36 protein-coding genes, 2 tRNA genes and 1 pseudogene are annotated in these 41,151 nt (G+C 48.3%); 13 read left to right on the top strand and 26 right to left on the bottom strand.

The window, feature by feature from the left end; all coding sequences use genetic code 11:
- Positions 1-109: 109 nt before the first annotated feature.
- Positions 110-182: transfer RNA gene (locus tag P1P86_07170), tRNA-Arg, on the bottom strand.
- Between the two features lie 62 nt (positions 183-244).
- Between P1P86_07170 and leuS the strand changes: the two genes are divergently transcribed.
- Together leuS and P1P86_07160 are read left to right on the top strand one after the other, a co-directional pair.
- A complete protein-coding gene (gene leuS / locus P1P86_07165) occupies positions 245-2,902 on the top strand; it encodes a leucine--tRNA ligase (GenBank protein ID MDF1574958.1) in 2,658 nt (885 codons plus the stop codon).
- Positions 2,899-4,176, top strand: a complete 1,278-nt coding sequence (locus P1P86_07160) for a M23 family metallopeptidase (GenBank protein MDF1574957.1) — start codon at positions 2,899-2,901, stop codon at positions 4,174-4,176. The genes leuS and P1P86_07160 overlap by 4 nt, the downstream gene beginning before the upstream one ends.
- Here P1P86_07160 and P1P86_07155 read toward each other — a convergent pair.
- Complete coding sequence (locus P1P86_07155) at positions 4,162-4,731, bottom strand: phosphoribosylglycinamide formyltransferase (GenBank protein MDF1574956.1); 570 nt, start codon at positions 4,729-4,731, stop codon at positions 4,162-4,164. The genes P1P86_07160 and P1P86_07155 overlap by 15 nt on opposite strands.
- Before the next feature lie 80 nt (positions 4,732-4,811).
- Between P1P86_07155 and P1P86_07150 the strand changes: the two genes are divergently transcribed.
- From P1P86_07150 to P1P86_07135, 4 genes are read left to right on the top strand one after another with little or no spacing between them, the layout of a single operon-like run.
- Complete coding sequence (locus tag P1P86_07150; protein ID MDF1574955.1) at positions 4,812-5,048, top strand: acyl carrier protein; 237 nt, start codon at positions 4,812-4,814, stop codon at positions 5,046-5,048.
- 30 nt (positions 5,049-5,078) lie between these two features.
- Entirely contained in the window at positions 5,079-6,326 is a 1,248-nt protein-coding gene (gene fabF / locus P1P86_07145) for a beta-ketoacyl-ACP synthase II (GenBank protein MDF1574954.1), read from the top strand.
- 4 nt (positions 6,327-6,330) lie between these two features.
- Positions 6,331-7,026: a ribonuclease III gene (rnc, locus tag P1P86_07140; protein MDF1574953.1), complete on the top strand. Its 696-nt coding sequence runs from the start codon at positions 6,331-6,333 to the stop codon at positions 7,024-7,026.
- Positions 7,026-7,451, top strand: a complete 426-nt coding sequence (locus P1P86_07135) for an IPExxxVDY family protein (GenBank protein ID MDF1574952.1) — start codon at positions 7,026-7,028, stop codon at positions 7,449-7,451. Before rnc ends, P1P86_07135 begins: the two co-directional genes overlap by 1 nt.
- On the opposite strand, the gene P1P86_07130 is transcribed toward P1P86_07135, so the two are convergent.
- Entirely contained in the window at positions 7,452-8,687 is a 1,236-nt protein-coding gene (locus P1P86_07130; protein MDF1574951.1) for a J domain-containing protein, read from the bottom strand.
- A 231-nt stretch (positions 8,688-8,918) separates the two neighbouring features.
- On the opposite strand from P1P86_07130, the gene P1P86_07125 reads away from it, so the two are divergent.
- Both P1P86_07125 and P1P86_07120 read left to right on the top strand, forming a co-directional pair.
- Positions 8,919-10,547 carry a HAMP domain-containing sensor histidine kinase gene (locus P1P86_07125; protein ID MDF1574950.1) on the top strand — a complete coding sequence of 543 codons (1,629 nt, stop codon included), beginning with the start codon at positions 8,919-8,921 and terminating at the stop codon, positions 10,545-10,547.
- Positions 10,544-11,242 (top strand): response regulator transcription factor, encoded by a 699-nt coding sequence (locus P1P86_07120; GenBank protein MDF1574949.1) that lies wholly within the window; start codon positions 10,544-10,546, stop codon positions 11,240-11,242. Before P1P86_07125 ends, P1P86_07120 begins: the two co-directional genes overlap by 4 nt.
- 12 nt (positions 11,243-11,254) lie before the next feature.
- Here P1P86_07120 and lepA read toward each other — a convergent pair whose 3' ends face one another.
- From lepA to P1P86_07085, 7 genes are all read right to left on the bottom strand, one after another.
- Complete coding sequence (gene lepA / locus P1P86_07115) at positions 11,255-13,042, bottom strand: translation elongation factor 4 (protein MDF1574948.1); 1,788 nt, start codon at positions 13,040-13,042, stop codon at positions 11,255-11,257.
- 267 nt (positions 13,043-13,309) lie between these two features.
- On the bottom strand, positions 13,310-14,941 hold the full coding sequence (groL, locus tag P1P86_07110) for a chaperonin GroEL (protein MDF1574947.1): 1,632 nt from the start codon (positions 14,939-14,941) through the stop codon (positions 13,310-13,312).
- 22 nt (positions 14,942-14,963) lie between these two features.
- Positions 14,964-15,245 (bottom strand): co-chaperone GroES, encoded by a 282-nt coding sequence (locus tag P1P86_07105; protein MDF1574946.1) that lies wholly within the window; start codon positions 15,243-15,245, stop codon positions 14,964-14,966.
- Between the two features lie 140 nt (positions 15,246-15,385).
- A complete protein-coding gene (secG, locus tag P1P86_07100) occupies positions 15,386-15,733 on the bottom strand; it encodes a preprotein translocase subunit SecG (GenBank protein MDF1574945.1) in 348 nt (115 codons plus the stop codon).
- Between the two features lie 12 nt (positions 15,734-15,745).
- Positions 15,746-16,594, bottom strand: coding sequence for a hypothetical protein (locus tag P1P86_07095; protein ID MDF1574944.1), 849 nt, complete (start codon positions 16,592-16,594; stop codon positions 15,746-15,748).
- An 11-nt stretch (positions 16,595-16,605) separates the two neighbouring features.
- Complete coding sequence (locus P1P86_07090; protein ID MDF1574943.1) at positions 16,606-17,127, bottom strand: LptE family protein; 522 nt, start codon at positions 17,125-17,127, stop codon at positions 16,606-16,608.
- A gap of 3 nt (positions 17,128-17,130) precedes the next feature.
- Positions 17,131-18,375, bottom strand: a complete 1,245-nt coding sequence (locus P1P86_07085; protein MDF1574942.1) for a sigma-54 dependent transcriptional regulator — start codon at positions 18,373-18,375, stop codon at positions 17,131-17,133.
- Positions 18,376-18,476: 101 nt separating this feature from the next.
- Between P1P86_07085 and kdsB the strand changes: the two genes are divergently transcribed.
- Entirely contained in the window at positions 18,477-19,226 is a 750-nt protein-coding gene (gene kdsB, locus P1P86_07080) for a 3-deoxy-manno-octulosonate cytidylyltransferase (GenBank protein ID MDF1574941.1), read from the top strand.
- A gap of 11 nt (positions 19,227-19,237) precedes the next feature.
- On the opposite strand, the gene P1P86_07075 is transcribed toward kdsB, so the two are convergent.
- The 6 genes from P1P86_07075 to P1P86_07050 all read right to left on the bottom strand — a co-directional run bounded on the left by P1P86_07075 (position 19,238) and on the right by P1P86_07050 (position 26,890).
- Positions 19,238-21,688: an ABC transporter permease gene (locus P1P86_07075; protein MDF1574940.1), complete on the bottom strand. Its 2,451-nt coding sequence runs from the start codon at positions 21,686-21,688 to the stop codon at positions 19,238-19,240.
- A gap of 147 nt (positions 21,689-21,835) precedes the next feature.
- Positions 21,836-22,348, bottom strand: a complete 513-nt coding sequence (locus P1P86_07070) for a SiaB family protein kinase (GenBank protein ID MDF1574939.1) — start codon at positions 22,346-22,348, stop codon at positions 21,836-21,838.
- A 35-nt stretch (positions 22,349-22,383) separates the two neighbouring features.
- Positions 22,384-22,863: a ribonuclease HI gene (rnhA, locus tag P1P86_07065; GenBank protein MDF1574938.1), complete on the bottom strand. Its 480-nt coding sequence runs from the start codon at positions 22,861-22,863 to the stop codon at positions 22,384-22,386.
- A 7-nt stretch (positions 22,864-22,870) separates the two neighbouring features.
- A complete protein-coding gene (locus tag P1P86_07060) occupies positions 22,871-25,024 on the bottom strand; it encodes a S46 family peptidase (GenBank protein MDF1574937.1) in 2,154 nt (717 codons plus the stop codon).
- A 116-nt stretch (positions 25,025-25,140) separates the two neighbouring features.
- On the bottom strand, positions 25,141-25,743 hold the full coding sequence (locus tag P1P86_07055; protein MDF1574936.1) for a ribonuclease HII: 603 nt from the start codon (positions 25,741-25,743) through the stop codon (positions 25,141-25,143).
- A complete protein-coding gene (locus P1P86_07050) occupies positions 25,736-26,890 on the bottom strand; it encodes a glycosyltransferase family 1 protein (GenBank protein MDF1574935.1) in 1,155 nt (384 codons plus the stop codon). Before P1P86_07050 ends, P1P86_07055 begins: the two co-directional genes overlap by 8 nt.
- 73 nt (positions 26,891-26,963) lie before the next feature.
- On the opposite strand from P1P86_07050, the gene P1P86_07045 reads away from it, so the two are divergent.
- Both P1P86_07045 and P1P86_07040 read left to right on the top strand, forming a co-directional pair.
- Entirely contained in the window at positions 26,964-28,397 is a 1,434-nt protein-coding gene (locus P1P86_07045; GenBank protein ID MDF1574934.1) for a polysaccharide biosynthesis C-terminal domain-containing protein, read from the top strand.
- A 277-nt stretch (positions 28,398-28,674) separates the two neighbouring features.
- Positions 28,675-28,899: a hypothetical protein gene (locus P1P86_07040; GenBank protein MDF1574933.1), complete on the top strand. Its 225-nt coding sequence runs from the start codon at positions 28,675-28,677 to the stop codon at positions 28,897-28,899.
- 53 nt (positions 28,900-28,952) lie between these two features.
- Here P1P86_07040 and P1P86_07035 read toward each other — a convergent pair whose 3' ends face one another.
- From P1P86_07035 to P1P86_06995, 9 genes are all read right to left on the bottom strand, one after another.
- The gene (locus P1P86_07035) at positions 28,953-29,993 is read right to left on the bottom strand and encodes a DUF4837 family protein (GenBank protein MDF1574932.1); all 1,041 of its coding nucleotides are present in this window, start codon (positions 29,991-29,993) and stop codon (positions 28,953-28,955) included.
- Positions 29,980-30,198 carry a twin-arginine translocase TatA/TatE family subunit gene (gene tatA, locus P1P86_07030; protein MDF1574931.1) on the bottom strand — a complete coding sequence of 73 codons (219 nt, stop codon included), beginning with the start codon at positions 30,196-30,198 and terminating at the stop codon, positions 29,980-29,982. Before tatA ends, P1P86_07035 begins: the two co-directional genes overlap by 14 nt.
- 52 nt (positions 30,199-30,250) lie before the next feature.
- Positions 30,251-31,570: an RIP metalloprotease RseP gene (gene rseP, locus P1P86_07025; GenBank protein ID MDF1574930.1), complete on the bottom strand. Its 1,320-nt coding sequence runs from the start codon at positions 31,568-31,570 to the stop codon at positions 30,251-30,253.
- Between the two features lie 5 nt (positions 31,571-31,575).
- On the bottom strand, positions 31,576-32,724 hold the full coding sequence (locus P1P86_07020; protein ID MDF1574929.1) for a 1-deoxy-D-xylulose-5-phosphate reductoisomerase: 1,149 nt from the start codon (positions 32,722-32,724) through the stop codon (positions 31,576-31,578).
- Between the two features lie 2 nt (positions 32,725-32,726).
- On the bottom strand, positions 32,727-33,590 hold the full coding sequence (locus P1P86_07015) for a M23 family metallopeptidase (protein MDF1574928.1): 864 nt from the start codon (positions 33,588-33,590) through the stop codon (positions 32,727-32,729).
- 18 nt (positions 33,591-33,608) lie between these two features.
- Entirely contained in the window at positions 33,609-33,872 is a 264-nt protein-coding gene (locus tag P1P86_07010) for a hypothetical protein (protein ID MDF1574927.1), read from the bottom strand.
- Between the two features lie 117 nt (positions 33,873-33,989).
- Positions 33,990-36,035, bottom strand: a complete 2,046-nt coding sequence (locus tag P1P86_07005; GenBank protein ID MDF1574926.1) for a c-type cytochrome — start codon at positions 36,033-36,035, stop codon at positions 33,990-33,992.
- An 8-nt stretch (positions 36,036-36,043) separates the two neighbouring features.
- Positions 36,044-37,393, bottom strand: a complete 1,350-nt coding sequence (locus P1P86_07000) for a cytochrome b N-terminal domain-containing protein (GenBank protein MDF1574925.1) — start codon at positions 37,391-37,393, stop codon at positions 36,044-36,046.
- Between the two features lie 8 nt (positions 37,394-37,401).
- A complete protein-coding gene (locus P1P86_06995) occupies positions 37,402-37,842 on the bottom strand; it encodes a ubiquinol-cytochrome c reductase iron-sulfur subunit (protein ID MDF1574924.1) in 441 nt (146 codons plus the stop codon).
- A gap of 217 nt (positions 37,843-38,059) precedes the next feature.
- On the opposite strand from P1P86_06995, the gene P1P86_06990 reads away from it, so the two are divergent.
- Positions 38,060-40,297: a tetratricopeptide repeat protein gene (locus P1P86_06990; GenBank protein ID MDF1574923.1), complete on the top strand. Its 2,238-nt coding sequence runs from the start codon at positions 38,060-38,062 to the stop codon at positions 40,295-40,297.
- A gap of 160 nt (positions 40,298-40,457) precedes the next feature.
- Positions 40,458-40,530, top strand: a tRNA-Met gene (locus tag P1P86_06985).
- Positions 40,531-40,880: 350 nt separating this feature from the next.
- Here the strand turns inward: P1P86_06985 and P1P86_06980 are convergent.
- Positions 40,881-41,015: pseudogene (locus P1P86_06980) on the bottom strand (IS1595 family transposase).
- Positions 41,016-41,151 lie beyond the last annotated feature (136 nt).

Raw genomic sequence — 41,151 nt, 5'->3', positions numbered from 1 at the left:
TTATACCCGTGAGATAGCCTACAAATGTTTACGCAGTAAAGATTTTAAGCGACGAGCGGGTATAACAAAAAAGAGACTGTACCGTTTGATACAGTCTCAAAGAAATCTGTGACCTCAGGAGGACTCGAACCCCCACCATGGGAACCGGAATCCCACGTTCTATCCGGTTAAACTATGAGGCCCTTGTGGAGCGCAAAGTTAATAGTTTTTTATAATTTCGCACACTGAATCAGAAGCTGACAGCATGGACTACAAGTTTGCAGAAATCGAGAAGCGGTGGCAGGACTACTGGGAAGAGCACAAGATCTTCAAAACCCCGGATGACTTCTCTAATCCGAAAAAATTTTATGTGCTGGATATGTTTCCCTATCCTTCGGGATCGGGATTGCATGTGGGCCATCCGGAAGGATATACCGCCACCGATATTGTGGCCCGCTATAAAAGGATGAATGGCTTCAATGTCCTTCACCCCATGGGATGGGATGCATTTGGATTACCTGCAGAACAATATGCCATTGAAACCGGAACCCATCCTTCGCTGACCACCCAGAACAACTGCGATAACTTCCGCAGACAGATTAAGTCGCTGGGGCTGGGTTATGACTGGGACCGCGAAATCAATACGACCGACCCCTCCTACTTCAAGTGGACACAGTGGATATTTATCCGTCTGTATAATACCTGGTTCGACGAAGTACAGCAGAAAGGACGCCCCATGGAAGAGCTTGAGATACCACAGGAGATTTCAGCAGCCGGGGAGGATAGTAAAAAGGAATTTGTTGCCAGTAAACGCCTTGCCTACTATGATGATGCACGGGTATGGTGGTGCCCCAGCTGTAAAATTGTATGTGCCAATGAAGAAGTGCTCAATGACGGCAATCATGAAAAATGTGGGAATCCGGTGGAGAGGAAAAACCTGAAGCAGTGGATGCTGAGGATTCCTCTGTATGCGGAGAGACTGCTGGAGGGCCTGGAGGAGGTAGACTGGCCCGAAGGCGTGAAGGATATGCAGCGCAACTGGATCGGACGTTCCACCGGGGCTGAGGTGGACTTCCGGATAGATGGCACCAGGGAGGTCCTGAGGGTTTTTACCACCCGTCCCGATACCCTGTTTGGCGCCACCTACATGGTGCTTGCGCCGGAGCATCCGCTTTTAAAGCTGCTTACAAGCAGTAATCAGACAGAAAAGGTGGAAAGCTATGTGGCGCAGGCCGGATTGAAGTCAGAACTGGATCGTTCGGACCTGTCCCGCGAAAAAAGCGGGGTTTTCACAGGCAGTTATGCCATAAATCCCGTCAATCATTCAAAGATTCCGATCTGGGTGGCCGATTATGTACTGATGGCTTATGGAACCGGTGCCATCATGGCGGTTCCCTGCCACGACACCCGCGACTTCGAATTTGCCACAACGTTTTCACTCCCCATCCCCAGCATCCTGGATCCCGATACAAATGATGAAACCCTGCGAAAACAAGTATTGCAAGGGAAAGCCTGCTGGACAGGCGATGGACATTATGTCAACTCTTCCTCCGAACAAACCGGGCTGGATATCAACGGACTCTCCAAAGAGGAGGGTATTGCCAGAACCATCGAATGGTTACAGCAGCATAAGCTGGGAACGGAAGCGGTCAATTATAAGATCAGGGACTGGCTCTTTAGCAGGCAGCGTTATTGGGGAGAACCCTTCCCCGTGATCCACTGGGAGGATGGAGAAATCACCTTGCTGAAGGAGTCAGAACTTCCGCTGGAGCTCCCCGAACTGGAAAAATATGAACCGGGAAGTCATGGGGAATCGCCGCTGGCCAATGCTACCGAGTGGCTTCATGTAACTGACTCCAGAAGCCGGAAGGGCAGGCGCGAAACCAATACCATGCCCCAGTGGGCCGGATCGTGTTGGTATTATCTCAGATATATGGATCCTAAGAATGATTCTGAGCCCTTTTCCGCGGCCAAAGAGAACTACTGGTTACCGGTGGACCTCTATGTGGGAGGGGCCGAACATGCGGTATTGCACCTGCTTTACAGCCGTTTCTGGCATAAAGTTCTGTACGATCTGGGTATTGTTTCTACCAATGAGCCCTACCACAAGCTTTTTAACCAGGGAATGATCCTCGCGTTCGCTTATGAAACGACCTCCGGAGCCAAGGTGGCAAGCGATCTGGTGGAAGAAAAGGATGGACAGTATTTCCACAGGGAAACCGGAGATCAGCTAAAACAGATTGTGGCCAAGATGTCCAAATCCCTGAAAAATGTAGTAAATCCGGATGATGTGGTATCCACTTACGGAGCCGATGCGCTTCGCCTTTACGAAATGTTCCTGGGTCCGCTCGATGCGGTAAAACCCTGGGTCGAAAATGGGGTTAAGGGGGTTTATAATTTCCTGAACCGGGTCTATAAGTTTTTCGCCGACCCGAAGCATTACCATCAGAAAGAGGAGGATCCGGAAATACTGAAATCCTTGCACGCTACCATCAGGAAGGTGGGAGGCGATGTGGAGGCACTTCACTTCAACACCGCCATCTCCCAGATGATGATCTTTACCAATCTGGCCATAAAAAAGGGGATGGTTTGCCGCCAGACAGCAGAAACTTTTATCCGGGTGCTGAGTCCCTTTGCCCCCCATCTGTCCGAGGAAATATGGAACCTTCTTGGAAACAACGGATCCATCGCTGAATCCTCCTGGCCCCCTTATGATGAATCATTGCTTCAGGAAGATTCGCACGAATACCCGGTAATGATCAACGGCAAGCTCAGGTTCAAAATACTGCTTTCGCTGAACCTGTCTGCTGAGGAGATTCAGGCAAAGGTCCTGGCACATGAAACTGCATTGAAGTGGACCGCAGGGAAGGGTCCCAAACGGTTTATCCATGTTCCTGAAAAGATCATTAATATCGTTGTATGAAAAAGCGCCGGAGAATCCAGACAGGTGGTTTTTTGATTCTTGCCGGAATCCTTGGAGCATCTCTGGTGCTGACAGCCTGTCATCAGGCTGCCAGCCAGCCGGAGCCCCCTGCTGAGAACCAAAGCTCAGAGCAGGATCCCCCGGACCTGTCGTTAGATCTCTACGGGATTCCCCTGAAGCACTATCAGGTGGAGGAAGGCAGGGTGCTGCGCAATCAGACGCTTTCTGATCTCCTCTCGCCCCTGGGGCTGACCATGCAGGAGATCCACCGCATTTCCCTTCTTCCGGACTCCCTGATCAACGAGCGAAGAATAAAATCCGGTAACCGCTATCTTTTCTGTACCCGCCTCGATAGCCTTCAGGAGCCATCCCGGTATGCTGAAACCGTGTTTATTTATGAAAAGAACCTCCTCCATTATGTAGTTATATCCATCGATCCCGACACTATTTGGGCAAGAAACGGACAAAAAGCAGTCAACACCAGGCTGCAGTCAGCCTCCGGAACCATAGAGACATCTCTCTGGGAGGCCATGCAGGAAAACAATCTCAATCCAATGCTGGCCATCGAATTAAGTGAGATATTTGCCTGGACCATCGACTTTTTCGGTATACAAAAGGGGGACAGGTACAAGGTGGTTTACGAAGAGTCTTACGTGGACTCCCTCTCCATAGGTATTCATAAGATTACGGGAGCCTGGTTCTATCATAATCAGACCGATTTCTGGGCGATTCCTTTTGTGCAGGATAGTGTCCGGAGTTTCTTCGATGAGGAGGGCAACAGTCTTCGGAAAGCCTTTCTGAAGGCGCCACTCAGGTTTTCCCGGATCAGTTCGGGGTTTTCCCATTCCAGGTATCATCCGGTTCTTAAGATCAGGCGTCCTCATCACGGGGTGGATTATGCAGCTCCCTCGGGCACTCCGGTGCTTACGGTTGGGGACGGAACGGTAACAAAAGTCGGTTATCAGCAAGGGGGGGGTGGAAATTATGTGAGGATCAAACACAATAGTGTATATTCCACCACCTACATGCACCTTCGGGGCTTCGGTAAGGGAATCAGGCAGGGTGTTTATGTCAAGCAGGGGGATATCATTGGTTATGTGGGTAGCAGCGGACTGGCCACCGGTCCTCATCTCGATTTCCGGTTCTACAGGAATGGCAGTGCAGTAAATCCTCTGACTGTGGAGGCCCCTCCGGTGGAACCCATCCATGAAGAGAACAGGGAGGCCTATGGACTGGCCCGGACCTTTACCATGAGCCTTTTAAAGCTCCTTTAGCAAGCCTTCAACGACAGCCGGGAAATGTGCATACTCCAGCTCATGAATCTTTGCCGCAAGCCCGGCCGGTGTATCACCCGAATCAACCTTACAACGGGCCTGAAAAATAATATCTCCTTCGTCATAATCACGGTTCACATAATGGATGCTTATACCCGATTCCTGATCCCCTGCTGCGATCACCGCCTGATGTACATGATCGCCGTACATCCCCTTCCCGCCATATTTCGGAAGCAGTGCGGGGTGTATGTTAACTACCTTATTCTCAAATGATTTCAGTATATTGCCCGGAACCAGCCAGAGAAAACCGGCTAATACAATAAAATCAATGCTCCGTTCGACAAGTCGATCAAGCACATAATCTGAGCCGTAAAACTGATCCCTGCTAAACACATACACTTCAGTATCAAGTGATTGGGCGCGCCTGACAACCCCTGCATCCGGACGGTTCGTGAGGACAATCTGCACCTTGCCAAAGGGGCTCGTTCGAAAAAAACGTATCAAATTCTCAGCGTTTGTCCCTGATCCGGAGGCAAATATGGCTATGTTCTTCATTTTTTTTTGAAAATAGTCGAATTTTGCATTTCTTTGCAGCGTTAAAAATAACTATTATTATTAATTAAAAATTTATAGTCATGTCTGACATTGCATCAAGAGTAAAAGCAATCATCGTGGACAAATTAGGTGTTGATGAGAATGAAGTAACTTCTGAGGCCAGTTTCACTAACGACCTGGGTGCTGATTCTCTTGACACCGTTGAGCTGATCATGGAATTTGAAAAGGAATTCAATATGGGTATTCCCGACGATCAGGCTGAAAACATCTCCACAGTTGGTGACGCCATCAAATATATTGAAGATAACGCTGAGTAAGGCTAGATTTTAGTTCCAAAACTTTTTGGTATGAGAAGGGTTGTTGTTACAGGACTGGGGGCGATTACCCCCCTGGGTAATAATATTCAGGACTTCTGGAACGCACTTGTTGATGGTGTAAGCGGAAGCGACTGGATTACTCATTTCAATACCGAGAAGTTTAAGACCAAATTCGCCTGTGAGGTTAAGAATTATAATCCACAGGACTATTTTGACCGAAAAGAGATCCGTAAGCTGGACCCCTACGCCCAGTTTGCTCTGATTGCTGCCCATGAAGCCTATCTGGATGCCGGTCTTGATACCGCCACTCATGATAAGGACCGGGCCGGGGTTATCTGGGCATCCGGAATCGGTGGAATAGATACCTTTGCCAAAGAGATCGAGGGCTTCCTGGAAGGCGGGAGAACTCCCAGGTTTAGCCCCTTCTTTATTCCAAAGATGATCTCGGATATAGCCGCCGGACATCTGTCCATGAAATATGGCTACAGGGGGCCTAACTATGCCACTGTCTCGGCATGTGCATCATCCACCAACGCCATCATTGATGCCTTTAACCTGATCCGTCTGGATATGGCGGACCTATTTATCACAGGAGGATCAGAAGCCTCAATAAGTGAAGCTGGTGTTGGCGGATTCAATTCCATGCAAGCCATGTCCACCGACAATGAAAATTACAAAACTGCATCCAGACCTTTCGATGCTAACAGGGATGGTTTTGTAATTGGTGAAGGCGGAGCCGGAATCATCATTGAAGAGCTGGAACACGCCCGGAAAAGAGGGGTGAGGATATATGCCGAACTTATCGGTGGCGGATTGTCGGCCGACGCCTACCACCTGACGGCCCCGCATCCCGAAGGAGAGGGTGCCCGGCTGGTAATGACCAATGCCCTGCGTGATGCCAAAATAGCCCCCGAAGAGGTGGACTATATCAATGTGCATGGAACGGCCACCCCCCTGGGAGACTTATCCGAGATCAAGGCCATCAAGAAAGTTTTCGGGGAACATGCCTATAAACTCAATATCAGTGCAACCAAATCCATGACCGGTCACCTGCTTGGCGCTGCAGGAGCCATCGAATCCATTGCAGTGATCAAGTCGATCGTCCATGGGATTATCCCTCCGACCATCAATCTGAAGGATCTGGACCCGGAAATTGATCCCAAATTAAACCTGACAGCCAATAAGGCACAGAAACGTGATGTAAATGTGGGCCTGAGCAATACCTTTGGTTTTGGAGGACACAACACTTCCGCCATTTTCAGGAAATTTAAGGATTAAGACATTGAAGAACCGAAGATTCTATTTGGATCTGGTTCGTTTGCTTGGCTTCCTGCCTCGCCATATATCTCTGTACAAACTGGCCCTCATACCCAGGTCGGCCCTTCAAAAGAATCCCTCCGGAAATCATCTCAATAATGAACGTCTGGAATACCTGGGCGATGCAGTGCTGGATGCCATCGTGGCCGATCACCTGTTTCAGCGCTTTCCACAGGGTGACGAGGGATTTATGACTAAACTCCGTGCCCGTATCGTCAAGCGTAAAAACCTGGATTACCTGGCCATTAAGATCGGAATACCCGCAATGATCAACCCCGGAGTTAACACAGGAAGCAAATCAAAACATACCTACGGGAATGCTCTTGAAGCGATCATTGGGGCCATTTACCTGGACAGGGGTTACCGGGCTGCCAGGAAATTCTTCGAAAGGAAGATTATGAAGCGGCATATCGACCTGGTACAGCTGGTGAAGAAAGATCCTGACTATAAAAGCAGGATTATCGAATGGAGCCAGAAAAACAGGATGGAAATAATCTTTGACAGCAAAGAGGAACATATAGACGGGAGGAAATCACCCTCTTTTGTTTCTACTGTCCATATCAATGCAGAGGAGAAGGGAACCGGTAGAGGCGACTCTAAGAAGGAGGCCGAACAGCAGGCCTCAAAAATAGCCCTGAAAAGCATTCACACCTTATTGTGATGGTAAAAAAACATAAACTGGGACTGTCCATCGAGGAGGATTTTTGCCTGCTGGGGGTGGTTACAGATGAAACTGACTATAAGCTGTGCTGGATGATAAACCGGTCCCTGGAGATGAATTTCGAGAAGCAGGAAGATCTCCAGCTTTTTCATCCCAGACTGAAACAGGAACAGGTTTTTTCCCTGTTCGCCTTCCACGAAGACAATGCCATGATCACCTACCGCATCATTAAAAACCGGACCGAAAATGGATACTACCTGGACGAATTAAAGAACATCGACTATCTGATTCATATCCAGGGAGAAATCAATACCTTGAGGATCAGCGGGTTTATGCAAGCCCTCGGAGCCCTGGAGCCGGTAAGAATGTGTGTGCCTACTGACCTGGGCAGGATCAAAAACAAAGATAGGCTGTTTCTATGGTAGTCAGAACAGCCATCTGATTAATGGATATATCACCGAATAGACCGGCAGTTCCTGGTAATTCTGATACCCTTCCCGGTAGAGACCGTCCAGTATGGTTCCCTGTGGTATCACAGGTCTGAAAAGCTTCCGGTAGACAGGCAGGAAGCCCATCAACAGATCAAATACCATATCCAGCAAAAACAGAAGGCCGGCCACCACCAGATACACATAACCCGATACCTGGATATCAAATCCTGGCCCTGTGCTGCTTATCAAAGCAAGAGCGAGGATCCAGATGCCTGTCTTTATCATCAGCCCAGGTGTGAGCAGGTAAGAGACCTTGGAGCGGACTTTTGCCAGCTTCAGTATCACTGTGGCAAATATCCCCGCGGCAAGCAATCCGGCAATAAAACGCCACAAAATGCTCGTCACAGGAAAAAAGAGCAGGAAAATCAGGATGATCAGCGCTTTGACCAGAGAGACCATCCGGTGATAATACAGGGCCCTGGCACTGCGGGGAACCACCACCCGTCTGACCTTATTTTTGTATGCGGCCACGTGGTTCAGGGCCCCGAATGAACGAACCTCAATATCGATGGTATTAATTAACTCAATTTTGTAAGGCTTGCCGTCGGCCATGGTACTGCGGCAATAGCAGCACTTGTCTTTACCCGGTTCTCCTGGTAAAAGTCTGAAAAATCCGTAGAGGTCATTCAGGGAGGTGTTCAGTTTTCCCAGCCGGAACCAGGACTTTCTGTTCTGGTAGATGTGGACCAGGAGAAACACCCCCATCACTAGAAAAACAAAGGTGCCTGCCAGGCTTGCCGGATCCCCGAAAACGGCTATAAGCAGGGGTGCAACGATGGCGGCAATTGCAAAAAGAAGAAGGATGCCATTTCCTGCATATCTCATTAGCAGAATGGGATCGTGCCACTCCGGTCGCTTGAAATAGTCGTCCTGCTGCTGCTTTTTCTCTCTCTGGGCCCGGGCCCGCTGCTGCATTCTTTCACGCTCCTTTCTTCGAAGTTCGTCTGCAACCCGTTCTTCATAGGAGGAGGCCCTTTCCGCTTCCCTGTCAGGATGCTCAAATAAGGAGTTATAAGCTTCGGTAATTTCCTGGAATTTCCTGGCGGCTCCGGCCGACTGGTTCCGGTCCGGGTGGTATTTGAATGCCAGTTTCCGGTAGGCACTCTTGATCTCTTTCTTCGTAGCTCCGGGAGCCAGTCCCAGTATACTATAGTGCTTAAGCTGAGCCAAAGGGGATACTTTTCTGCAAGTTATTCATTCCGGGCTAAGCAACAAAAAACTGCCCGCCGGGAGGGCGGGCAGCTGTACACCAATAAACCCTAAAACTAAACCAATTTGCCTGCTAAAGCATCTTATTGTCTGGAACAAATTTATTTCAGAATATCGTTAGATTGCTTTAAAGGAAGTTAAAGATTGTTAAAACACTCTGGATGAACCGGTGAGGACTACTATCTTTGAGTCATGAGCCGAACCATACTCTGGATTGTTTCCCTCTTTCTCGCCGTCGCCATGGTGGCTATGATTCTTGTGCAGGTATACTGGATCAGACGTTATCTGGACGCCGAGGAACATCAGCTTGGTCTGGCCGTAATAGGTGTATTATCTGATATATCGGACGAGCTGGTTCAGAACGAAACCGTGATTTCGATTCTCGATGAAATCCGTCCCCCCGTGCTTCAGTATCAAAGCCAGGCAGTCTGGAATTTCCATATTGATACCCGCAGCTCCTATGACCGGACCAGAGGAAGTGAAAATACTGACCTGGAAACAGAAGAAATCGGGGAGATCAGCTACGAAGAGACCGCAACTTTTACCTATACGGCGCCTGACCAGACACTCATAAACCAGAAAGTAGCCATGATCAACGATTCGCTTCTGGTGGTTTTGGGTGAGGATCCTTCGCTGCAGGATACCATCCTTGTTTCTGCCATGAATCCAGAAATGGTCCGGAGAGAACTGAGAAGACAGATTGAGAAACAAGAGTTTTTCGTGGATCAAATTATCAAGAAGATGCTGATGGACGAGGGTGAAGTACTGGAAAATATCTCCGGGGCCATGATCGAGGCATCACTCTCAGAAAAACTAAGCGCCCGTGGTGTTGGGATCCCTTTCGAATACGCCGTTTACGAACAGGGACACCCTCCCTATTTTAGTTCGGAAAATTTCAATGAATATGAGCAGGTCCGGTATTTCCGAAGACCCCTGTTTCCCAGCAGTGTGTTTAACCGTTCCACCTATATCAGTGTTTATTTTCCCCAGGAAAAGGAGCTGCTTCGCAAATCCATGGGAATCATGGGTGGTTCTTCCCTGATAATCACCCTGTTTATTATCGTCATGTTTAGTCTGACGCTCTATATCATGTTTAAGCAAAAGCGTCTTTCGGAGATGAAAAACGACTTTGTCAACAACATGACCCATGAATTAAAAACACCCATCTCAACAATCAGCCTGGCCTCTCAGATGCTCAACGACCGGTCGATCCCCGAGGAGCAGAAAAACCTGGGCCAGATATCGCGGATCATTCAGACAGAAAGCAAGCAGCTGGGTTACCAGGTAGAGAGGGTACTCCAGATGGCCATATTCGACCATGGTGAACTGAAGCTGAAGAATGAACCCGTTGACATGCATGATATTATCGAGACCGTCGCTCAAAACTTTCTGCTCCAGATGGATAAGCGGGGAGGAAAACTGGCGTTCATTCCCGAAGCCGATCAGGCGGTCGTTACCGGCGATTTGGTACATCTCACCAATGTGGTATCCAACCTGCTGGAAAATGCCATAAAATATACAAACCGAAAACCCGAAATTACCATCTCCACCGCCAATATAAATAGTTCCGTGATAGTCTCCGTGGCCGATAACGGTATAGGAATCAGTAAAGAGGACCAAAAACGAATCTTCGATAAATTTTACCGGGTTCCCACCGGGAACGTCCATAATGTGAAGGGATTCGGACTGGGACTCAGTTATGTAAAACTGATTGTGGAGCAACATGGTGGAACCATTAAAATAAAAAGCGAACCCGATAAGGGCTCCAGGTTTGATATTCAATTACCTTTGGAGGAGCAAATACAACAGAAGGAGCAATGAAGGAGATAAAGCACCGCATATTACTGGCAGAAGATGACGAAAACCTGGGCTCCCTGCTCCAGGAATATCTTCAGGCAAAGAATTATGAAACTGACTGGGTAAGCAATGGGGAGAAGGCATTCAGACACTTTGAACAATTCCATTACGACCTGTGCCTCCTGGATGTGATGATGCCTGTCAAAGATGGTTTTACCCTGGCCTCTGAAATAAGGATGCTTAACAGCAGCATCCCCATTATATTTCTGACTGCCAAATCCATGAAGGAAGATGTTCTGGAAGGCTTTTCCCTGGGTGCCGACGACTACATGACCAAACCATTCAGTATGGAGGAGCTGCTCTTCAGAATTGAAGCCATCCTCCGCCGGACCAAGGGAAGCCGGGGCGCAGAAAAAGAGAGCTGGGAAATTGGGTCCTTTACTTTCGATGTGAACAAACAAATGCTCAGCGGTAACGGTATCGAACAGAAACTGACCACCAAGGAGTCTGAACTTTTAAAACTGCTCTGCAATAACATCAATCAGGTTCTGGAACGGAATTTTGCCTTGAAGGCCATCTGGATTGACGATAACTACTTCAATGCCAGAAGCATGGATGTATATATCACCAAGCTTCGGAAGTATCTCAAAGCGGATTCCGGGGTACAGATCATTAATGTTCACGGGAAAGGGTATAAACTGGTGCTGGACGAAAGGTAATCCGGAAGGAGACTAATCAAGTTTGAGTACCGCCAGAAATGCCGATTGCGGTACTTCAATATTTCCCACCTGGCGCATTCTTTTCTTTCCCTTCTTCTGCTTTTCAAGCAGCTTCCTTTTCCTGGTAATGTCACCCCCGTAACATTTAGCCGTCACATCTTTTCTCACCGCCTTTACGGTCTCCCTGGCAATTACTTTGGCACCAATGGCCGCCTGAATAGCCACCTCGTATTGCTGCCGTGGAATCAACTCCTTTAACTTCACACAGATCCTCCGCCCAAAGTCATAGGCATTGTCCCGGTGTATCAGGGTGGAGAGTGCATCAACCATCTCCCCGTTCAACAAAATATCCAGCTTTACCAGATCGGCCTTCCGGTATCCATGGGGATGGTAATCGAAGGAGGCATATCCCTTGGATATGCTTTTTAACCGGTCATAGAAATCAAATACGATCTCGGCCAGAGGCATGTCAAAAGACAGTTCCACCCGGTTGCTGGTCAGATAGACCTGGTTCTTAAGTGTTCCCCGCTTATCGAGGCATAGATTCATAATAGATCCCACATATTCGGCTTTTGAAATAACCTGAGCCGTAATATAAGGCTCTTCAATATGATCTATGGCAGTTTGCGCTGGCAGGCCTGAAGGATTATGTACCTCCACAAGCTCCCCTTTGGTAGTAACTACGTTAAAAGAGACATTGGGAACTGTAGTGATCACATCCATATTAAACTCCCTGTCGAGCCGCTCCTGTATGATTTCCATATGCAGCAACCCCAGGAAACCACAGCGGAATCCAAAACCCAGGGCAGCAGAAGACTCCGGAACAAAGGTGAGCGAAGCATCGTTCAGCTGCAGTTTCTCAATGGAGTTCCGAAGGTCTTCATAGTCATCCGCGTCTACCGGATAGATCCCGGCAAAGACCATGGGTTTTACATCCTCAAAGCCGGAGATAGCCTCGGTGCAGGGACGCTCCACATGGGTGATGGTATCCCCCACCCTCACCTCCCTGGAAGTCTTAATACCCGAAATAATGTAACCCACATCACCGGCTGCAAGTTGCTTTCTGGGTTCGGTACCCAGTTTCAGAACACCGATCTCATCGGCATCATACTCCTTCCCGGTGGCCACAAATTTAACCATCTCCCCCTGGCGAATCGTTCCATTCATAATCCGGAAATAAGCAAAAATCCCACGGTAAGAGTTAAAGACTGAATCAAAAATCAGTGCCTGTAAGGGAGCTTCCGGATCTCCGCCAGGAGCGGGAATACGTTGAATAATAGCCTCCAGGATCTCTTCAACACCCAATCCGGTCTTTCCACTGGCCTCAATAATTTCATCCCTGCCGCAGCCAATAAGGTCCTCGATCTGATCCTTTACCTCATCGGGCATGGCACTCTCCATATCCATCTTATTAAGAACGGGTATGATCTCCAGGTCATGGTCTATGGCCTGGTAGAGGTTTGAGATGGTCTGGGCCTGGATCCCCTGGGTAGCATCCACAATCAGCAGGGCCCCTTCGCAGGCGGCAATGGAACGGCTCACCTCGTAGGAGAAATCCACATGACCGGGAGTATCGATCAGGTTCAGCAAATAGCGTATACCCCCGGATTCATACTCCATCTGGATGGCATGACTTTTTATGGTAATACCGCGCTCACGCTCGAGCTCCATATTATCGAGTACCTGATCCTGGAAATCCCTTTCATCCAGAGTGCCGGTGGCCATCAGCAACCTGTCGGCCAGAGTACTCTTTCCATGGTCGATGTGGGCAATGATACAGAAATTGCGAATATTAGCCATATGGGATCAAGCAGTTTTTTTGCGCCCACAAAGATAAGTAATCTCCGGCACAAATTTGTCAGCCGGGGATTCTCTTCAGAATATTGTATTCGTCGCTGAACCTGGCACCATGTGCCAGCTGTAGGCTCCTCAATCAATATTCTTTCGAGAAGGAGGCCTGACAGAATTTATCCCTTCAAAAGGAAGCGTCGCTGAACCTGGCACCAAAAAGAAAAGAGGCTGGCTCGTAAGAACCAACCTCTTGAGTGTATATGGATGTAATTCAGACTACATCATTCCCATTCCACCACCTGGTCCGCCTGCGGGCATTGGGGGTTCGGGTTGGGGAATATCAACGATTGCACACTCGGTGGTCAGTAACATACCGGCTATAGAGGCGGCATTTTCCAGTGCAATACGAGCCACTTTGGTAGGATCGATAACCCCGGCTTCAAAGAGGTTCTCAAACTTCTCTGTGTGGGCATTGTATCCATAATTAGCTTTCCCGTCTCTGATCTCCTTAACAACCACAGAACCTTCCTGGCCGGCATTTTCAACAATCTGGCGAAGTGGCTCCTCAAGAGCTCTTCTGACGATGGCAATCCCTGTATTCTCGTCATCATTGGATCCCTTGAATTTTTCAAGCTTTTCAATGGAACGAAGATAGGCAACACCGCCTCCTGGAATAATTCCTTCCTCAACGGCAGCGCGGGTAGCGCTTAATGCATCGTCGAACAGGTCCTTTTTCGATTTCATCTCCACCTCCGAGACGGCTCCAACATAGATGACTGCCACGCCTCCTGCCAGCTTGGCCAGGCGTTCCTGAAGCTTTTCACGGTCATAATCTGAAGTGGTATTTTCGATCTGCTTTTTGATCTGCCCAACCCTGGCTTCAATCATCGGTTTTTCACCTGCGCCATTTACAATGGTTGTATTCTCTTTGTCAATGGAAATCTTTTCTGCCTGTCCGAGCATATCCAGTTCGGTGTTTTCCAGCTTCAGTCCTTTCTCTTCCGAAATAACAGTACCTCCTGTAAGGATGGCTATATCTTCCAGCATCTCTTTCCTTCTGTCACCAAATCCGGGAGCCTTCACTGCAGCGATCTTCAGAGATCCGCGCAGCTTGTTCACAACCAGAGTTGCCAGAGCTTCAGCATCAACATCTTCTGCAATAATCATCAGGGGACGGCCATTCTGAGCGGTGGCTTCGAGAACGGGAAGCAGGTCCTTCATGGTAGAGATTTTCTTATCGTGAATCAGTACGTAAGGATTCTCGAGAACTGCCTCCATCTTCTCTGTGTCTGTCACAAAATAGGGGGAGATATAACCGCGGTCAAACTGCATACCTTCCACGACATCCACATAGGTGTCTGAAGATTTGGACTCTTCAATAGTAATCACACCCTCTTTCTTCACCTTTGACATAGCTTCAGCGATCAGGGCACCAATAGAGGATTCATTGTTGGCTGAGATCGATGCAACCTGTTGTATTTTCTTGTTGTCATCACCAACTTCCTGGGATTGCTCCTGAAGACTCTTTACAACCTCAGCAACTGCCTTGTCAATTCCCCTTTTCAGATCCATGGGGTTGGCACCTGCTGTTACGTTTTTCAATCCAACAGAAACGATGGACTGGGCCAGAACTGTGGCAGTAGTAGTACCATCACCTGCATCGTCATTGGTCTTGGAGGCAACTTCTTTTACCATCTGGGCACCTACGTTTTCAATAGGATCTTCCAGTTCTATCTCCTTTGCTACTGTTACACCATCCTTGGTGACCTGGGGAGCACCAAATTTTTTCTCAATAATTACATTGCGACCCTTGGGGCCAAGTGTTACTTTGACAGCATTAGCCAGCTGATCGATTCCGCTTTTCAGCTGATCCCTGGCCGCCATGTCAAATTTGATCTCTTTTGCCATTTCTATTTATTTTATTGGTTATTTACTTTGTAATGAATAAAACATCGCTCTGTGAAATCAGAAGATAGTCTTCTTCATCAATGGTTAGTTCCTGACCGGCAAATTTACCATAAAGAACTTTGTCCCCCACTTTGACTTCCATGGGTTCGTCCTTTTTGTCTGCTCCTACCATTACCACTTTACCATGCTGTGGTTTTTCTTTCGCTGTTTCAGGAATGATGATACCACTGGCGGTTTTCTCCTCGGCCTCTGAAGGTCTGACAAGAATTTTACCTGCAAGGATCTTACCTTTAAGTTCTGCCATTTTTGTTTAGTATTTATAAGTTCGACATTATCAAAATCGCTTTCTCTTTATCACATTTTGTGCCAAAGGAGATAAACAAAAAAAAAGTGTCAGTAATATGACATACTGACACCTTTCATCCTGAAAAAAATTCCTACTGGCTATTCTGTGTCACCTTCGGCAGGTTCTGTGCCAAATGATTCGGGAAGGTCAATGGTTTGAGCCGGCTGGTCCATGATGGTTTCGTCAAACTGACCCTGCAGCCGGGAATTGTCAGTCTCTCCCGCTTTGGGAACCGTAATTCCGGCCAGAAGACTAAAAATGATCAGTGCAGATCCCAGGATCCAGGTAGCCTTCTCCAGGAAATCGGCTGTTTTTCGAACACCCATGTACTGGTTTGAGGAGGAAAAATTTGATGCCAGTCCGCCACCTTTTGAATTCTGTACAAGTACGATCAAAATGGTAAAGATGCAGGTAACCACAATCAATACCGTAAATACAACAAACATATTAATGCCTCTTTATGAATGGTTTATATTCCTAATTTTCTCAATTTGAGCTGCAAAGTAAGCACTTTTTTCCGGATATTTCAAACTTAATCTCTCGTAAGCATAGATGGCCTTGGCAAAGAGTCCCTGTTTCACATAAATCTGAGCCAGTGTGTCGGTAATAAACCCATCATGCTCCCTGATGGAAGCCAGGGATACATCTCCTTTCAGGCTGGTCTCCCTATCGGCCCTGATGGGCCCCGGTTCAACATTTAGAAAGCTGCTGATCAGATGATTGTTATTCTTTTTCCTGTCCTGATCGACCCGGTCAATGCTTGGCAGTTCCTCTTCTGCAGATTCGCCGGGTTCCTCCATATCGGTTTCATCCTTTTCTTTCGGAGTAAGCAGCATATCGGAATCCAGCTCCTCGTTTGAAGACTGTTCTGCGGAATCCTCAAGCGGCTCCTCATCCACAATATCCAGCAGCTCATCCTGCGGCTCCTCATCCAGTTCCAGAAGATCCCCGGAGGGTTCCCGGTCCAGATATGGCGCATGTTGCCCGATGATCAGATCTGCATGCTGATTGCTATCCTCCGAAAACTGGATAATCTCATCTCCTTCATCCTCCTGTATTGCCTCTGGTTCCGGTGTCTCCAATACCCCGGTCACCAAGCTGAAAAGTTTTTTCCTGTCCACGGAGTACACGGCTGCAACTTTTAGCTGCCGCTGTTTCTCATGGCCCAGGGCCTCCATAATACGAACCTTTAAAATATGAGCAGCACTGAACTCGGGAAAATCCCTGCAAAGCTTGTTTACCTCATCCAGGTCGGCGGGTGCATAATGCCTCGAATCTAAAAGGCGTATAATATCTGAAGCGTCCATATATTCTTGAGTTACCAGGAAACAAATGCCCTGTTGAAAATATCCTCCACCAGATTCTCAACGATCAGCTCTATCAGTTCGTTTTCCACACTGCTCAGGTCCTGGGAAGCATCATAGTCCTCGTAACGGGAGAAACTTGTATCATAATCAAGCTCCGGTTCCACCACATTGGTATATTTCACCCGAACCGTAATGGTAAGTCTGTTACGGGCTGCCAGTTCAGCACCGGTAATGGCCATAGGCCGCGTCTCATATCCGGTGATCTCGCCTGAAAACTCCACATCACCGCCCTGGTTGGAAAACTCCAGGCTTGTATTGCTCTGTATCTTGTCCTGAAGGGTTTCCGTAAAAACATTGCTCAGTTGTGCCTGTACAACAGGGGCCCGGTTCTGAAAATAATCCACAGAGTAGGTCTTTACCTCCGGCGAGATGTTCACCCCGCTGAAAGAGTAGGATATCTTACAACCCGCGAGTGCCACCAGAAGGGTAACACAAACAGCCATTAACCTGAAATACTGTAAGGTCTTGCTCATCTCCTATTCAATATGGTATTCTTTGATTTTCCTGTAAAGGGTCCTTTCAGAGATCCCCAGATCCAAAGCCGCATATTTGCGTTTTCCATTATGCCTGTCCAATGCCTTAATTATCAACTCTATCTCTTTTTCTTCAAGGGAAAGCGACTCCTCAACAATCTCCTCCGTATCCAGGATATTTTCCTCATCCCGCTCTTTTCTGCCCGGGTTCTTTTGAGTGATCATGTCCTCGGCATCGACCGGCATATCGTCTACCGTGGCATAAAGCTTTTTTATGATCCCCTCATTTTCCTCTTCGATGTCTGTGCTCACCGAGCCCTTCTCCATAATCTGGGCCACCAGCTTTTTCAGATCGTTCATATCGCTCTTCATATCGAAGAGCACTTTGTAAAGGATCTCCCTTTCCGATTGAAAGGCTTCCTCGGAAACCGACTCTTTGTTTATTAACGCCGGCAAGCGGGTTTTATGATAATCGGGAAGGTAGTGCATCAATACTGCAGCCGTAATTTCTCTCTCCTGTTCTATGATGGAGAGTTGTTCGGTTATATTCTTCAGCTGGCGTATATTGCCCGGCCATTCGTAATTTAACAATATCTGCTGAGCTTCTTCGTCCAGGCGAATGGAGGGCATGCGGTAACGCTCCGAAAAGTCTGAGGCAAATTTCCTGAAAAGCAGCAGGATATCATTCCCACGCTCCTTCAGGGACGGAATCTGGATGGGCACCGTATTCAGGCGATAGAACAGATCTTCCCTGAATTTCGCTTTTCTTATGGCCTGGACCACATCCAGGTTGGTGGCGGCCACCACTCTCACGTCGGTTTTCAGTACTTTGGATGAACCTACCCTGATAAACTCACCGGTCTCCAGGACCCTGAGAAGGCGGACCTGCGTTGAAAGCGGCAGCTCGGCTACTTCATCCAGAAAAATCGTTCCTCCGTTTGAAACCTCAAAGTACCCTTTCCTTGTATCGTGAGCCCCGGTGAATGACCCTTTTTCATGACCAAAGAGTTCTGAATCTATGGTGCCATCAGGAATAGCTCCGCAGTTCACAGCAATGTATGGGCCGTGTTTCCTTACTCCGAGGGAGTGAATGATCTGAGGGAAAACCTCTTTCCCGGTTCCACTCTCTCCCGATATCAGTACACTCAGATCGGTCGGAGCCACCTGCCGGGCAATATCAATGGCCCTGTCCAAACCCGGATATGTACCTATGATCGCAAAACGTTGTTTTATCTGTTGAATGTCCATGCTGTATTCTGACAAAATAACCTGAAAGTATGACAAAATTACAATTTTCGCCGGATTCAAAAAGGTTTATCCCCATAGTTTCCTATTTTTGAAATAAAAAGGTGACTGAATTCCTGGCTATTATTCCTGCAAGATATGCTTCTTCCCGTTTCCCTGGTAAACCACTGGCCATGCTGGGGAAAAAACCGATGATTCAATGGGTATATGAGCGTGCATTCTCCCTCTTTGATCATCTGCTGGTGGCCACAGATGATGAGCGGATCCGGCAGGCAGTCGTGAAATTTGGGGGAAGGGTTCTGATGACCTCTCCGGAACACAGCAGCGGGACCGAGAGGTGTGCCGAAGCGGCCGTATTATATGAGCAACAAAGTGGGCTCCGTTTCTCTCATGTGGTAAATATCCAGGGTGATGAACCTTTGATTCAGCAGGAACAACTGCAAACCCTGATCTCCTGTTTTCAGACACCGGGGACCGATATTGCCACACTGATCAGAGAGGTGACTGACCGGGAAGAACTGGAAAATTACAACGTGGTCAAGGTGGTGGTAGACAGGACGTTCAGGGCACTCTACTTCTCCAGGGCCCCCATCCCTTTTGTCAGGAACAGGAAGGAGAGTGATGCAAGAAAGCTCCGGTATTATGCGCATATCGGGCTCTATGCCTTCCGGCGCGAGGTCCTGGAACAGGTGGCCAAACTGACGCCCTCTGACCTGGAACTGGCCGAATCATTAGAACAGCTTCGATGGATGGAACATGGAATGGCTATCCGGACCGCAGTCACCCATCTTTCCTCCATCGGGGTGGATACACCCGAGGACCTGGAACTGATCCGGAAACAGGGATCCTACTGATCTCCTTCCTGCTACTCGTAATGCAATGTACTGGCCGGATTGCTCCTGGCCGCATAATAGGCCAGGAGGGTCACTGAGAAAATCGCAATAAACATGGCTGAAAAGGCCGAAACCAGATAGATCCAGGGCTTGAATCCGATATTAAAAGGGAAGCCCTGCAGCCAGTTCTGCATAAACAAATAGGCAGCTACCCAGGCCATCAGAACAGATATTCCCATCAGTAACACCAGCTCGCGGGAGACCAGCAGGATGATATCTCTGATGGAGGCCCCCATGGCCTTTCTGATCCCTATCTCTCTGATCCGCCTTTGTGTGTTTTGCAGGGTCAGTCCAATGAGACCCAGGCAGGCAACAAAGGTGGACAGGATGGCAAAGAGCAAAGATAAGCGTCCGGTACGCCGCTCCTCCTTGTAATAATTGTTAAGCTCGTCGCTCAGGAAAAAGAACTGGAAGGGGGCATCATCTGTCATCTGCATCCAGGCGGATCTGATTTTGTTCAGAGTGACAGGAATCCCCTTACCCGCCACACCCAGCTGCACGCTAATCACACCCGACCAATCCATATGTTCTTCCTTATACCTGAGCATATATGGACCAATGGGATCCCGCAGGGAACTATGGTGAAAATCCTCAATGACACCAATCACTCTTAAATGATTGGTATCCCCTTCCATGGTCGGCTCCAGAATAACTGTATTTAAAGGGTCGGTGATCCCAAATTCAGACACGGCAGCCTCATTGATCAGGATGGCCGAGCCATTGCCTGAGGATGCCGGATCAAAAAATCTGCTCTTTTCGTCGGCCAGATGAAAACCGTAGGTGCACATAAACTCTTCGTCCACATAGTTAGTGGCAAACAGGTAGTTTTTGGTGGCATCTCTTCCCTTAATCTGGTAGGTTTCTGAACTGTTATTGTAGCCCAGATAGGTGGTGCTGTTGCTGGCTGAGACCACCCCGGGTATCTTCTCTATCTCCCGGCAGAAGGTTTGAATACTTCTTTTCAGAGGATGGATCCTTTTTAACACGACCACTTGCTCCTTATTATAGCCAAGCTCCTTGTTGAGTAAAAAGTGCAATTGGTTAGAAACAATGAGTGTACCGACTATGATGGCGACAGAAATGGTGAACTGGCCAACGACCATCCCGGATCTGAAGAAGCCAGCCCTTTTGTTGCCCGGGAAACCTCCCCTGATACCATCAACGGGTTTGAACCCGGACAGGTACATGGCCGGATAAAACCCGCTGAGCAGTCCCACCAGAAGGGCCAGCAAGAGCACTACGGGTAAAAGGTAACTGTACTGAGCCTTTCCCATGCGTAAATCCAAATCCATGGCCTGATTGAACCAGGGAAGCGACAGTTCCACGAGTATCAAAGCAAGGGCCAGAGCCATTAAACTCAATAATACCGATTCTGTGAGAAACTGCCGGATAAGCAGCGACCGGTCGGAGCCTGCCACCTTCCTTACCCCGATCTCCCTGGCCCTGGTGGCGGATCTGGACGTTGAAAGGTTCATAAAATTAATGGCGGCTATCACAAGGATAAAAATGGCCACCATGACAAAAATATGGACATATAAGCGGTCGTGGACCGGACGAAAGCAGCTATCCATTCCCAGCTCGATATCGGGCTGGAGATGAATATCCGGCAGAGCCTGAAGAAATATTCCGTAACTATTCCCCCCCGCGGCCCACTCGTCGGGTTCGACACCCAGTATGGTCCGGAGTTCCAGGCGGATATGCTCAGCCATTACATCGGCCATCTTTTGTTCAACTAATTCAGGATCGGCCCCCGGTTTTAAAAGGATATAACTGAAAATGGAATTTTGAAACCAGGTCAGGTTGCTTTCCCAGTCGAGTGTCTCCATGGAAGCAATAAAATCAGCAAAAAAATGGGAATTCTCCGGAAGAGCCTCTATGACACCGGTCACATAGTAAAGATTACTGTCCACGTTTACATGGAGGGGAAGCCCCAGGGGATTTTCTTCTCCAAAATAGAGCCTGGCCTTCTCCTCGGTAATCAGAATGGAATTGGGCTTTGAAAGAGCCGTGCGGGGATCCCCCCTGACCATCTTGATGGTGAAAACATCAAAAATAGAGGGATCTGCGAAAAGTAAGTGATCCTCTACCTGCCGCTCCCCTTCATACCAAATCAGGTTCTGATTATAGACATCGAACCTCACATACTCCTCGATTTCCGGAATCTCTGCGGCAAAGGTGGGAGCCATCACCATGGAGGTCCATGCTCCGCGAAAGGATTGTTCCCCGATGACCCCGTCAATGTAAAGTCTGTGGATTCTGTGCTTGTACTCATGAAAGCGATCAAAGCTAAGTTCCTTGATTATAAACAGGAGGATCAGGATCGAACTGGCCAATCCAATGGCCAGCCCTGACACGTTAATCAGGTAAAATATCTTGTTCTTACTGATATTCCTTAAAGCTACGGCAAAGAAATTCCTCCACATAACACAACTCTGTCCAGGGTTAAAACAGTTTTTATGCCACAAACCCCAGTACACTTAAAATAAAATAGTTATCCGAATTACAACAGGCAGCCATACAGGAAAAGTGTACGGAAATGAACCTGTACTGCACGGAATAGAACAGTGGGGCTATTTATGCATGGAGACCCGGAATGTATAGAGGGAATATCCTTTCTCCAGGTTCTCGAACACATATTCCAGCTTACTTCCGGATGTTTTGGCCATCTCTATAAAACCCAGGCCCGCTCCGCCTTTGGGAGTAAACTCCCCATTGGCCATGATCGATCTGTAGAGTTCTTTCAAAGCAACACTGTCATGGCTGTTCACCTGGTCTATCCGTTCCTTCAGGGGGTTCACATCCTTGTTCTTCACAGGATTGCTTGTCTCCATCTCGATTTCCGAGTCGTCCACACTTATTTGCAGAGAGGGACAAAATCCCGATGCTTTTTCACCGTTGCATCTGACCTGATCGTTGTATTTAGAGATGTTTTCAAGAGCTTCTATCAGCACCGAAATCATCTTCTTGTAGGTCTTGAAGGAGAGATCATGATCCTGTGCCGCCATTTTAAACTCTGACAGTAACCAGTCTATGGTACTGAAAGAAAGAGGCCCCTGGTATGACAGGATAGACTTACGAAGCATGATGAACCCGGTTTGGTACTGAAATTTAATAAAAACTACATTATTGTTTCATCCATGTTTTCCACATACCCGGAATCGACCTTGAGCGATGCGCCATGGCTGGCCTCAACGGCCAGCCTGTCGCATCGTTCATTTTCCGGAATACTGGCATGTCCTTTTACCCACACAAACTCCACTTTATACTCCCGGTACAACTCCAGGAAACGCTGCCAGAGATCTATATTCTTCTTTTTTTTGAAACGCTGTTTTTCCCAGGAGAAAACCCATCCTTTGTTCACGGAATCAGCCACATAGCGTGAATCTGTATAGATTTTCACCCTCAGATCCTTGCGTTTCAGGGCTTCCAGGCCTCTGATCACTGCAAGTAACTCCATCCGGTTATTGGTGGTTAAGCCATAGCCTTCTGAAAGCTCTCTGCGATGATCCCCATATATCATCACCACACCCAGTCCACCCGGACCGGGATTACCCCGGGCAGCTCCATCTGTATAAATGACAATTTCTCCCGGGGTCATGGTTGCATTACTCTATGATGGTCATCTCATCCACCAGATGTCCTGCTCCGGCATATTTATCTATCACAAACAAGACATAACGGATATCCACATTGATGCATTTCTGCAGTTCTGTTTCAAAAGCCACATCTCCGCTCATGGCTTCCCAGTTACCATCAAAGGCGATCCCGATCAGTTCCCCCTTTCCATTCATCACAGGGCTTCCTGAGTTGCCGCCGGTGATATCGTTATTGGAGGTAAAACAAACATTCAGGGTCCCGTCGACCCCGTAGCGGCCAAAGTCCTTCGACTTGTACAACTCTTTAAGACGGTCTGAGACCACAAATTCGAAGTTATCGGGATCCTCTTTCTCCATCACCCCTTTGAGTGTTGTATAATGTGTATAGAGAACCGCATCCCGGGGATAGTAATCCCCCACTACCCCGTAATTCATGCGCATGGTGGAGTTGGCATCCGAATAGAAATCCTTTTCGGGATGCATCTCAATCAGCCCTTTCAAAAACAGCCTGGTGCCTCTGCGATAGCCCTCTTCAAACTGGGCCATCCTGCCGCCAATCTCGTAGAGTTTCTGGGAAGCAAGGACAGCCTGGTAACCGGGATCTTTCTCCAGCACCTTTAAGGATGGCTTGTCCATGAATGCATTGTACCTGGCCTGATCGGTCAGGAAGGACTTTTTGAAGAAGTTATCCACATACCTGGCTGCATCGCCCTTGTACCTGGTTTTAGCCTCCACAATGGAGGAGGGCAGGAACTCATCGTCCAGCTCATTCATAAGCAGGCTTACCATGGCGGTCATCACCTTTTTATCGGTAGCTGCGTTGTAATCCTTGTAGAACCCTTCAGCACGCTCCTTCAGAGCTGTGGCGATCGACTGGATCTTCTCCTGGTCAGGTTCCGGATCGGAAAGAGCCATCTCCAGTTCCCTCAGATTACGCCCGAACATCACTGTTTCTATTCCAAGGAAATAAGCTTCAATAATATAGCTGGAGGCTATCTGCAGTTCTCTTCGGCCCTCTACGGCAGCCTGAATATCAGCCAGGGCATTTCCATAAAGCGCTTTGCGCTGCTCATCCTGATTTACCCAACTAGTGAACTCGGACTCAATCTGCTGCTTTTTCTCGGTGACTTTCAGTTGCTTCAATCCCTTGCTCATACCAATGGAATTCTTCCAGTAGTTGGAAGAACGGGAGTGTTTGGATGCATACTGGATCCTGACCTTTTCGTCGGCCAGCATATCTTCCATCATCAGATCCAGTTTGATCCCCCTGACCTGTATACGTATGGGGTGGTCAACTTCCAGCGATTCCTGGACCTCCCAGGAGGTCATATAACGCGAAGTACTTCCGGGGAAACCCATGACCATGGTGAAGTCGCCTTTCTCATAGCCTTTCAAGGAGATGGGCAGATAATGTCTGGACTTCAGGGGGATGTTTTCGGGGCTGTAATCAGCCGGCTTCCCATCAGGACCGGTATATACCCGGAATATGGAAAAGTCTCCTGTATGGCGGGGCCACATCCAGTTGTCAGTATCATGACCAAATTTCCCTATGGACTCGGGGGGGGCACCTACCAGACGAACATCCCGGTAGGTTTCAGTTACAAACAGGAAATATCTGTTTCCGTTGAACATGCTTCGGACAACAGCTTCGTACTCGTTACCTTCGGTAGCCTCACGGGTGATGGTTTCGGTCAGAGAGAGCTCCTTCGATGCGCGTTCCTGCATTCCCATTTCCTCATTCAGTTCGGGGACGATCCGGTCAGTGACCTCTTCCATCCTTACCAGAAAGGTGATGGTCTTCCCCTCATTGGGCAGTTCCTCCTCCCTGGTCATCGCCCAGAAACCATCTTTCAGATAGTCATGTTCCAGAGAGCTGTGATTCTGGATCTCTCCATATCCGCAGTGGTGGTTGGTCAGCAGAAGGCCATCGGACGAAACCAGCTCTGCGTTACAGGATCCACGATCCAGGGCACCAACTGCATCCTTCAGACTGGCCTGATTAATGCTGTATATTTGTTCGGCTGTCAGCTGCAAACCCAGCTCGGTCATCTCATCCATGTTCACCTGCTTGATGAGGCTCAGCAGCCACATGCCTTCGTCTGCAAGCACTCTTACCTGAAAGGTAAATACCAATGCAATTACTAAAAGAAAAACCTTTTTCATCTTAATACCATTTATGTGATTTGATAATGCAATTCCGGGAAAATGATTTGCAAATATTGCAAAATTCTTCCTGAAACCACCATGCAACAGGCTGTTTTATAGCCAGCACAGTATGTTTAAGAAAAGCCGATCTGAATCTGATCATCCAGCAATTTGAAAGAGCGCCGGTGGTGAGGCGTGGGACCAGCCTCCAGTAATGCCCTTCGGTGCGCCCTGGTTGGATATCCCATGTTTCTTCCCCATCCGTAAAGGGGATAATGCAGGTGCAGCGTTTCCATGTATTCATCCCGGTGCGTTTTAGCCAGGATGGAAGCGGCAGCAATGGAGGCATAGATTCCGTCTCCTTTCACAATGCAGGAGTGCAAAATATCTTTGTAAGGCTTAAAACGATTGCCATCGATCAGCAGGGATTCCGGAACTGGCCGCAGCTTCTCCAGGGCCCGGTGCATGGCCAGAAAGGAGGCATTCAGGATATTGATCTGATCGATTTCCTCTTCAACCGCCACACCGACTCCCCAACTGATCGCCTCCTGCTCTATAAGTATGCGCAATTGCTCCCTCTTTTTCCTGGAAAGTTTCTTGCTGTCGTCCAGGTCTGCGTGGCAAAACTGCGGGGGAAGGATCACAGCCGCAGCATATACGGGACCTGCTATACAGCCCCTGCCTGCCTCATCACAGCCGGCTTCCACCTTTCCTTTCGTATGGTATGGCTTAAGCATGTTCATCCAACACCTGCTCCACAGAGCTCCATAACTTGTCCGCAGTATGATCCCAGCTGAACAGTTCGCGCCGTATTCTTCCCCGTTCAACCAGCTCATCGCGCAAACCCTCCTCCCGGACGATGCGAATCATTCCATCCCTGATACTTCCCGGACTATCGGGCGATGCATAGAGGGCTGCATCCCCTGCAATCTCGGGCAGGCTGGTCACATTAGAGGCAATAACAGGTATTTCACATTTCATAGCCTCCAGGATGGGAATTCCAAATCCTTCAAAAAAGGGAACAAAGGTCATGGCCCAGGCTGCACCCAGCACATCGTTCAGCTGATCAGGCGTAAGCCTGCCGGTAAAAATCACATCCCTTCTGTTTTTCATCTTCTCCAACTGTTCCTCCATAAGTTTGGTCAGAAAGAATTTTTCTCCAACCAGCACCAGCTTGTAGTTGCCCCTGTTTTCATCCTTGAACAACTGAAATGCTTTTAAGAGGTTGGCAATGTTTTTGCGCGGATGTAAGCTTCCCACAAACACAAAATAGGGAGAGCTTCCGGTATACTTTTTACGTACTTCCTCCGCTTCTTCCTCACTAAGAGGATGATACCTGTCATTAACTCCGTTATAGGCCAGATCGATCTTCTCCTCCGGGATCTCGTAGTGATTAATGATATCTCTTCTGGAATATTCACTTACGGTCACAATCCTGCTGGCCCTGAGTGCAAATTTCGGGAAATAATGCCTGTAGTATTTTCTCACCAGCCAGGGCAAATCGCCCGGCCGGTGTACAAAATTTATATCGTGGATAACCGAAACAGAGGGGATCCGGGTGCAGAGGGGAATAAACCCATCGGTGCTGAGAAACAGATCCGGTTGCTTCTTTCTAAGGTATTTTTGAACACGCCACTGAAACCAGATATGCCAGAGGAACGGATGACGCGTAGGCGGCCCGAGTATGACCGGGCGCACATTCTCCCCGAATATTACCTCTTTGCTGTATCTGCGATCAAAAAGAAAAATAAACTCAACTTCGGGATGAGCCCTGGTGATCCTTTTCAGGGTTTCGTAGGTAAACCAGCCAATACCATCCAACTTTCCCGGCATCAGAAGCCTGGTGTTTACAGCAATCGTCTTTCGTTTTGTTCCCTGATTCAAGATGCCCTTTCAGATTTATGGGGCGAACTTATTACATTTGTATTGATTTAAAAAATATTTTAAGCTCCCGGGTTTGAAAAAACACTTCATCACCAACCTCTCCCTGCTGATCTTTCTGAACCTTCTGATCAAACCAATCTGGTTCTTTGGCATTGAAGTTGGGGTACAGAACCGGGTGGGTGAAGAGATCTACGGTTTTTATTTCTCCCTGTTCAATTTTGCATTCATCCTGAACATGCTGCTGGATGTGGGGATCAATAATTACAACAACCGGGCCATCTCCAGGGACCCCCTTTTAATAAAAGACCATCTGGCAGCCATCATCCCGCTTAAGCTGTTTCTATCTCTGGTTTATGCGGGTGTGGTGCTGGTCTCGGGCAAGGTCCTCGGATACTCCCATGCACAGTTTCAAATGCTCAGTATCCTGGTCCTGAACCAGTTTCTTTCCTCCTTCATCCTGTATTTCAGAACCAATATCAGCGGCTTGCAGTTATACCGGACCGACAGCCTTCTTTCCGTCATGGACCGGAGCCTGATGATCCTTTTTATCGGATTGTTGCTATGGGGAAACATCACCAGCAAATCGTTTCAGATTGAGTGGTTTGTTTATGCGCAGACGGTCTCATATATCCTGACCCTCCTTACAAGTGCTGTCATCGTCCGGTTCAGATCAGGCTCCTTTATCCGGCTTATCAGTTTATCAGGTTCTCTGAAAATTCTAAGGGCCAGCTACCCCTTTGCGCTGCTGATCCTCCTGATGGCCCTCTTTAACCGGGTGGATTCGGTAATGCTTGAACGCCTGCTGGACAACGGCTGGGAACAGGCTGGTATCTATGCACAGTCTTTCCGGATCTTTGAGGCAGCCACCCAATTCTCGCTCCTGTTTGCCATGCTGCTTCTGCCCATGTTCTCCCGGATGATCCAGATGAGGCAAAATGTCAATGAACTGCTGCGTATCGCTCTTCCTCTTCTGATGGTAGCCGGTCTGAGCGCTGCACTGGCGTCCAACTTCTACAAACTTGAGATCATTGATCTGCTCTACCACTCAGATTCCCCTTACAGTTCAACCATATTTGGGATTCTGATGATCGGATTTGTGTTTGTTTCCATCAGCTACCTGTATGGCACCCTGCTCACAGCCAACTATAACCTGCGACAGCTGAATACGGTGGCTGCAATCACGGTAGTAATCAATATCGGATTGAACCTGATCCTGATCCCCAGGCACCAGGCCCTTGGAGCTGCCATATCCAGCCTGGTCTCACAGGTCTTTTACGCCATGGTCCAGCTTATCCTATCCATCCGCATACTGAAGATTCCCACAAACAGGAACATTTTTTTCAAACTGGCCATCTTCCTGGCCATCAACCTGGTCTCAGGCTACTTGTCACAATCGATTCAGGGATGGATCCCGGGCCTCCTGATACTGCTGGCCTCCTGCATCGGCAGCTCCATGCTTCTGGGCCTGATCAGTTTCTCCAAAATCCTGGCACTGTTAAAGGAATAGTTCCACAAAGGAATAGGCCTGTCCCGAAAAACTGCCTTCCGGCCCTAATCAAGTATTTTAACTAAAGATATTTATGCATTTACATACATTATATAAGACAATATAATATATATATGATTGATTATTAAACTATATTAGTAATATATATAGTGTTTTTTACTCCTGTATATATTTTAGTATTTCAAAATGTTAGAAAGTTGTTGATTCTAAATTCAGCCTGGAGGATACATTACATCGGGCTTTGCTTATTTTTGGCCATACTAAACCGTTTAATCAGGTGGATCAGAAGAATAACGAGAAGCTCAGGAGGACCCATAGAACCTCCATTCTATTCAACCAGAGGGAGCAGGAAGCTATCAAGCTCTATTGCGATAAGTATAAGATCCGTAATAAATCCAAATTTATGCGGGAGGTCATAATGACCGGGATCCTGAAGAAGTTTGATGAGGATTATCCTACTCTGTTCGAATTTGAAAAGCCAAACCTTTTTGTCACCAAATAAAGCTCCTGATCCCGGGGACCGGATAAAAGCTAAGCTTGAAAGCCTGGAACGGTTCAGATAAGTTCCATGGAGTAGATAATCGCCTCCAGCTGCTTTAACTTCACACGCTTCTTTTGGTTGGGATGATACACATATCCATCCACGGTGACTATTCGTCCCCTCTGGGCATCATATACGGAATGACTCACGAAGGGACCTCCCATAAAACCATTTTCCAGGTCCCACAATCCTCTTAATTCGAGCACATCCATATTGTTGTTTTTCAAATCGTATGCAATAGGTTCAAACATGCGGGAGATAACCATATAGGAATTATCTCTCGGGCCTTCCGTGTATTTCGCTGTAAAGCTATTCCGCTTCTCAATAATATTGGCAATATTCAAATCCTCCGGACCATTGGCCGGAAAATCAAATACCTGAATTACCTGGGAGAGGTCGGGCGATTCGATGGATACCGAAGTGTAATCCTCCTTACTGAAATCCATATTATAACCTCTGGGGATCGCCAGACGCACCTGGTGATGACTGGCAATCTCTTTTTGAATTCCCGGATCTTTGGACTCTCTGTAGACATTCATCAGGCGGTTCCGGTCATATTGAACCAGAAATCCTTTGATCTGGTCCTCGTTATCTTCGATCAGTTGTTTCAGTGCTGTGGCAGTGGGTGCTTCAATCTGGACCATGATCTGCGGTTTGGCCCAGATGTTCTCTCTGTACCTGATCCTGGGTTCCAGGCCGGATGAAACAATCGTCAGAATAATGGAGCGATGAAACTGATAAACCCCATCAAAGGAGGATGCAGTAACCTGGATCACATCAAAAAGAGGTTCAGACTGGGGAAGTCCGGGATACTCCTCCTTCAGAATATCCTGAAGCAGCTCTCCTGTTGAATTTTCCCAATTAAACTGGTCCATCACCACGAGTACCTCTCCCGTTCCACCGGTGATATTGGGCATGATCTTTCCTGCCATTCCACCCTGTTGTTTCGCTGTATCGCACGATACACTGATCAACAGGATGATCACAAAGACAAAAAAGTCTGTCCGCACAAGCTGACAGGCCTTATGAATTCCAAGAATTTTACTTCTTACCATCTTTGACTTTCTTAGTGTCCTCTGTATCGTCCACTATGATTTCATCATCGGCATTGTCTGAAGTAGCTTTCTTAAATTCCTGCATTCCCTGTCCCACACCACGCATCAGTTCAGGTATTTTGCGTCCGCCAAAAAGCAGCAGGACAAGCAAAACAATCACTACAATTTGCCAAACTCCTATTGCAAGGGTTATAAAAGCTTCCATCGATCTCTAATATTTATAAGGTTTGTACTACAAAAATAGCAATATAATCGTTCTAATTCCTAAATAATCCAATGATGTCGTTCAGATTTGCATAAAGCAAGAGGCTCAGGAGCAACACCATTCCAACTATCTGTGCATATTCCAAAAACTTATCCCCCGGTTTCCTTCCGGATACTATCTCAAACAGAAGGAACATAACATGCCCGCCATCCAGGGCCGGAATGGGGAGAATATTCATAATGGCCAGGATAATGGAAAGAAATGCGGTCATATTCCAGAACCGTTCCCAGTCCCAGGTGGAAGGGAAGATGCTGCCAATCTTAATAAAGCCTCCAAGCTCTTCATAGGCTTTGGTTTCGGGCCTGAACAGCATCTTAAGCTGTTTCAGGTAACTGCCTGTAATTTCAAAGCCCCGGTTTATCCCCGCTGGAATGGACTGCAAAAATGAATACTTCACCACCACCGGCTCAAAGAAATCATTGTAGAGTTTTCTTGAAAAACCAAAGTATCCGTTCTCATCGGTCGAAACCTGTACCGGAATTGTATCTGTACCGCGTAATACAGTCAGGTCAAAGGTGGTATTTCCCTCCTTCCTGGTTAATTCAACGAATTCATCGTAAAATTGAATGGGAGTACCGTTTACGGCAATGATCCTGTCATCGGGTTTCATGCCCGCCCTGGCCATATTGCCATCCTCAGGGAACCCATCCACCACACAGGGCACCCTGGGTTCCATAACGTACTCCAACTTTAATAATTTAGAGGTCAGCCCCTGGGGAACCTGAAGGTCCATAAGCATTCCATCGCGTTCCACCTGGATCACCCTGGTCTCATTCACCACAATATCATGATGTATGGAGATCCACCGGTCCACCTTTTCCCCATCCAGGGCCAGTATCTTATCCCCGTTCTCCAATCCCAGTTCCTTAAACTCCTCCACAAAAAAGTAGCCATATTCCATGCGGTCAACCGGAACATATTCTTCCCCCCAGCTGAAAAACACCAGGATATAGATAAACAGAGCCAGCAAAAAGTTTACGATCACTCCTCCCAGCATAATCAATAAGCGCTGCCAGGCCTTTTTGGACCTGAACTCATAGGGCTTGGGAGGCTGCTTCATCTGTTCACGGTCCATGGATTCATCAATCATCCCGCTTATCTTCACATAACCACCCAACGGGAGCCATCCGATCCCATATTCCGTATCTCCAATTTTCTTTCTGAACAGGGAAAAACCCGCATCGAAAAAAAGATAAAACTTTTCGACCCTGACTTTAAAAATCCGGGCCAGTGTAAAGTGCCCCAATTCATGAAAGACTATCAGAATCGATAAACTCACCAGTAATTGGGCTATCTTAATAATTACATCCATTCCTGTTATATTTGTTCTTGGGCGACCCGTCTTGCCTGCAGGTCAGAGTTATAATAATCTTCCAGTTCAGGAGCTTTGATAAAGTCCGATCTGTTTAAAGTACTCTCAATAAGATCCGGTATCGCCAGGAAACCAATCTTCTCTTTAAGGAACGCGTCCACCGCCACTTCGTTGGCAGCATTCAGAATGCAAGGCCAGTTCCCTCCCACTTTCAGCGCCTCATAAGAGAGTGCAAGATTACGAAAATTTTTTGTATCAGGGTCCTCAAATGTCAGGCTGGGATAGTTTCTAAAGTCAAATCTTTCAAAATCTGATGAAAACCGTTCCGGATAGCTAAATGCATACTGTATGGGAAGTCTCATATCGGGCAAACCCATCTGAGCCTTGATGGATCCATCCGTAAACTGCACCATGGAGTGAATAATGGATTGTGGATGAACCACCACTTCTATTTTATCAGTACCCATACCAAACAACCACCTGGCCTCAATCACCTCCAGGCCCTTGTTCATCAGTGTGGCCGAATCAATGGTTATTTTGGGCCCCATGCACCAGTTGGGATGACGAAGTGCCTGTTCGGGGGTAACCAGTTCCAATTCCTCTCTTTCCCGTCCCCGGAATGGTCCGCCCGAAGCAGTCAGAATAATCTTTTCAATGCTGTTATACCCCTCTCCGGCCAGACACTGGAAAATAGCTGAATGCTCCGAATCAACCGGGATAATCGTTACCCTTTTGTGCTCTGCCTCCTTCATAATCAACTCTCCCGCTACAACGAGAGTTTCCTTATTGGCCAGGGCAATGCTTTTACCCGCCCTGATCGCTTCGATGGTTGGTTTTAATCCGCTGAATCCCACCATGGCAGTCAATACCATATCCACTGAATCAAAGGAGCTTATCTGTGCGATGGCATCTTCGCCGCAGAACACCTTGATGGGCTGGCTTTCAAGTTCCCTCCGGACTTTATTGTAATGCTGCTCATTTCCGATAACCACCATATTGGGCTGATAACGCAAACTCTGTTCAATTAGCAGGTCCACATTGTTGAAAGCGGTCAGGACCTCCACGGAAAATTTATCAGGGTGTTGCGAAATGACCTCCAGTGCCTGTGTACCTATGGATCCGGTGGAGCCCAGTATAGCAATTCTTTTCTGCATGATTAAAAAACGATATAATCGGCGGGATTCATGGGCACCCCATCATGCCAGAGCTCAAAGTGAAGGTGTGGACCGGTGGTTAGCTCTCCCGAATTACCCACAATAGCGATGGCATCTCCTGCAGAAACTTTCTCACCCACTGCTTTAAAGAGGCTGGCATTGTGCTTGTAGGCAGTCATCAGCTCATGATTGTGCTGAATCTGTATCACATATCCGGTTTCAAGAGTCCACGTCGACATGGTAACCGTACCGTCAAGGGCAGCTTTCACCACCTTGTCTGGTTCTGCCACCAGGTCTACTCCAAAATGGCCGTCGACCGGACTGAACGCGCCGGTGATAATGCCATGGACCGGGGTAAAAAAATGCAACTCGGTGAGGTTCCGGCTCCCCTGCGAATCATCCAGGACGCTCAACCTGAACTGCTCTTCGGCTTGCACCTGTTGCCTGAGTATAGAATCATTGTTAGAACGCCTGAAATTGATTTCCTGGGAATCAACTATCCAGGTGGTGTCATTCATGTATAGCTCGGGAGCGTTGCCCGAAATAATCCTGTTCAGGTTATCAAAATACTGGTCCCTGACAGACTGCTCCTTCTCCAGTGAATCCAGTTTCATGGCATTGGTGCGAATATGCTGACGCATGGCCGCATCAGGATAGCCTGGAATCAGTTCACGAATACTGGTAAAAGCAATCAGGACATAGGTGATGGCAACCAGAAGAAACAGGACAACGCCAACCAGGGCAATCAGGTTCAGCCTGGTCAGTCTCATATTACCCACCTCTTCGAATGTGTCCTCATTCAAAAGGACCACCCGGTACTTATGGATAAGCTTCTGAAACAGCTTCCTTGGTGATTTTTCCGACATGGCACAAAGATAGCACCTTTACTGGAAATCAAACATGGGAAGGATCTCTCTTCTTATATAAGCCTGACCTATTTCCTGCCTGAGGAACCCTTCCCGGACCATTGCTTCATCCTCGTTAACAAAGAGTTCCATATGCACCAGGGTCCACGGCCGGAATTGGTAAAGCGGATTATCAGATTCCATCACATTCAAGGTAATCATGTAATCGGTTAAGCTGGTGGTATAGCCAACGAAAATTTTGTCGTTAGGAAAAGAATAGAGTACGAAAACTTTATAACTCATATGCAGCCCTGGTCTTTAGGTTACTTCAAAATACGTGAAATCCTGAAAAAAGTTTCCTGCCTGCAATTAATATATGACCATAATCTTATTTACAAATTGATTATCAGTCGAATAATACTAAAACTTGAGATGAATCCTCTGGAAAGAACGGATATACGCAACCAGGTCCAGGCGCTCTTCCCCGCTAAGCTGTGGATGCTCTTCTTCTTCATAACCCCATGAAGGCATGGCGGTTCCGGATCTTCCCAGGGTGATAGTGGCCAGCAGGTAGCCATTGGAGGCAGCGCTCAGGAGTTCCTGGTTCTGAAGGGCCGGTGCTTTCAGGCCCTCGCCTGTCTTTCCGTGACAGGCAGCACAGTGCTGTTCAAAGAGAATCGCTCCTTTCGGATGTTGCCCGGGATTACTGCCCTGGTGCACATAGCTTAGTTTACTTTTCGCAGATGAACGCATATGTCCGATGATATTACTGATATCCTGAATTCCCAGTTTCTCCTGATTATACACATCGGCCGACCAGCCAAACATAGCCGTATGGGCGCGCCCCAGGGCAATGGTTTCATACAACATCCGGTCGCTTGCAGCTTCCAGAAAATCCCTGTTTATTATGGAGGGTCCGGTTTCACCCTCGCCGAATTCGCCGTGACAACGAAAACAAAGGAAATGATAACGAAATGCACCCTGCTCCAGATCTGCTTCCGGCAACTCCATATCACCCGTTGAAGGTGTGCTCCTTCTCCAGGATGAAACATAGGAAAGCAGGTCGGCAAGCTGCCCGCCCTCCAGGTTCCACCAGCCCGGCATGGCGGTGTTCCGTCTGCCCCTTAAGAGGGTTTCGGCAATAAAGCGATCGTCGGCCCTGCCAAGAAGTCCATCCTGATTCAGAGCTACGGCCACGCCCCCCTGGCCTTCGTCCCCATGACAGGTCGTGCAATACCTGTCAAACAGTTGCCTGCCCCTTTGACTGTCTTCCCGTTTACCGGTAAGATCCAGGGCACTGCCAGATCCCATCAGCCCTTTCAGATGCACGGTGATTCCATCCAGCTCCTCCGGACTCAGGCCGGAGATTTCTTCTTCCCAGCTACCCATCTGGCGAAGGCTCCGGCCCTTTTCAAGGGTAAAACGGATATATTCCGGGGAGGCGACCCGGAGAAAATCCGGACTCCCAATGGCAGGGATTCCTATTTTAAATTCCTCATAGCCTTTCCCCTCACCGCTTTTACCGTGACAGGCAGAGCAGAAACTGGCGTAGCCGACTTCTCCCTCCAGAGCCTCCCGCTTCCCCTTAAACTCACTAAGGGTGGCCATGGAAAAATAGTCAAAGGAGATATCGGGCCTGGCCAGGCCCATCACAAAGGTTGCCAGAGTTTCCATCTCTTTCTCATCCAAATTGATCCTGAGCATCTGAGATCCGGGCGAAACCATCTCGGGATTCCTGAAATGTTCCTTGAGCCAGTTGGAGATGGTCTGATCCCCCTGGATATTCTGAAAGCTGTACTCATGCTTGGTCTTCTCTCCCTGTTCCGTAAGATCGGGCCCCAGGATACCTCCAACCCCCCTGGCCTGGTGACAACCCAGGCAGCCTTCAGCAGAGAAGATGGTCTTTCCACTTAAAAACTGATCCATCCCGTCCGGCATTCCGGACAAACCGGCTTCAGGACCATCCATGGCCTTATCGTTGAAAATGGCCAGGTGGCATTTTCCACAGGAGGACTGGATATAGGGCTGCTCCAGTAAGGGATAGGGCCAGTGCGTATCGGGATGCTGACCAAAGGCCTCCTCGCGGGAAAGTGCCCCGGGCTGTCCGCCGTGACAGATGGTGCAGCCATACTGTTGTACGGGATGGTCCGCCAGGAAATTGCCCGGGTGAGTGGTATGGGGCTGTGGCTGCTGTTTCATATCCGGATTCTCCAGGCCATGATGACAGGAAACACAGCGGTCGGAACGCTTAAATGCAGGCAGATCAAGCTGGAAAATACCCCGCTCAAAGGCATCAAAGCCTGGTTCTGACTTATCCTCCAGGATAGCCGCATATTCTTTCTGAACCCGCCGCCACTCTTTACTCATACCCTCACTGATCCAAGCAGCAATGAGCAAAAGTAGCAGCAATCCTGCGCCAATCAGCACGAACAACTGTGCCCTGTTTCTGTATCTCTGCTCATCCATCCTCATAACTATAGAAGCGGCCACTGCTCAGGTGACCAGAAAAACTCCCAGTTGGGACCCCTGAACCAGATTCCAATGACCGTGAATATGACCAGTGCCAGGAAGGTGGTGGTAAAAAGCGATAAAGTCCCCATACGTGTGGACTGGCTTCTGTGGCGCGTCAGCTCTGCCACCAGGATGAAAACGCCTCCAGTGATGGTAGCCGGGTTAAACAGCATCACAAACCACTGGGAGATCCCCGGGAACCAGTCGCGCAGCCAGCCAAACCGGATCAATACCATAAGCTGCAGCACAACCAGAACCAAGGCGAACAGAGCCGAACGCCAGACTACCTTCCATCCCTTTTTCCCGGAAAACCAGAGTCCCACATAAGCATCTTCCCGGTCACGGTAGGGTATGGAAATCAGAAACCCCAGGTAAAGCAGGGGGATCAGCAGTCCACCTGCAAAAGCGGAGTAAGAGACCATTTCCTGAATGCCAAGAAAATACCAGGGTGATTTGGCAGGGTTTTCAGGGTAAGATGGATTAGCCTGCTCCAGCAGTGGTGCATCGGCCACCAGGGCAATAAACAAAACAACCAGCACCACCAGCAGGAGGAGCCCCAGTTCGGTCCACATCAGGACCGGCCAGGCGTACCACTTGTTTGTATTGCCCTTATCACCTGCATATTGCAGGGGCCGGCTCAGGCCTCCGTCCTTCCGGATCCTCCAGAAATGAATCCCCAGAAGGATCAGCATGCAAAGAGGCAGGAAAATCACATGCAGGGCAAAAAACCGAGACAGGGCAGCCTGTCCCACTGTTTCACCGCCGATCAGGAGTTTTTTCAAAAACCCACCCGGATCAAAAACATTTGTAATACCCAGCAAGTCGGTAAGTTCCCTGGCCGATGCCGCAATATTGGAACCAATGGTCACCGCCCAGTAGGCCAGCTGATCCCACGGAAGAAGGTAACCGCTGAAATTACTGAGCAGGGTTATCACCAGAAGCACCACCCCGATCACCCAGTTCAGGGAGCGCTTCCCCAGGTAGGAGCCGGTATAGAAAACCCGGAGCATATGCAGAAAAACCACCATGACCATCCCCTGGGATGCCCACCGGTGCATATTCCGTATGATTCGTCCCCCGGGCACTATTTGTACAATATCTTTCACCGATTGATAGGCCGTCTCTACCGAGGGGGTATAATATATCATCAGCACAATCCCCGTAAAAAGCATGATCAGGAACAGAAAACCCAGTATAATCCCCAGACCGAAGGTATAAGTGGGCTTCATGGAGTGTACATGCACCCGGTTTGCATGGATATGCAGGAAAAAATTCCGGTTGATAATCCCTGAAGCTTTGTTGTTCCTTTCCATGGAGCCTGTCAGGAGCTTAAGAATTTATCGCTGGAAGAAACGCTCTTCCCCGGGTCAATCACAATTTTCCCACTGGCGTCCCTGCTTACCCGGTACCAGGCCAGGTTGTGCGGGGCCGGACCAGAGAGCACTTCTCCATCATTGTTATAGCAGGAGCCGTGACAGGGGCATTCGAATCCGTCCATCCCCTTTTCCAGGATACACCCCAGGTGGGTGCAAATGGCCGATACAGCCTTAATCCCTTCATGATCGCGATATACATAGAGATTATGCTCTTCCAGAAATGTAAAGGTGTCAACAGGATATTTCCGGAGATCGTCCAGCACAATACGTCTTTTTTCACCGGCCAGTCTCGGGAAGAATTGCCTGAAATAACTGATGGCTGCCATCACTCCCGAAAGGGTCACCAGACCCAGGGCGGCCTTCCCCATAAAACTCCTTCTTTTCATACCCGGAAGTTAAAACACTAAAATTATATAGATTCTTTTTGAATAGAACGTACATTGGAGTCGATTTCTCTAATTTATATACATTTGAAATTACATCATTTCGAGATATTTAGACATGAAGAAGGTCTGTTGCCCCCGCCTGACCGGAGGTATTTCATTACTATTCATATCCTTTGCAATTTTTTTCAACTGTACGCGTGCGGATCAGCTAGAAAATATGGAACCCCAGGTCCGGAATCTGGAACAAACAGCCAAATACATGGGAAGGGAGAGCTGCAGGGAGTGCCACGAAAAACAATACAATCTCTTCCAGGGTTCCGATCACGATCAGGCCATGGACACAGCCACTGCCGGGACCGTTCTGGGCGATTTTAATAATGTCAGCTACACCCATTTCGGGGTCACCTCCCGTTTCTTTATGTCCGATGGAAAGTACATGGTACATACCGAAGGACCCGGAGGTGAAATGCTCGACTACCAGATTTCCTATGTATTTGGAGTCAGGCCCCTGCAGCAATATCTGATCGAATTTCCGGGAGGACGGTACCAGTGTCTTCCCATCTGCTGGGATACCCGTCCGGAGGATGAGGGAGGACAACGATGGTTCCATATCCACCAGGATGAAGCTATTCGGCCGGACGATATCCTTCACTGGACCCGAATCACCCAGAACTGGAACTACATGTGTGCCGAGTGCCACTCCACCAACCTGCATAAAAACTACTCCTACAGCCAAAAATCCTACAACACTACCTGGTCTGAAATTGATGTATCGTGCGAGGCCTGCCACGGACCGGGCTCGGAACATATCGACTGGGCCGAAAAGGTTGAAGCGGGCAGCAGTCCCGACATTTACCCCGATATGGGACTGGTGGTCCGCCTGAAAGACACCGACAATGCCACCTGGATATTCGATCCCGACTCGGTAAGCGCCCGGCGTTCGGTCGCCAGGCAGTCGGACGAACTGGTTCAGATGTGCTCGAGATGCCATTCCAGAAGATCTGTGGCTACGGAAGACTACTACCATGGCGGGTCCTTGCTGGAAACTCACTGGCCATCTTTGCTGGAGGAGAATCTCTATTTCCCCGACGGACAAATCCTGGATGAGGTCTATGTATATGCCTCTTTCCTGCAGAGTAAAATGTACCAGGCCGGGGTGGTCTGCAAGGATTGCCATGAACCCCACAGCGGCCAGGTATATGTGGATGGGAACGCCCTCTGTTACCGCTGCCATATGGCCACCGAATACGGACCCCGGAAACACCACTTCCACGATCCTGCCAAAGAGGGAGCCAGCTGTTTTGAGTGCCATATGCACGAACGCACCTATATGGTTGTAGATCCGCGTCGCGACCACAGCATCCGTATTCCCCGCCCCGATCTGTCGGACAAGCTGGGCACCCCCAACGCCTGCAACCAGTGCCACCCGGAAAAAAGCACCGGGTGGGCCACCGACTACCTCCGTCAATGGTACGGCCAGGAACTCCTGGACCGGACTCATTACGGGGAAACCTTCTGGGCCGGGCGCCAGCGCTACCCGGAAGCCCAGGAAAAACTGCTAAGACTAGGAGCAGACCAGGATCAAGCCCCCATGATCAGAGCCAATGCCATTTCCCTGCTGAGTGGCTATCCCGATGCGGCCACTGTGACACTGCTCCAGCAGACCATTGTGGATCCCGATCCCCTGATCCGTTATGCCACCATGACCGTGGTTGAATTTGCCGAACCAGAATTAATCCGGGACCTGGCCGTCCCCAGGCTGACCGACAGCGTAAAACTGGTACGACTGATGGCTGCCAACGCCCTGGCTGGGGTGGCCCGTAACCTGATTCCCGGGGAAGCCCTCGCTCAGCTGAATTCAGCTCTGGAAGAGTACAATGCCTCCCTGATGATCAATGCCGATCACCCCACCACCCATCTGAACTTTGGGAACCTCTACCTGAATACCGGCCAGTACGAAAAAGCGGAGGCATCCTACAAGGAGGCCATCGGGATTGAGCCGGGTCTGGTGGGACCCTATATTAACCTGGCTGATCTTTACCGGAGGATGGACCGGGATGAAGAAGGTGCCCGGGTACTGCAAAGTGCCCTGGAAAAATATCCCGACCTGGCCGCCATCCATTATGCGCTGGGACTGCTCAAAGTCAGGCAGGGAGAACATGCCGAAGCGATGATCTACCTGGAAAATGCAAGCAGACACGATCCGGAAGATCCTCACTACCTTTACGTTTATGCCATCGGTCTCAATTCACAACAAGAACCCGAGAAAGCACTGAAAGTCCTCAGGGAAGGAGTAAAAAAACATCCTTACGACCGGAACATCCTCTACAGCCTGACCACCATCTCCATGGAGAACGGAATGCCGGAAGAGGCTTTCAAGTATGCCGAAAAACTGATGGAATATTATCCCGACGATTCCAACTACCAGCAGATCTACGGAATTCTAAAAAATTAAGGATTCTTCATGCAGGTATACGAGTCTTACATCCTCCGAGAAAAAACTCCCTTTGGAGAAGAGTCTCATTAATTTTGAGAATCACCCAAATTCCATTATATTTGCATCCGCTTACCGGGTAAGCAGCGTTCTAAAAAGAAGATTCATTTCTAAGATATATTGCGGGGTGGAGCAGTTGGTAGCTCGTTGGGCTCATAACCCAAAGGTCGTAGGTTCAAGTCCTACCCCCGCTACTAAGCAGGACAACCCACCGTTTTCGGTGGGTTTTTCTTTTTTATCACCTTCTGTATTCCTTATAAATACACGCTTTGCACTAAACAGGGCATTTACTTTTGAAGTTCGATATTTGATAGCTGTTTTAAAAAGAAAAAGCATGGCCACATAGTGGCATAATGTGTATTAGTCTAAAATTCAATTATATACAATAAAAGTAGGCTATAGTTTAATTTTGCGTTGTTGATTTGATCAATTCTTCATACCCTTGAGCAATCAGCTTGTACCTGTTGCGTGCTGTAGTATCTTCAAGGGATTTATTGGTAAATTCTTTTAGAAAATCCTTTGACTCCTTCAACTTTTCTTTGGCCTTGAACCAGTTTAGATATTTTTGAAGGTATTTTGTGGAAACGCCTCCAAATTGGTACTCTAGCCATTTCTTTAGCCTGCTGTCAATTGAATTTACATGTTGTACGTGATACACTTTTTGTTTGACAAACTGCTTTAAATCCGCGCGTATGGCATGGTGTTCAATCTCATTATCAATTGCGAACCCCTTGTAACTAGTGTCTCAAAGAAAACACCTGTTTTTTCAATTTCTGTTTAACCAGCTCTTTTTCTTCATGCTCCAGAAGATCCAA

Source organism: Bacteroidales bacterium (assembly GCA_029210725.1).
GTDB lineage: Bacteria > Bacteroidota > Bacteroidia > Bacteroidales.
Note: the sequence above shows the minus strand (reverse complement) of the source record. Positions and strands in the feature narration are given on the sequence as shown.

Excerpts from the sequence above, each read along its gene's own strand:
- leuS (MDF1574958.1), top strand. The coding sequence starts at position 245 with ATGGACTACAAGTTTGCAGAAATCGAGAAGCGGTGGCAGGACTACTGG.
- P1P86_07160 (MDF1574957.1), top strand. The coding sequence starts at position 2,899 with ATGAAAAAGCGCCGGAGAATCCAGACAGGTGGTTTTTTGATTCTTGCC.
- P1P86_07155 (MDF1574956.1), bottom strand. The coding sequence starts at position 4,731 with ATGAAGAACATAGCCATATTTGCCTCCGGATCAGGGACAAACGCTGAG.
- P1P86_07150 (MDF1574955.1), top strand. The coding sequence starts at position 4,812 with ATGTCTGACATTGCATCAAGAGTAAAAGCAATCATCGTGGACAAATTA.
- fabF (MDF1574954.1), top strand. The coding sequence starts at position 5,079 with ATGAGAAGGGTTGTTGTTACAGGACTGGGGGCGATTACCCCCCTGGGT.
- P1P86_07135 (MDF1574952.1), top strand. The coding sequence starts at position 7,026 with ATGGTAAAAAAACATAAACTGGGACTGTCCATCGAGGAGGATTTTTGC.
- P1P86_07125 (MDF1574950.1), top strand. The coding sequence starts at position 8,919 with ATGAGCCGAACCATACTCTGGATTGTTTCCCTCTTTCTCGCCGTCGCC.
- P1P86_07120 (MDF1574949.1), top strand. The coding sequence starts at position 10,544 with ATGAAGGAGATAAAGCACCGCATATTACTGGCAGAAGATGACGAAAAC.
- lepA (MDF1574948.1), bottom strand. The coding sequence starts at position 13,042 with ATGGCTAATATTCGCAATTTCTGTATCATTGCCCACATCGACCATGGA.
- groL (MDF1574947.1), bottom strand. The coding sequence starts at position 14,941 with ATGGCAAAAGAGATCAAATTTGACATGGCGGCCAGGGATCAGCTGAAA.
- P1P86_07105 (MDF1574946.1), bottom strand. The coding sequence starts at position 15,245 with ATGGCAGAACTTAAAGGTAAGATCCTTGCAGGTAAAATTCTTGTCAGA.
- secG (MDF1574945.1), bottom strand. The coding sequence starts at position 15,733 with ATGTTTGTTGTATTTACGGTATTGATTGTGGTTACCTGCATCTTTACC.
- P1P86_07095 (MDF1574944.1), bottom strand. The coding sequence starts at position 16,594 with ATGGACGCTTCAGATATTATACGCCTTTTAGATTCGAGGCATTATGCA.
- P1P86_07090 (MDF1574943.1), bottom strand. The coding sequence starts at position 17,127 with ATGAGCAAGACCTTACAGTATTTCAGGTTAATGGCTGTTTGTGTTACC.
- P1P86_07085 (MDF1574942.1), bottom strand. The coding sequence starts at position 18,375 with ATGGACATTCAACAGATAAAACAACGTTTTGCGATCATAGGTACATAT.
- P1P86_07075 (MDF1574940.1), bottom strand. The coding sequence starts at position 21,688 with ATGTGGAGGAATTTCTTTGCCGTAGCTTTAAGGAATATCAGTAAGAAC.
- P1P86_07070 (MDF1574939.1), bottom strand. The coding sequence starts at position 22,348 with ATGCTTCGTAAGTCTATCCTGTCATACCAGGGGCCTCTTTCTTTCAGT.
- rnhA (MDF1574938.1), bottom strand. The coding sequence starts at position 22,863 with ATGACCCCGGGAGAAATTGTCATTTATACAGATGGAGCTGCCCGGGGT.
- P1P86_07060 (MDF1574937.1), bottom strand. The coding sequence starts at position 25,024 with ATGAAAAAGGTTTTTCTTTTAGTAATTGCATTGGTATTTACCTTTCAG.
- P1P86_07055 (MDF1574936.1), bottom strand. The coding sequence starts at position 25,743 with ATGCTTAAGCCATACCATACGAAAGGAAAGGTGGAAGCCGGCTGTGAT.
- P1P86_07035 (MDF1574932.1), bottom strand. The coding sequence starts at position 29,993 with ATGGTAAGAAGTAAAATTCTTGGAATTCATAAGGCCTGTCAGCTTGTG.
- tatA (MDF1574931.1), bottom strand. The coding sequence starts at position 30,198 with ATGGAAGCTTTTATAACCCTTGCAATAGGAGTTTGGCAAATTGTAGTG.
- rseP (MDF1574930.1), bottom strand. The coding sequence starts at position 31,570 with ATGGATGTAATTATTAAGATAGCCCAATTACTGGTGAGTTTATCGATT.
- P1P86_07020 (MDF1574929.1), bottom strand. The coding sequence starts at position 32,724 with ATGCAGAAAAGAATTGCTATACTGGGCTCCACCGGATCCATAGGTACA.
- P1P86_07015 (MDF1574928.1), bottom strand. The coding sequence starts at position 33,590 with ATGTCGGAAAAATCACCAAGGAAGCTGTTTCAGAAGCTTATCCATAAG.
- P1P86_07010 (MDF1574927.1), bottom strand. The coding sequence starts at position 33,872 with ATGAGTTATAAAGTTTTCGTACTCTATTCTTTTCCTAACGACAAAATT.
- P1P86_07005 (MDF1574926.1), bottom strand. The coding sequence starts at position 36,035 with ATGGATGAGCAGAGATACAGAAACAGGGCACAGTTGTTCGTGCTGATT.
- P1P86_07000 (MDF1574925.1), bottom strand. The coding sequence starts at position 37,393 with ATGGAAAGGAACAACAAAGCTTCAGGGATTATCAACCGGAATTTTTTC.
- P1P86_06995 (MDF1574924.1), bottom strand. The coding sequence starts at position 37,842 with ATGAAAAGAAGGAGTTTTATGGGGAAGGCCGCCCTGGGTCTGGTGACC.
- P1P86_06990 (MDF1574923.1), top strand. The coding sequence starts at position 38,060 with ATGGAACCCCAGGTCCGGAATCTGGAACAAACAGCCAAATACATGGGA.